The sequence below is a fragment of the Proteiniphilum sp. LBM24028 genome (assembly GCF_056629195.1).
Genome location: NZ_CM152817.1, coordinates 519,043 through 576,713 on the forward strand (window position 1 = coordinate 519,043; position 57,671 = coordinate 576,713).

General features: G+C 41.0%; 33 protein-coding genes and 1 pseudogene (2 of these 34 only partly in view). 23 read left to right on the forward strand and 11 right to left on the reverse strand.

Annotated features, from left to right (window positions below):
- The 5 genes from AC1HCU_RS01975 to AC1HCU_RS01995 all read left to right on the forward strand — a co-directional run.
- Positions 1 to 1,972, forward strand: partial view of a DUF2264 domain-containing protein gene (locus AC1HCU_RS01975; protein ID WP_480368393.1) — the 3' portion only. 83 nt of this gene lie to the left of the window's left edge; the window shows 1,972 of its 2,055 coding nt (coding positions 84–2,055); the start codon falls outside the window, past its left edge; its stop codon occupies positions 1,970 to 1,972.
- Between the two features lie 406 nt (positions 1,973 to 2,378).
- Complete coding sequence (locus tag AC1HCU_RS01980; protein WP_480368396.1) at positions 2,379 to 3,638, forward strand: DUF6807 domain-containing protein; 1,260 nt, start codon at positions 2,379 to 2,381, stop codon at positions 3,636 to 3,638.
- A 7-nt stretch (positions 3,639 to 3,645) separates the two neighbouring features.
- Positions 3,646 to 4,548 carry a DUF6807 domain-containing protein gene (locus tag AC1HCU_RS01985; RefSeq protein WP_480368398.1) on the forward strand — a complete coding sequence of 301 codons (903 nt, stop codon included), beginning with the start codon at positions 3,646 to 3,648 and terminating at the stop codon, positions 4,546 to 4,548.
- Between the two features lie 2 nt (positions 4,549 to 4,550).
- Positions 4,551 to 5,927 carry a Gfo/Idh/MocA family protein gene (locus AC1HCU_RS01990; protein ID WP_480368400.1) on the forward strand — a complete coding sequence of 459 codons (1,377 nt, stop codon included), beginning with the start codon at positions 4,551 to 4,553 and terminating at the stop codon, positions 5,925 to 5,927.
- 155 nt (positions 5,928 to 6,082) lie between these two features.
- Complete coding sequence (locus AC1HCU_RS01995; protein WP_480368402.1) at positions 6,083 to 7,498, forward strand: putative oxidoreductase C-terminal domain-containing protein; 1,416 nt, start codon at positions 6,083 to 6,085, stop codon at positions 7,496 to 7,498.
- 12 nt (positions 7,499 to 7,510) lie between these two features.
- On the opposite strand, the gene AC1HCU_RS02000 is transcribed toward AC1HCU_RS01995, so the two are convergent.
- Positions 7,511 to 8,464, reverse strand: coding sequence for an IS1595 family transposase (locus tag AC1HCU_RS02000; RefSeq protein ID WP_480368405.1), 954 nt, complete (start codon positions 8,462 to 8,464; stop codon positions 7,511 to 7,513).
- Between the two features lie 242 nt (positions 8,465 to 8,706).
- Between AC1HCU_RS02000 and AC1HCU_RS02005 the strand changes: the two genes are divergently transcribed.
- From AC1HCU_RS02005 to AC1HCU_RS02035, 7 genes are read left to right on the forward strand one after another with little or no spacing between them, the layout of a single operon-like run.
- Positions 8,707 to 11,787 (forward strand): SusC/RagA family TonB-linked outer membrane protein, encoded by a 3,081-nt coding sequence (locus AC1HCU_RS02005; protein WP_480368408.1) that lies wholly within the window; start codon positions 8,707 to 8,709, stop codon positions 11,785 to 11,787.
- 23 nt (positions 11,788 to 11,810) lie between these two features.
- On the forward strand, positions 11,811 to 13,418 hold the full coding sequence (locus AC1HCU_RS02010) for a RagB/SusD family nutrient uptake outer membrane protein (RefSeq protein WP_480371009.1): 1,608 nt from the start codon (positions 11,811 to 11,813) through the stop codon (positions 13,416 to 13,418).
- Positions 13,419 to 13,450: 32 nt separating this feature from the next.
- Positions 13,451 to 16,306 (forward strand): glycoside hydrolase family 2 protein, encoded by a 2,856-nt coding sequence (locus AC1HCU_RS02015; RefSeq protein WP_480368410.1) that lies wholly within the window; start codon positions 13,451 to 13,453, stop codon positions 16,304 to 16,306.
- Complete coding sequence (locus AC1HCU_RS02020) at positions 16,303 to 19,320, forward strand: discoidin domain-containing protein (protein ID WP_480368412.1); 3,018 nt, start codon at positions 16,303 to 16,305, stop codon at positions 19,318 to 19,320. Before AC1HCU_RS02015 ends, AC1HCU_RS02020 begins: the two co-directional genes overlap by 4 nt.
- A gap of 41 nt (positions 19,321 to 19,361) precedes the next feature.
- A complete protein-coding gene (locus AC1HCU_RS02025; protein ID WP_480368415.1) occupies positions 19,362 to 20,597 on the forward strand; it encodes a BACON domain-containing protein in 1,236 nt (411 codons plus the stop codon).
- Positions 20,598 to 20,627: 30 nt separating this feature from the next.
- The gene (locus tag AC1HCU_RS02030; protein ID WP_480368418.1) at positions 20,628 to 22,175 is read left to right on the forward strand and encodes a hypothetical protein; all 1,548 of its coding nucleotides are present in this window, start codon (positions 20,628 to 20,630) and stop codon (positions 22,173 to 22,175) included.
- Positions 22,147 to 23,556, forward strand: a complete 1,410-nt coding sequence (locus AC1HCU_RS02035) for a polysaccharide lyase domain-containing protein (protein WP_480368421.1) — start codon at positions 22,147 to 22,149, stop codon at positions 23,554 to 23,556. Before AC1HCU_RS02030 ends, AC1HCU_RS02035 begins: the two co-directional genes overlap by 29 nt.
- A gap of 568 nt (positions 23,557 to 24,124) precedes the next feature.
- On the opposite strand, the gene AC1HCU_RS02040 is transcribed toward AC1HCU_RS02035, so the two are convergent.
- The 3 genes from AC1HCU_RS02040 to uxuA form a co-directional block, all read right to left on the reverse strand.
- Positions 24,125 to 24,463: a cupin domain-containing protein gene (locus tag AC1HCU_RS02040; RefSeq protein WP_480368423.1), complete on the reverse strand. Its 339-nt coding sequence runs from the start codon at positions 24,461 to 24,463 to the stop codon at positions 24,125 to 24,127.
- A gap of 55 nt (positions 24,464 to 24,518) precedes the next feature.
- Entirely contained in the window at positions 24,519 to 25,682 is a 1,164-nt protein-coding gene (locus tag AC1HCU_RS02045; RefSeq protein ID WP_352405715.1) for an IS4 family transposase, read from the reverse strand.
- A 415-nt stretch (positions 25,683 to 26,097) separates the two neighbouring features.
- On the reverse strand, positions 26,098 to 27,291 hold the full coding sequence (uxuA, locus tag AC1HCU_RS02050) for a mannonate dehydratase (RefSeq protein WP_480368426.1): 1,194 nt from the start codon (positions 27,289 to 27,291) through the stop codon (positions 26,098 to 26,100).
- A gap of 312 nt (positions 27,292 to 27,603) precedes the next feature.
- Here uxuA and AC1HCU_RS02055 point away from each other — a divergent pair, with 312 nt between their 5' ends.
- Complete coding sequence (locus tag AC1HCU_RS02055) at positions 27,604 to 28,476, forward strand: DUF4861 family protein (protein ID WP_480368429.1); 873 nt, start codon at positions 27,604 to 27,606, stop codon at positions 28,474 to 28,476.
- Between the two features lie 48 nt (positions 28,477 to 28,524).
- Positions 28,525 to 29,253 (forward strand): lipoate--protein ligase family protein, encoded by a 729-nt coding sequence (locus AC1HCU_RS02060; protein ID WP_480368431.1) that lies wholly within the window; start codon positions 28,525 to 28,527, stop codon positions 29,251 to 29,253.
- Here the strand turns inward: AC1HCU_RS02060 and mnmL are convergent.
- From mnmL to AC1HCU_RS02095, 7 genes and pseudogenes are all read right to left on the reverse strand, one after another.
- Complete coding sequence (gene mnmL, locus AC1HCU_RS02065; protein WP_480368434.1) at positions 29,241 to 30,170, reverse strand: tRNA modification radical SAM protein MnmL/YtqA; 930 nt, start codon at positions 30,168 to 30,170, stop codon at positions 29,241 to 29,243. The genes AC1HCU_RS02060 and mnmL overlap by 13 nt on opposite strands.
- Before the next feature lie 129 nt (positions 30,171 to 30,299).
- The gene (locus AC1HCU_RS02070; RefSeq protein ID WP_480368436.1) at positions 30,300 to 30,740 is read right to left on the reverse strand and encodes a hypothetical protein; all 441 of its coding nucleotides are present in this window, start codon (positions 30,738 to 30,740) and stop codon (positions 30,300 to 30,302) included.
- A 17-nt stretch (positions 30,741 to 30,757) separates the two neighbouring features.
- Positions 30,758 to 31,282, reverse strand: coding sequence for a hypothetical protein (locus AC1HCU_RS02075; RefSeq protein ID WP_480368439.1), 525 nt, complete (start codon positions 31,280 to 31,282; stop codon positions 30,758 to 30,760).
- Positions 31,266 to 31,730 carry an RNA polymerase sigma factor gene (locus AC1HCU_RS02080; protein ID WP_480368441.1) on the reverse strand — a complete coding sequence of 155 codons (465 nt, stop codon included), beginning with the start codon at positions 31,728 to 31,730 and terminating at the stop codon, positions 31,266 to 31,268. Before AC1HCU_RS02080 ends, AC1HCU_RS02075 begins: the two co-directional genes overlap by 17 nt.
- Before the next feature lie 267 nt (positions 31,731 to 31,997).
- Positions 31,998 to 33,956 (reverse strand): 30S ribosomal protein S1, encoded by a 1,959-nt coding sequence (gene rpsA, locus AC1HCU_RS02085; RefSeq protein ID WP_480368444.1) that lies wholly within the window; start codon positions 33,954 to 33,956, stop codon positions 31,998 to 32,000.
- Positions 33,957 to 34,121: 165 nt separating this feature from the next.
- Positions 34,122 to 35,295: pseudogene (locus AC1HCU_RS02090) on the reverse strand (IS4 family transposase).
- A 322-nt stretch (positions 35,296 to 35,617) separates the two neighbouring features.
- Complete coding sequence (locus tag AC1HCU_RS02095; protein WP_480371011.1) at positions 35,618 to 35,977, reverse strand: hypothetical protein; 360 nt, start codon at positions 35,975 to 35,977, stop codon at positions 35,618 to 35,620.
- A gap of 415 nt (positions 35,978 to 36,392) precedes the next feature.
- On the opposite strand from AC1HCU_RS02095, the gene AC1HCU_RS02100 reads away from it, so the two are divergent.
- The 9 genes from AC1HCU_RS02100 to AC1HCU_RS02140 form a co-directional block, all read left to right on the forward strand.
- Entirely contained in the window at positions 36,393 to 37,922 is a 1,530-nt protein-coding gene (locus tag AC1HCU_RS02100; RefSeq protein ID WP_480368446.1) for a sulfatase family protein, read from the forward strand.
- An 83-nt stretch (positions 37,923 to 38,005) separates the two neighbouring features.
- Positions 38,006 to 40,453: a beta-galactosidase GalB gene (gene galB, locus AC1HCU_RS02105; RefSeq protein WP_480368448.1), complete on the forward strand. Its 2,448-nt coding sequence runs from the start codon at positions 38,006 to 38,008 to the stop codon at positions 40,451 to 40,453.
- A gap of 42 nt (positions 40,454 to 40,495) precedes the next feature.
- Positions 40,496 to 41,998: a sulfatase gene (locus tag AC1HCU_RS02110; RefSeq protein ID WP_480368452.1), complete on the forward strand. Its 1,503-nt coding sequence runs from the start codon at positions 40,496 to 40,498 to the stop codon at positions 41,996 to 41,998.
- A gap of 146 nt (positions 41,999 to 42,144) precedes the next feature.
- Positions 42,145 to 46,167 carry a hybrid sensor histidine kinase/response regulator transcription factor gene (locus AC1HCU_RS02115; RefSeq protein WP_480368455.1) on the forward strand — a complete coding sequence of 1,341 codons (4,023 nt, stop codon included), beginning with the start codon at positions 42,145 to 42,147 and terminating at the stop codon, positions 46,165 to 46,167.
- 62 nt (positions 46,168 to 46,229) lie between these two features.
- Positions 46,230 to 47,882 carry an FAD-dependent oxidoreductase gene (locus tag AC1HCU_RS02120; protein ID WP_480371013.1) on the forward strand — a complete coding sequence of 551 codons (1,653 nt, stop codon included), beginning with the start codon at positions 46,230 to 46,232 and terminating at the stop codon, positions 47,880 to 47,882.
- Between the two features lie 344 nt (positions 47,883 to 48,226).
- Positions 48,227 to 51,268: a SusC/RagA family TonB-linked outer membrane protein gene (locus AC1HCU_RS02125; protein WP_480368458.1), complete on the forward strand. Its 3,042-nt coding sequence runs from the start codon at positions 48,227 to 48,229 to the stop codon at positions 51,266 to 51,268.
- Between the two features lie 6 nt (positions 51,269 to 51,274).
- On the forward strand, positions 51,275 to 53,116 hold the full coding sequence (locus tag AC1HCU_RS02130) for a RagB/SusD family nutrient uptake outer membrane protein (RefSeq protein ID WP_480368461.1): 1,842 nt from the start codon (positions 51,275 to 51,277) through the stop codon (positions 53,114 to 53,116).
- Between the two features lie 40 nt (positions 53,117 to 53,156).
- Positions 53,157 to 55,967, forward strand: coding sequence for a SusC/RagA family TonB-linked outer membrane protein (locus tag AC1HCU_RS02135; protein WP_480368464.1), 2,811 nt, complete (start codon positions 53,157 to 53,159; stop codon positions 55,965 to 55,967).
- 20 nt (positions 55,968 to 55,987) lie between these two features.
- Positions 55,988 to 57,671 carry the 5' portion of a RagB/SusD family nutrient uptake outer membrane protein gene (locus AC1HCU_RS02140; RefSeq protein WP_480368467.1) on the forward strand. Its footprint extends 41 nt past the window's final position, so the window shows 1,684 of its 1,725 coding nt (coding positions 1–1,684); its start codon is at positions 55,988 to 55,990; the stop codon falls past the right edge of the window.

Genomic DNA, 57,671 nt, shown 5'->3' on the forward strand with positions numbered 1-57,671 from the left:
TGCAAAATATCTTCTGGAAGGAGCTTTTTCCCATGTTGACTCGCTAGACCAGCATATGAGTTTTCCAAAAGTTCCGGGTAAGACTTATCCTCAACCGAATGCGCCCGAATGGCGTTATCGCGCGGCTGATTTTGAAGCTTTGGAACGTACTTTTACACTTGCCGGTCCTTTGATTCACATTGATCCCGAGACTACTGTTAAAGGAATTAATTTAAGAGAATATTATAGTTTGCAGTTTTATAGATCTTTTACTCGCGGTAATCCCAATTCAATACCTCTGCCAGAGGAACTGCCCGACTCAAATTACCAGTTTACCTGTGAGTTTGGAGGGTTGTTTAAAACCTTGCTTCTAATGCCGGATACGATCTGGACAGGATATACGGAAGGACAGAAAAATGAAATGGTTGAATGCATTTCAAAATGGGCGCACCATCGGACCACACAAAATAACTGGCGTATATTTAATATCATCACCCTTTCATTTTTAAAGAAATATGGTTATGAAATTGATGATGAGCTATTAAAGAATCATTTGCTATGGGTGGCCTCTTACCATTCGGGCAACGGATGGTATCTGGAGCAGACTTATAATTACTATTCCATAAGTCTTTTCATTGTCTATACTACGATCTGGAACAGAACGTTCGGAGACGAATATTATCCGGAAATAGGCGAAATAATAGAAAGATCCGCCCAGAAGCTGATGGAATCTTTACCAAGCTTTTTTGGGCGTGATGGCTACATAAATATGTGGTCGCGCAGCATCTGTTACAGGACTTGGGTATCCGGTGCCTTTTCTGCGGCTTTCATGTTAAAAAATACAGATCTTCTGGATCCTGGTTGGGCCAGGAGGCTTTGCTCGGGTTCATTACTGCAGTTTGTAACCCGTGAAGATTTTTACTATAATGAAATACCCAGCCTTGGGTTTTATGGAAAAAAAGAATATATGGTACAGAATTACAGCTGTTCTGGAAGCCCATTTTTGATGTTTTTGCCGTTTATTTGTCTGGCTCTTCCTGAGGATTCTCCGTTTTGGACCGTCAAAGAAAATGACGGTTTTTGGGAGTTGCTTGCCGGTAAGTCCAAGAAAGTAGTACTGGACAATCCGGGTCTTGTGTTGATAAACCATGGAAAAACAGGTACTTCCGAGATTATTCCCGGTAAGGTGTACTACGATGATCCCAACTATTCCAAATTATCCTACAATACCCATTTTCCTTGGGAAGATCATAATCCCGATGGAGGAACCGCTATGGAGTATGGTTTCCGCAGCCTTGATCCCAGGGATTTAAGAGGCGACGATGTCAATTTCTATCTTACCGGGCAGATGTTGGATAACGATGCGCAGGAAAATCAGAAGTTTACCATTTCTCAAAGTATGCTATACAATGGAGTGGTTGATGATGTGCTCTATCGTCAGGCTATCATGCGAAAACCTCCCAACAACGGTGTCGGTTACATTATTGACCTGGCAGAGATCACTATTCCGGGGGGAGTTATCCGGGTAGATCGTACCCGTTTGGCCTTTGAGTATGAAATCACCCTTGGACATTACGGATTACCTCACATAAACGGAAGGGAGGCTATTGTTGATCGGTTTGAAGATGGATGCAGAAAGGTAATTACCGCGACAATTCCAGGACGGAGTCTGGCTTTAATTGCCTATAAAGGTTGGGATCAACTTGAAAGCGTTGTGCATTCAAACCGGAATGCCGAAGCTGATGAAAGCACGGTAATATTTGCCCGGAAAAAGCGTCTGGATAAAAATCCTCCTATGGAATTACTGATCACGGTCATGCTACATAAAATGGATGACAGTGCATGGACTCCTGAAGAATTGAACCCAATAAAGAAGATAGAGATCGCGGAAGTGACGGTTAACTATTCCACATTGGGGGCAAGTATAACCTTATCCGATAACCGTACATATAAAGTCGATTTTAAAGATATCGATGGACGAAGGAGATGTTGAGAAGGATGGTCTGTTTTTGTAACCATATCTGGTTGAGTGTCTTTATAGTGAGATAGTTTTACGCTGGTTTCACGTGTGCTGCGCATGGCACCGACTCGCATGTATAAATAATAATCGTGTCGCTCATAATTACTGAATTGCAATGTGTAGATGATACCGGTTTTTATAACCGATACAGTTACTCCAAGGAGAATCAATGTTTCTTTTTTTTATTGCTTTTTTAACACAAGTTAAATCAGTGCATGCAAATATAGTATCGGTGTTTACAAAATAATAGGTAGTGTTTAACTTTTGTACTCCCTACTTTTGTAAAGTAGGTGTTCGTTTTAAAAATCACTAATAGTCCTAATTTCAAAGTGATTATATACATCACAGCTACGAGAGGAATTGCCTAAATTGATTAAAAATGAAAAGCGTTATTTGTATTTTAATATCATTGATCGGGACTCAGTTGTTCGCTCAGAAACTGGCCAGTTTCACGATAAAAACTGACAAGGAATATGTGAATGCTCCCTTTTCATTTCCTCTTGATAATATTAATTATGATGCCGATAGTCTTCAACTGAATGTATATGAAATTACTAAATCGGGTAAAAGATTTATACCGAGTCAATTGGAGGGAGGACATACGGCCCGCCTCTGGTTTTTATTGGAAGGTATTTCCCAAAAAAACGGTACCAGAAAGTTTACTATTGAGTTGACCGATAAAAAAATGGCAGGTGATCGGAATCTTCAGGTACTGCTTCGTAAGGCGGACGGAAATCTTACCCTTTGTGCAGGAAAGAGTCCAATACTTAGTTACCGGTATGCAATGATGTATCCGCCGGAAGGAGTGGATGGCCTGTTTAAGCGTTCGGGGTTCATTCATCCGCTGTGGTCTCCCCGGGGGGAGGTGTTGTCTCGGGTTCAGCCGCCAGATCATTATCATCATTACGGTATCTGGGGGCCGTGGACTATGACTCATATTGGCGACAGGGAAGTAGATTTTTGGAATTTGAACAAAGGTCAGGGCACCGTAAAGTTTGCCGGTTTTATATCCGAAACAATCGGTGATGTTTTTTCCGGATTCAAGGCATTGCAACAACATATCGATTTCGGGGCGAAAGGGGAGGATCAGGTCGCGATGAATGAAGTGTTGGATGTGAGGGTATGGAATACCGGTAACGGTGTCTGGATGATTGATTATACCACATCCCTCAGCACACCCTTGGAGAATGGTATTACGCTTGATGCCTACAGGTATGGGGGAGGAATAGGTTACAGGGCTACAGAAAAATGGACAAAAGAGAACTGTACGGTATTAACCTCGGAAGGCAAAACAAGGATCGATGCGGATGGCAGTAACGCGCGCTGGTGTATTGTGGAGGGGGAATCGAAAACTCCGGAGGGCCGATCGGGTATACTGTTTTTAAGTCACCCTTCCAACCGCGCCCATCCTGAGCCCATGCGCGTATGGCCGCTGGATGGTAATGGAGGCAGGGGAGATATGTTTTTTGAATTCACTCCCATTCGGCATCAATCGTGGAAGTTGAAAAATGGAAATGAGTACGTATTGAAGTACCGGATGATCGTGTTCGACGGTTCGCTTGACAAAGTAACGGCCGAGAAGTATTGGAACAGTTTTTCCAGAGCACCTGAAATTGAAATTCAGAAAAATAGTAAATAGATAAATCATGAAAAAAATTGCACATTTTATTTTATGCACGGTCTTTTTTTGCCATGCTGCTTTTCCTCAGTCGAAAGTAACGGCGGAGAGATTGGGTGATAAGATTGACATCAAGATTGATGGGAACCTTTTTACCAGTTACATTCTCTCTGATTTTGAGAAATATCCGTTTTTTTACCCGGTAAATGGCCCATCGAAGGCATCCGTGACCTCTATGCGTAATGCAAATTATCCCCATCACAGTTCACTCTTTTTTGGCTGTGACAGAGTCAATGGAGGTAATTACTGGCAGGAGGGTATTGAAAGAGGCCAGATAATTTCTTTGCGGGCAGATATTATTGAGTCGGGATCGGAAAGGGTAGCTATTGAGAATGAATGCATCTGGAGGCGACCCGGCGCCGATGCCCCCATCAAGGACAAACGAACCATCATTGTATCGGCTCCGTCGAAAGATAAATTTCAGATTGACTTCGATATCACAATGGAGATGCTGATGGACGTGGTGATCGAAAAAACGAATCATTCTCTTTTTAGCGGACGGATTGATCCTGATCTGGCAGTGACCAACGGGGGTACAATGATCAATGCCGAAGGAGACACGGGTGAGAAGGACACCTTTGGAAAACGTTCGCCGTGGATTGATTGTCATGGAAAAAGGTTGGGTAAAACAGAAGGGATTGCCATTTTACAGCACCCCTCCAATGCGTGGTATCCTGCGCCGTGGTTTACGCGCGATTATGGTTTCTTTTCTCCCACACCCATGTACTGGCCTAAGGATGATAAAAGTACGCCGTTGAAAAAAGGAGAGTTGATCCGGCTCCGATATAGGGTAATTGTTCATGAAGGCAATCACATTGAGGCGGGTATCGCGCGTGAATTCCAAAAATATGCATCAGAAAAAAATAATTAAACATGAGACGAAGAGTATTTATAAAGCAAGCAACGGCCACGGCAGTAGGGGCAGTTGTATTCCCTACCATTGTTCCCTCGTCGGTATTCGGTAAGAATGCGCCGAGCAACAAGATCAATATCGGACAGATAGGATTTGGTAGGATCGCACGCGATCATGATGTGGCTGAAACCATCAAATATGATCAGGCTCAGTTTATCGCCGTGTGCGATGTAGATAAAAAGCGCCTTTTGGACGGTAAGAAGTTTATCGACGATTATTATGCGAAGAAAACGGGCAGCAGCAAATACTCGAATGTCCGCATGTATGATGATTACCAGGAGATGTTGTTGAACAAGGACATCGATGCTGTGATCATCAGTACGCCTGATCATCAGCATGCAGAACCTGCAGCCCGGGCCGCCTTGGCCAAAAAAGACATCTACCTGCAAAAACCCACCTCGCTGACGGTGCACGAGGGCCGGTTCTTGAGTGATATTGTCAGGAAGCAAGGTGTTATCCTTCAGGTAGGCACCCAGCAGCGCTCCTCGCCGCAATTCAGGATCGCAGCGGAATTGGTCAGGAACGGAAGAATAGGTAAGCTGCACACGGTGAAAATCGGTTTGCCGGGAGACCCGTCCGGACCCGAAGCGGCTCAGATGCCCATTCCCGAGAATCTGAACTACGACATGTGGCTTGGTTCGACGCCCGAAGTGTATTACACGGAGATACGCGTGCATCCCCAGGACAATTATGGCCGTCCGGGCTGGTTGCGGTGTGAGCAATTCGGCTCTGGCATGATCACTGGCTGGGGTCAGCACCATTTCGATTCTGCCGCATGGGGAATGAATACGGAATACACGGGTCCAGTTTCCGTTGAAGCGGTGGCCCAGTTCCCCAAGTCGGGATTGTGGAACGTGCACGGCGATTTTATGGTGAAGGCCGAATATGCAAATGGAGTTACCATGTACACCAGCGGCGGATATACGAACGGTATCCGGTATGAAGGTACGCAGGGTTGGATCTTTGTCTCACGAGGGAGTTACATGGCTTCAGCCAGCGATCCAGTAGATAAGGAGAAGAGTGCGAGAGCGTTGGACGCGAGCGACCCGAAGATTCTCACTTCCGAAATAAAGGAACATGAGATTCACCTGTATCGAAGCGATAACCAGCACGGCAACTGGTTGGATTGCATCAAAACAAGGAAAGAACCGATTTCTCCGGTGGAGATCGGCCATCGTGCCTGTACCGTATGTCTGATCAGCCACATCGCCATGAAGGTGCCGGGCAGGTTAGAGTGGGATCCCAACACCGAGAAATTCAGAAACAGTGAAGCGGCCAACTCGATGCTAAAGCGGTCGCAACGGTATCCCTATGGTACTGATTATATCAAGGTTTGAGGTGAAAACCTGATCGATGACTGATGGCTATTGCATCAGTCGGCATATAATTGGAAACGATCACATGCAAGATCTGATCACAAAGGTTGACCAATGAATTTATGACTCCCTTCGAATAAGTCTTTTTAATAAAAATACATTCAAAAACCCGATTGATGAAAAATCTATTACATACTTTCACGCCGATTCTTATCATGCTTTTCATTTTGTCATGCAATACCCAAAAAGAGAAAAAAGAATCGAAGCCATCGTTTACCGGCAGAGATGGGGAAATTGAACTGGTAGTATTGGATCCGGGCCATTTTCATGCAAGCCTGTTGCAAAAGTTTCCGCAGAAACAGGTGAACGATACTGTATGGGTATATGCGCCCGAGGGTGATGAGCTGAACCAGTATATGAAGAGCATCGAGGGGTATAACCGGCGTTCCGATGATCCTACCCGTTGGCATGAAATGGTTTGTGCGGGTGAGGATTATCTTGAGCGGATGATCGAGGAGAAAAAAGGAAATGTAGTGATCCTTGCCGGTAACAACGGAAAGAAAACCGGTTATATTGCCAAGTCGATCAATGCCGGCTACAATGTCCTTTCAGACAAGCCGATGGCCATCAACAAGGAAGGATTCAAACTGCTGGAGGCTGCATTCGATAGCGCCCGCGCGCAGGATGTATATCTCTATGATGTGATGACCGAACGCTACGAGATACTGAACACCCTCACGCGTGAGCTCATCAACAACAGAGAACTGTTTGGTGAACTCCGGGACGGCACTCCTGATGATCCTTCTGTTGTCATGGAAAACGTACATCATTTCTATAAACAGGTTTCGGGGAATGTACTGGTCCGTCCCGCGTGGTTCTATGATGTGGAACAGCAGGGCGAAGGGATGGTGGATGTGGCCACTCATCTGGTCGATTTGATTCACTGGCAGTGCTTCCCGGATTCCACCATCGATTACCGCAATGATGTGCAGATAACTTCAGCCAGCCATTGGCCCACAACATTGACGTTGGATGATTTCACACGCTCCACTCAATTAGAGGCCTTCCCCGATTTTCTCACCAAGTATGTCAAAGATGGCAGGCTGGATGTGTACAGCAACGGCAGGATCAACTATCGGGTGAAAGGAAAGAACATCCAAGTTACCGCACTTTGGAATTATGAAGCCCCGGAAGGAGGGGGTGATGCATACAGTGCCTTGATCAAAGGGACGCGCGCCAGCGTAGAAATTGTACAGAATAAAGAGGAGAACTATATCAAGCAATTGTATATCGATAAAGATCAAGCTGTTGATGGGAAAGTCTTCGAATTGGCATTGAGTGAGATGGTTTCCGAACTGCAAAAAACCTATCCTTATCTGTCTGTACAACGAATTACGGATGAGCGGTATCAAATTATTGTTCCCGTAGAAAACAGAAAGGGACACGAAGATTATTTTGGAATGGTAGCTGCAAAATATTTCGGCTATCTAGTGAATCGGGATTTACCCGAATGGGAGGTATCCAATATGTTGGCCAAGTATTATATCACCACCACTGCGTTGGAAATGGCAAAAAAGAATTCCACGCCTTAATCTTTTAAATGATTATCCGCAATAGTTCCTATTATAAATTCTTGATTTGAAATCGGGCGTGTAAGTGAGGGCAGCCAGCAGAAGCCGGTCAAACTGCTTCTCACCGAAATAACGCCTGTTGAACTTGTAACAGAACTGATTTAGATAATATTGTAAGTATTCGGGTTTCATTTTGTAATATACGCCCAATAATTGTCGCTTGGCATTACTTATTGCCGTATGGACCCAGGGCAGGACACTGGGGAGCTCCTTGGGTGGGATGACAGATGCCGTATGCGAATGGACATGTTCTTTTAATTGTGTATAGGAAGTCGAATCATCGGTGGTTAAATCCGCCGTGTTCTCGATGTGTTCTTTGACATTCTTTGTGATTGTATCGGACTTCAAATCGTTGATTACTTTCATTTTCAGGTATCTGACCTTCTTTGGTTTTTTGCCTGCTTTGGGGCTTTCAACTGTTTTGCTTTCAGCCATTACCAATACTTTGGTCTTTTTCTGACTGCCGCGGCCGCGTTTCAACGGTTTATCCCTGTCTTCAAGGGATATTTCCGTGGAAAAGAAGGCATCGTCCAGCTCGATGGCACCTTCAAGAGTGTACTCATCATCACGCTTGCCCATCACGTCACGCAGCTTATTGACCATTTCCCATATCGGCTGATAGCGCTTGTGTCCTAATTGGCGTTGCAGTTCAGCCGTAGATAAGGAACCTTTGGTGGCTGTGAGCAGGTGCATGGCGACGAACCAGTAACGGTAAGGCAGGTTGGAGTGTTGCATGACAGTGCCTGAACGCAAGGTTTGGCGGGCATGGCAACGCTTGCATTCGTAGGCTTGTTTGTTTTGAAGCCAGTAATGTTCTTTACAATTACAATGACGACAAGTTATACCCATTTGGTCTCTTAGTTCTTTGAATTTTTTCCGACAGGACTCCTCATCGGGGTAATTTATGGCAAAATCCAGGATATTCATAGCTCGAATTATTTTATTGTTGTTGATGTAAATATAATGAATATCAATGAATTGTGCAAACATTTTTGAAACTTATTTATAACTTTTTCCCGCTAAATTCTTTAGGAAGAACTGCGGATAATCATTATCTTTTATTAAAAATGAATTTTATTATCATTTCGTATTAAATTAAAACTATCATGAATGTGAAAAAAGAATGTTTTTTTTCAGTCACACAGACAGGAATGAAAAACAAAAACGGAATGCTCCATTTAGTAACTGCATTTGTTATTTTGTTTTTTTCTTTTCCGGCATTTTCCTTTTCTTCGAGCAATTTGAAAGAGGGTATGACGGATAGTCAGCAGACAGGGAGAACGGTAACCGGACGTATTACCGACCAGAACGGTGAATCCTTGATCGGAGTAAATGTTGTAGAATCCGGTACTGCAAATGGCACAGTTACAGATGTAGATGGGAATTATTCATTGAGATTAACCTCTTCAAACCCAATCTTGAACATATCTTATATCGGATATACCACGCTAACGATAAACGTTGGAGGCAGAGCCGTTATTAACGTCATTTTGGAAGAAGAAGTAAGTTCTCTTGATGAAGTGGTGGTCGTAGGTTATGGGGTAATGAGAAAGAGTGATATCACAGGTTCTGTGGCCTCGGTCAATACTGAAGAAATGAAACTGTATCCTGCTACCAATATCACGGAAATGTTGCGTGGACGGGCTTCGGGTATCAATGTGACCAATACATCCGGTAGGCCGGGGAGTACATCAAACATCACTATTCGCGGGGTCCGTTCATTGAATGCAAGTAATCTCCCACTTTATGTGGTAGATGGAACTCCGGTAACAGCTACTGAATTTGCCACTATCAACAGTGAAGATGTGTCGTCTATTGAGATACTGAAGGATGCCGCATCTCAAGCTATTTACGGTGCCAGGGCTGCTAATGGAGTACTTCTTGTAACTACGAAGCGAGGAGCCGCTGGAAAATCAGAAGTTACTTTTAGCAGCAGTTTGAGTTCGCAACATCTGTGGCGCAATTTTGATTTTTACTCGCCTGCAGAATTCTTTGAATTGAGGAAGCAAGCTATTGCGAACGATAATGGTGTGGAGGCTTCTACATTGACCCCTGAGGAGGTGCTTTATGATGATGAAGCACTTGCCGCCTATGAATCAGGAAGATCTACCGATTGGGAAAGCTTGATGTTTGATCCTGCTTTGTTACAGACTTATAATTTAGGGATTAGAGGGGGTAATAATAAAACAAAAGTTTCCGTAAATTTCGGTTATGTTGATCATAAGGGAATGGTGGTTACAGGATCTGGTTACAAGAGGGGAAATCTTCGGTTAAATATAGATCATGAGGTTTACAGTTGGTTGAGTATGGGATTTAATACTTCATTCGCGAAGACAAAAACCGAAACCGAAGCCGGCGTGTTCTCCGATCATATTACCCGCTCACCTTTCGGGATGCCGTATGATGAAGAAGGTAATATTAAACAGTATATCAATTCCACCGGTGATAAAAATCCATTTTATGATGCCCAATATATCAAAGATGAAACCACCACTGATATTACCCGATTAAATGGGTTCCTGGACATACGTCCCTTTAAAGGAATCACATATCGTCTGAATGCTTCATGGTATAACCGATTTGGAGAGAGTGGCGATTATAAGAAGGCAGAATATACCGGTGGTGGTTCTGCCGGTAGCATCTCTCACTCAAAATCGCAAAACTATCTGATAGAAAATATTCTCAATTACAATGTACCTTTCAGTAATAAAGATCATTCGCTTGGTTTTACCGGTGTCCAGAGTTGGGATTATACATATACAACCTCATTAGGATTTGGAGCCAATAAAGTGCCGGTTGATGAATTCTGGTGGAATATGATCGCAGACGGAGAAGTCACATCAAGGACACGTACTGTAAATGAGAATGTGCTCCTTTCATATGTAGGTCGTGCACAATACAGTTATTTAGAGCGATATATATTGAATATGTCGGTGCGACATGACGGTTCCAGTCGTCTTGCCAAAGGCAGGAGATGGGCAACCTTCCCTTCTGTCGCTGTGGCATGGCGTATCAGTGAAGAGCCTTTCTTAAAAGGTGTGGACCAGATTTCAAACTTAAAAGTGAGGGTTAGTCACGGTATGGTGGGAAATCAGGAAGGGATCGGAAATTATACGACTTTGGGTACAACGGTGGATTACAGGATGGAATTTGGCGATAATTATTTCATGGGATACCTGCCAGGAAATAGTTTGCCAAATCCAAAACTTAAATGGGAAACCACTGCTTCAACCAACTTTGGTCTTGATTTTGGGTTTTTTCATCATCGACTGAATGGAACGATTGAGTATTATAATACCCAAACCACCAATCTTTTAGTTAGCCGCTCCATTAATGGTGTTCTCGGGTATACCTCTATGTTGGATAATTTGGGCGAAACCCGGACAACAGGTCTTGATCTTTCGTTGAATGGTGATATTATCCGGAACAAAAATTTGACCTGGAGTCTCGGTACTAACTTTTCCACTTTCAACAATGAAATAATAAAAATTGACGATAAGGTAGATGAAGAGGGGAACCCCGTGGATGATGTCTCCAACAACTGGTTTATTGGCGAACCTATTAATGTATATTATACCTACAAGCCGGATGGGATCTACCAATATTCCGATTTTGATCTTGTTGAAGGGAAATATGTCTTAAAACCCACATTCGATTCAGATGGGGACGGAATTGCGGATAAAGCCATAGAAAGGAATGACAATATTGAACCTGGGAAAGTGAAGATTATAGATAAAAACAATGATGGCAAAATCGATGCGGATGATAGGTATGTGATTCACCGTGATCCTAAATTTGTGGCTTCAGTTTTTACGTCTTTAGAGTTCAGAGGTTTTGACTTTTTTATGGATTGGTATACTGTCTATGGACGCAAAATACAAAATGCTCATTTATATGATGCCAACAGGGGTGGATCATTGCAGGGTAAACTCAATGGTGTGAAAGTGAATTATTGGACCCCTGAGAATCCTTCCAACGAGTGGCCGCGACCAACACATAATTCAAATGTAACATATCAATCATCTCTTTCCATTCAGGATGCATCTTATATCAGGTTGAGGAGCATGACTCTGGGGTATACGGTTCCTGCTAAGGTAACACGACAGGCTAAGATAGAAAACCTTAGACTATATTTGACGGCAACAAACTTGCTTACATTCACAGATTTCTTGTCGTATAGCCCTGAGTTTACTCCTGCCGGATATCCTGAACCAAAGCAGTACACCTTAGGAATTAATTTTACGTTTTAGTAATAACTTAAAAAAGAAAAATGATGAAAAATATATATTTTTTACTCATATCTCTCCTATTTTTAATAAATATGGGTTGTAGTGATTTGTTGGATGTTGAATCCAAAACCTCTATCACATCATCCTACCTGTTTTCCACGCCGGATGGATTAAGCCGGGCGGTAACCGGTTTATATGTGAAAGATCGAAGTATCACTACAGAAGATGCAGTGGGGTTTATCGTAACAAATATGGACTACTCAACTGATTTGATGGTTTTCAGAGGCGGTACTGCTGCGGGATTGGCACGATTGGATACCAATACTCCTTCCACAGGTTTGTTTGCTGATTTCTGGGCAATGTATTACCAAATTATAGGTAAAGCGAATGAAGTCATTGTCGCGGCTGAATCGATGGATATGGAAAATGAAGAGGTCCGATTGGCTTGGGCTGAAGCAAAAATGTTCAGAGGAAGAAGTTATTTTGAACTTTTTAAACGATTTGAGAGACTTTATTTGAATACACTTCCCACAACAATTGAAAATATAGAAGGTAGAACATTTAGAGCGGCCAGTAAGGAAGACTTGTTTACGCTTATTAAAAGTGACTTGGATGACGCAATGAAAATTATTCCTTCTATTCCCGCCAACGGACAGACGGGTAATCCGGAATACGGACGATGGACGAAAGGTGCCGTTAAACATGTCAGAGCTCAGGTGGCTATGTGGGAAGAAGATTGGGATAGAGCTATCAGTGAATGTGAAGATATTTTTGAGGATCCGAATTACGGATTATTAGGGAGCACCATTGACGCTTTTAGGGGAGCTGACCTGAATAGCAAAGAGGTATTGTATGCTTACCAGTTTTCACCGAACCCCGGTGGAGGTAACTCCGTTTCGGGAGGAGTTGTTTCAGGTCATCGGCTTTCATTGAATGTAACGCCCAACTATAAAAAAGTATCCGGATTGACGAACAATCTGGAATATGGTGGTTATGGCTGGGGTAGGGTATACCCCAATACCTATTTGTTGGGGTTGTATGATCAGGAAAAGGATAAACGTTATCATGAATTGTTTCGCCACAAATATTATTATAACAATGCCGAATTGCTTCCGGCGGGTAAAAATCTGGGAGATGAAGTGATTCCCACACGAAGTAATTATATTGAATGTTTACATCCTTCGAGCTTAAAGTATTTTGATCGTTGGACGAATGCAGACAATCCAGATAGAACATCCAGTCTCAAGGATGTTGTGTTGTACCGATTGGGTGAAACGTATCTGATGGCAGCCGAGGCTTATTTTCATCGTGATGGCGGTGGCAGCTCCAAGGCTATTGAGTATTACAATAAGACATGGAGTCGTGCCGGGAATGATGTTTTCTCAGGACCGCTCACTCTGGACATTTTGCTTGAAGAATACGCTCGTGAATGCCATTTTGAGGGCGTGAGATGGCCTTTATTAAAACGATTGGGACTTTTAGAGGAACGTGTAAAGCTACATGCCGGAGATAGTAGGGCAGAGGATCCCCTGTTAAATGCAGATTACATTCATGCCCGGAATAACTTTCGTCCGGATCGCGATGTTCGTTGGCCTATACCGCAAACCGAACTGGATTTGATGCCCGGGTTCGGTCAGAATGAAGGTTGGTGAAGATGTGAATTTCTTCAAATAATGGATTTAATATGAAAAAGGTGTTGTTGGTTCTTGTAACTCTGTGGTGTATCACGTTGCGCGGTTATTCCCAGACTGAGATAACTAAGATGGTTCCGATTGTCTCGGACGACGAGATTAAGCTCGAAATGACACTTAAGAACGGGAAATCAGGAAAGATAAATGTTCATGGGAGAATCATTTCATGCCAGAATGGAGAGATTATCTGGAATGGAGCTATTACACAACAACGGATGCCCGGGACAGCAGACACGACAATTACCTGTTATCTGAGAAATATAGAAGCTCAGTTGTGGTCGCCCGCAAATCCAAATCTCTATCATCTGGAAGTTAATTGCAACGGAACGATGTTTACCTCCAGGATTGGTTTCCGAAAATTTGAGACGAAAAACGGGCAATTTTTTCTTAATGGGAACCCCATTTTCTTAAGAGGAAACGCAATTAATCCCCCCAATCGGGGTATTCCGGAGAAATTAGAGGGTAGTGCCGAATTTGCTCGTGATTACATCCGTTTTTTAAAAGGAATGCATGTGAACATTGTCCGGATCCCCGACAATCAAAACTGGATGGATGTCTGTGATGAAGAGGGAATGATGATATTTGGAGGACGGTATGGGCGTCCAAAAGGTGGAACTCCGGATCATCCCCCCTTGGATATGGAGGAATCTGTCAGGATATACAAGGAAGAGGATTTAGGTCCCTTTACCTCTCATCCCTCAGTGGTAATATATGTGCTATCGAACGAAATGCCTTACCAGGGTGAACTCGGCGAAAAATACCGGAGATTTCTTCAGGAAGCATATGATGAGCTTAGTCAATGGGATCACACAAAACAATATATCGGCAATGCGGGATATGGTTTGGGACGATCAGCAGATGTGTATGATGTGCATCGTTACTGGGGATGGTATTATAACACTTATTTTACATTTCTGAATCTAAGAGATATGGAGATGTGGCAGAATGAAGGAAAGAAACAGGCCATTACCTTTACAGAGTGTGTGGGTAATTACACGGGTATAGATGGTCGGTTTAACCTTTGTTCCCGCACCAAGCAACCCGGTTCCCAGAAGTGTTGGACGGGACACCTTCCGGAAGAAGAACAGGGAGAAGCTGCGTTGAAATATCAGGCAGACGTTTTAAAGAACGTAACGGAGATGTACCGTCGTTTCCGGCCACACAATCCCCGTCTGGCCGGTGTAATGCCTTTTACCATTCTTTTTCATCATTGGGATGGCATCCATAGCTTTGCTGAGATGATGCCAAAGCCGGCCGCCTACCAGTATGGTGTGAGTTACCAACCTGTGCTGCTGAGCTGGGAAACGTGGCAAATGAATGTATATGCCGGATCCGAAGTTCAGTGTGTGGTCCACGTTGTGAACGATGACGATCTGATGCGTGATTTGGATCATGCTAAAATTTTATGGTCACTCGAAGATAAGAATAGAATTCCCGTCATTTCAGGAGAAGTGGAGTTGCCTCGGATACCCTATTATGACACGTTTCGCAAAAAAATGAAAATAGGTGTTCCCCCATCAGTTCTTACCGGAAATTATACGCTTCGGGGAACAATCATGCAAAAGGGGGAAGTTATTTCTTCCAATACTGCTGAATTGTTTATCGCGGATAATGAATGGAAGAGTAGGGTCGATACGGGAAGGACGATCAAGCTGTTCGATCCGGAAAATAATGGAAAAAAAGCCTTACTCAATGGTGGAATTCCTTTTCAAAAAATAGAAGATCTCACAGGTTTGAATGCTGGAGATGTGTTGTTGATAGCCGAATTTGCCCTGAGCAAGATAGATGGTTCGCAGACAGACTTATTGAAACAATTTGTCGGTGATGGAGGACGCATTGTATGTCTCAGGCAATATTTTGGCGAATGTGACATGTCGTGGCTTCCCGTGACGGTTAAGTGGCTGAAAAATAGCAATAACGACCTTACTTACCCTCCTGCAGATTATTCGTTTGTAGATGGCATGAATATTAATCTGGAAAAAAGGGACCATGCTTTGTTTCAAGGATTATCGCAAAATCTCTTTGAATTATGGTCCGATTATACGGAGTATGATGAATCGCAACCGGGCTTTCCGGCTGTTTACCCAGTGACGAATGGTTACTTAATGACCGATGCGGATTTGTCACAGGTTTCCATCCTTGCCAATTATAGTCGCAACCTGTCGGCTACAGCTTTGAGTGAGATCAAATATGGAAACGGTTCCATCCTGTTATCGGGATTCGACCTGACTTCACGAACAGGGTTGGATCCGGTAGCTGATAAATTGTTTGTCAATATGATGAATTATGCTGCCAGCCATCAATTGCCGGACACCTTTCCTCTTGTGGACAGGAAGGTTTATTGGGGAAATTATCAGTCAGAAGCAGGAATTGTGTCGGGTGCAAATAATGGACTGATTGTTAATACTGTACCTGTGTCGCCCGTGAATAGACAGGAAGAGTATGCATTGAAGGTGGATGATCTGGGATATCATTACACTGTATCGTATGGGGGATGGAACGACCGGCCCGGCGTACAGTATATGATTCGGGGACGACGACCTTTTGCCCCTTACACCTACTCGGGTGGAGGGTCATATCTGGTGGAAAAAGGACAGGAAGGGGAAGGAAGTGGATATTTCCTCGCACGTGTGAAACCCGGCAAAGTAAATATGCTCACTTGTGTGGAAAACCCTACCGATCGGGCAATTGTTTTTTCAGTCCGAATCAATTCCGGGGGAATGGAAAAATATCTGCTTGAACCTCATTCTACGAAAACTATTCATACCTCATTGCCGAAAGAAAGGGAGCTGAAGGTCACCTTCACCGGCGATCGAAGTGCAGTGATCTTAACATCTGAATTTCAATGAGAAATTTTAAGTATATCTTTTCGTTTGTTTTCTCTCTGCTGTTCTTTTTTACAACGCTGCAGGCACAACAAAATGTATTCAAAAATACAGATGTTGTTGCTTCTTCCGAACAACATCAATTTCCCGCTAGGATGGCAACGGATGGTATCCTTTCAAGAAATTCAACCTGGATATCGGCAGCAGGATCTCGCCCCCCCCATACGTTTGAAGTGAATTTACGTAACTACTACGACATTGATTCAATTATTCTTTATACCGGTATTCCCATAGAAGAGAAAAGTGACTATGAGAAGAGGCAATCTCCCGGATTCTGGAATGTCAAGAACTTTATGATCCAGTATTGGGATGATGCCAACTGGACAGATTTGTCGGAAACAGTCACCACGGAGAATCGACTCGACAAGGTTACTTTTCGGTTTTCCTCACCAGTTTCTTCTTTCCGATTCCGGCTTCACTCTACCGATGGAGAACCGATAAGGGTTATTGAATTTGAAGGATATGGAAAGAAAAACAAAACAATGACTGTCCCCGCGGTCTTGTCTGAAAAAAGGAATGACGCTTTGCCTGACCGATCTACGGACGTAGGGGTGAAGATAAGACGGGAAACGGAAGGAAGGTCGATGAAGTATGTGGGGTATAACCAAGGATATTATATGCCTCACAGTAATGTGTCCGGATGGTTGGAGTATTCCGGAGTCAATTCGTTGCGAGTCTGGGCAAGCCTGGCTACATATGCGTCTGAAAAATGGTTGAATTCATCTCGAAGGGCTGGGAACTTGACCGACTTTGAGAAATTGAAAAATGAATTTCGTTCAGATCCGGAAAACTCTCGTTTTATTGCATGGGACTCCATTGTTGCGGTTGCCGCACAACCGGTCCATTCCACCAATTCCATGGTCATGGACTACGCTTTCAAAGAGCTGGACAGGCTGGGTATAGATGTGATTTTACAGATTTCCAATGCCAGCCAGGACACTTCGTGGGAAAACAAGTGGAAATTATGGCAACGTTATTATGCATTGGCTTTTTATGCTGCGAAAACCGGAGATGTAGAGATGTTCGCCATGCAAAATGAACCCAACCATCGCCATTCAGGGCCAATGCCTCTTGAAGTATGGATTGAGCTCATGAAAGTGGTGTCCGATGCAATACATTGTGCAGTATATGATGTCAATAAACTTTACAATAAACAATTGACACCTCAGTTTATAGGACCTGTCACGGCGGGTACCAATACAAATTGGTGGGCACAGATAGCTGCTTCCGAAAGAGTGGATTACAAGGGAGAGAAAATCGATCGCGATTTGATCGAACTCTTTTCAACCCACTCCTATAACCTGCCCGCAGCAGGATATGTTTCACGCGTACAAGGCATCGATCAGATTCTGCGTGAAAACCATCCGTTGGGCCATGGCAAACCCATCCTATTTACTGAGATTGGACGCTGGATGAATGCTTATCTGATAGATAAGGAGGAGACGATGGATTCCCCTTCGCTGTTCACAGAATGGGCAGGAATATACACCCACATCATGAAAGGGGGAGGTTATGGCATGTGGGCATTCAAATTAGCCAATACAGCGAGCAGTACCTATCCAAGGGGAATTAAATCGGGACACCACCATATTTGGAAAGGTAAACGATTTTTTGAAGATTCCTATGATAATTTGGCGTTGGGAAAACCGGTACGTACGATCGCATCCGATGTAGGATATAAGGCAGCTTTTGTAACGGATGGTGATAAGTCAAACGCATCGTCATGGGCTTATACGTCCGAAGAGCCCAAGTATCTTGAAATTGATTTGGAGAAAGAGGTGGAAATGGGAGGAATGGTCATATATACAGGGTCAGCGGGTGGTGTCTTTACCGCGCCTGACAGGATACGTTCTATCCGAGTGGAGAGCTGGGACGTTTCCACATGGAAACCAATTCCTGAGACTGTAGAAAAGGATAGCCGCTATGCCCAGTTATTTTATACGTTTGAAGAGCCTGTCAAGGGTTCTAAAATCAGGATCATAATAGATGATCCCGGAAAAGTGATGATCCGTGAAGTCAAGGTGTTTGGACCTAATACGCTCTCCTGTGCCCCCGAAAGCTACGACATTAGTGGAGCACAGCGCACAGCAGAGGTGGTACGGTTGTTTGCCAAAGGGTTTAAAGATGAGAGACCCCTACTGAAATGCGATGTTTCGGTGAAAGATGCAGATTTGGATATCTGTTCTTCAATAGACACAATCTCAGGGAATATATATGTGTGGCTGGTACAGCGAAATCCAATGGATTATCAACTTGATATTGACTTAACCGATCTGGGTATTTCTCCGGGTACCCCGATTGTTTATGAAGAGGTAGGGAAAAATAAATACGGAGAAGCCGTTGTTTTGGAAAGTTCAGAAAACGGAACGCTCAATCTCACTTTGCCTAAACAGAGTGTGGGACTGCTGACGATCTGCCCGAAGCCTACGGCTATGAAGAATTTTGCTGCAGATTACACTGCACTGGTAAAAGCCGGTACGGAAACTACAAAAGTTTTTGGTTCATCTTCACTCGCTATAGAACTTGATGCTCTCACAGGAGAAAACAACCAGGTTTCATATATACATTTTTCTCCACAGGTGTTAGATTTGCAGCAATCCCAGAGAATTATCCTGGGAATACACGGACATTGTAAACAGGATACCATACCATATCGTTTTCATGTATATTATCTGAACAGCAGTAACTGGACAGAGGGGAATTTAAGTTGGAAAAATGCACCGTGTCTAAATAGCTACTCTTCTCTGACTGAAAGAGTGGGAAATGAATGTTTTATGGCAGGTGAACTTACAATGGACAGGAATCCCGCTTATCATTATTTGGATGTGACCGATGTTGTAAAAAAACACCCATCTGATAATATGACCTTTATGTTGATAAGAGAAGGGCGTGAACCGGGTGACGATTATGATAAGGGTCGTGTTATTTCAATCTCAAATCATACTTCAACACATGCTCCGGTTCTCAAAATATGGTAATTATAAATTTGAAATTATATAAAAAGATAAAATATAAAGCTATGAAAAAAAATCTTTTTTATACTGTAGTGACAATTTTATCATTGATTTTCTTGAGTTGTAGTAAAGAAAATAGTGTAGAAAATGCAACATTAGAGTTTTCTGCTGATCAGGTAGAACTTGAAAACACAGCAAATAGTGTTGTGACGGTTGAAATGAATACAAATCAAACTGCATTTAGAGCTACAGTAGATGAAGTTGCAAAATCCTGGTGTAGTTATAGTATCATCGGAAAGGTTATCACCTTAAAAGCGATTGCTGATAATCCCAATCCCACAGCCCGTACAGCGACTATTGCAATTATAGCAGGAGAAGGGACCAATACTGCGACGAAATCTTTAAAGGTAACACAACTCGCAGGTGATATCTCTGCCACATTAAGTCTCACAGAAGAGAGTATAACGCTATCATCCGCAGCCAATAGTACGGCTCTTGTAGAAATTACTTCCAATCAATCGGATTTCCAGTCAACAATGAATGATCCTGAGATTGACTGGTGCAGCGTTTCTATTACAGAAAATGTAATACTAATTACCACTTTGTCTGAAAATAATACAGGAGATGCACGAACTGTAGTTATCACAGTTGTTGCAGGGAAAGGATCCAATATTGCAACGAAGGAATTAAAAGTAACTCAACTCTCTTCTGTACCCAGTATTATCGGCCAGGTGGCTCAGGGTGGCGTTGTCTTCTGGCAGGACCCCGAAGATCCAAAAAAATGTAAGATTGTATCAGCAACGCGTTTAGAAGGTGAGTCATGGTGTCCTCAAGCTATAGAAACCATTGCAACAGGGGCAACCTCGGAAGATGACGGCTTTGCAAATACCAACACGATAAAAGCACTCCCAAACTTCGACCAATATACGGCTGCCAAATTCTGTACCGACATGGGAGAGGGATGGTATCTTCCTTCCAAAAATGAAGTGCTTGCTTTATTCGAAGCATATAATGGTACAAAATTGGGTGATGCAACACCTTCAAACCCTGATGAGATAACTCCTGCAGAAAAAACTGCACGGGCTACTTTTGATGCGACTTTAACATCAATTCCAAACGGTGTACCACTCAATACCGCAGCAGGAAATGCAGCGGGAAATAGTATCTGGACAAGCACTGAATCTACAACCAATCCAACCAATGTATGGTGGGTAAGGTTTGGCAAGTTTGCTGTAGATACGGGCGTAAAAAGAAGTACTGCACGTACTGTGCGGGCTGTGAAACTTATTACAATTGATTAGGTGAATCCAGTGTCCATCAAAAATATATCTATGAGTAAAAAAAATATTCTTATAGCATGGATCATGATAGCCTGTGTTTTAGGGCTTACTGTATGTAAGGAAGATAATCCTGAAATAGAACCTGGCCCCAATGATGATGAGGAGGTCATAGATCCTGTGGAAGAGGATGATGAGGAAATTCTTCCACTTCCAACATCCTTGCCTCCTGAGATCTATTCTCCATCACGCAATATCACCATATATCGTCCGATTATGGTTGACTATAGCAGTTCTGTTCCTGTGACAAGCTGGAGGAGTGAGAAAACGCGGATATTACCCTATATCGTGGGGTTCAAAGCCGATACAACTGCAGTAAAATACAAATCAGTGATCAATAAATATGGCAGTCGGATTGATAAACCCCGGCAGGAAGTGACAGGGCGCTTTTACACGAAAAAAATCAATGGTCGTTGGTGGATCATAGATCCGGAAGGATATATTCATTATGAACGAAGTACTACCTCTTTAAGAAAAGGAAGTTCGGAAAGAAACAGTGTGGCTTGGAATACGCGCTTCAGGACGGATGAAAGGTGGATGCAGATCACCCAAGAGGAATTAGCGGCTATTGGTTTCCATGGGACAGGTGCTTTTTGTACAAATACTTATCAAACTATTCAGGAACATAACAAGAAACACCTCGATAAACCAATGACGTTGACCCCATCATTTGGCTTTCTGACAAACTTCAGAAGAGAATACAATTATGCATATCCGGGTGATATTTCCGATAACGCAGTGGGACTGGTGTATTATACCGGATGGGAACAATTTTGTGTCAATTATTTTAAAACGGCATTGGCTCCTTATATCAATGATCCGAATGTTTTGGGATTTTTTTCTGATAATGAAATTAACTTCAGTTCAACGAATAGCCGCATCTTAGATAGGTTTTTGAAAATTACAGATCCCGATGATCCAGCACGTAGAGCGGCTGATAATTTCATGCAAGCTAAGGGTGCAACCACTGTCACCAATGCTTTGAATAGTGAGTTTGCCGGTATTGTGGCTGAAAGGTATTATAAGGGAGTGAAAGAGGCCGTGAAAGTCGTAGATCCTGGGATGATGTATTTGGGATCCCGTTTACATGGAACCCCTAAATATCTTCAAGGCGTTGTAGAAGCTGCCGGTCGCCACTGCGATATTATTTCCATTAATTATTATAGCCGCTGGAGTGTAGAGTTGGAGACAAGCGTGGCAGAATGGGAAACTTGGTCGGACACGCCTTTTCTGATAACGGAATTTTATACCAAAGCATTGGATACGGACCTTCCCAATACATCCGGAGCCGGATTCGCAGTTCGCACCGAGAAGGACAAAGCTTACGCCTATCAACATTTTACTCTTGGATTACTTGAGTCTAAAAACTGCGTGGGATGGCATTGGTTTAAATATCAGGACGATGACGGATCAGATAATAGTGGACATCCTGCGAACAAAGGGATTTACGACAATTACTACGAAATGTATCCATATTTAAGTAAATTCATGAGAGATCTCAACTATAATGTATATGAGCTTATTGAATTTTTTGACAAATAAATGGTTCAGTTTTGGTTGGATTCTTAGAAACGTATGGGCTGTTTATTTTTTGTGTGCGTATCCTGGAGAAGGAGGAGCTACCAGTTACTTCATCAACAGTTTGGTCGGTAATGATGAAAATATCGGTACTTCAATGGAGTTACCCTGGAAAAGTCTTGTAAATCTGGGCAGAGATATTTTTCAGCCGGGGGATAGTATTTTATTTGCGAAAGGAAGCTCGTATAAAGGAGGGGTCATTTTTTCCTGTTCAGGTACAAATGATAATCCTATCACAATTTCACATTACAGTACTCCGCCTGATATAATCATGAAAAATCCCAGAAAAGATTTGTCTCCGCTTTTGAAAAAATATGGAGCGGGCAGATTGCCGGCTTTTAGCAATCCCAAGTGGGAATTTCTTAATGGAAATATCTTTCGGATCGAAGGAAACTGTATTGTCATTGACGGACTTTATTTTCATGATAATGCCAATCCTCCCGGGTCAAATAAGAAAAGTAAAAATGTACAAAAAATGGGAGCGATATATCTGGCTTTAGGTACCCATCACAATATTGTAAAAAACTGTGAGTTTGAAAATACACCGGTCGCTGTAAAAGTAAAAGGTACCCATAATCTTATCACAAGAAACTATTTTCATGATACCTATGAACCCATGGCAGAGTCTTGGGGACCCATAGCTATCATGATTGTATCGGCTCACAACGAAATTTCATACAATCACATTGCAAATTATGGATCCTATGGAGGCCCTTATGGTTCAGATGGCGGCGTGATAGAGCTTGATGGAGTCGATGATGACTTTGATGCACACCACATCCATATCCATCATAATATATCGGTTAATAATCATGGATTTATTGAAATAGCCGCTCGGGATGTTGATCACGTCAGAGTAGCCTATAACTTGAGTGATGACAGGAATCAATTTATTGGAGGAGGATCTATGAAAGTAGAAGTGTTCAATAATACGATTATCAGAACACGTGAACCAAATATAGATCGTTTTGTATTTTGGACGTTTGATCCGGAAAAAACTTTTTTGAATATCCGTAATAATATTTTTTATGTAGCGAGTGATGTTCAGGTGTTAGGGCCTGTAAAAGAGCAAATTGGTCATATGAGGGTAGCCATAGGTAATCAAAAACGAAGTCGAAATATTTATTACTCTCCAGGAAATACTGATCCAGTAGGAATACCTCATCAAAAAGATGACTGGGTGATTGATCCTCTTTTTGTAGATATAAACAATCGGAACTTCAGATTAAAAAAAAGTAGTCCTGCACGAAAAAGAGGATTTTCTTTTGGATATACACATGATTTAGATATGTATCCTGTGGCAATAAAAGGGAAAATTGATTTAGGAGCTTATATGTTTGAATAGAATGTGCTGCTGCTCAATCTACCATTTTTGCGGGTTGTATGTGGCTACTTTGGAAATACATGTCATATGATTAATAATGAGCCGCTTGATGTCGTTATGGTTTATTCCCATATTATGGATGGCTTAGATATTACTTTAACAATGATTCAAAGAATCATTTTATTGAGATTATAGAGACTTTATTTGACTTGACAAAGTGTTCCACAATTAGTCTATGCTCATCAGTAATTCTGCACGAATGTGTGGAACAAGTACCCTAACAACTTCCGAATACTGTCTTTGTTTTTGTTTTTTGATGTGGGGATATTGGTACTATGACGCTACACAATACAATACCCTATATTGGCCGAATAGCTCTATCAGGGGTAAAATTATATAATTCAGCGGGCGTGGAAAAGAATATGGACCAATAGAGTTGGAAACCAAATAATTTTAATAATGAATAAATATTCTCATAATCGTCTTTATATCAGGTGTTTTTCTCTTTGTAGCCCAGAATTGTTTTCCCGTAGGGACATAATTATGAGGAGTTCCATCAAATGAAAGTCGTCGTTAATCTTGGGAAATATCAAAGGAAATCTTTTCTCATTGGGCTAAATACATCTATCAGTAGACCTGCTTCGAGGCATTGTGTACCATGAGGAAGATTGGGAGCGATATAAAGTCCATCCCCTTCTTTAACGACATTTATTTCGCCATCTATGTTAAATTCAAAAATACCACTTGCTACATAAGTAGTCTGCGAATGGGGATGGGAGTGCATCTCTCCCACTGCACCTTTCTGAAATTTGACCTTCACGAGCATCATCTGCTCATCGTAACCCATTATCTGGCGTTGTATTCCTGGACCGGTCACTTGCCATTCTGCCTTATCTTGCATTAAAAAGGAACCACTTCGTACCGACATAAGCCACAATTTAACTGTAAAATATCACTAGTGTCCCATTAAAATTGGGACGTTATTAATAATCAAATAAACCTGGTCCATTAGGTCCAAATCGTTCTTTGTCATTTTGAAATTTAGTTTTGTCAAAAAGGTCTCGAAGATGAGTTTTGTCAGTTAAAGATATACTCAAAACCTGCAAAACTTCATATGTGCTTCTGTCAAGTTTCATGTCTTTTTGGACGATTGCAACCAGGCAATAAGTGCATATAGCAACGTAGATTTGAATCCGAACCGCATTCTCGGTTGTACCCCAGAATTTCTTTATTTTCAGATGTTGTTTCAGCCACTTGAAAAACAATTCAACTTGCCAGCGATTTTTATAAAGTTCGGCAACCTGAAGAGCTGAAATTTGCATTGCATTGGTTAAGAAGGTGAACTCACGTTCCTGTTCTTCATCCCAATATCTGACCAATCGAAGAGTTTCAGGATAGTATTGACTTGGATAAAATCCAGCCAATTCAATCGTTACATCCGAAAGCACGTTCTTAGGTAATCGGCGTTTCCATTTGATGGATTTGAATTGCAGATTATTTTTGGCTCTGATAACGAAAAAAGCATCTATCTGATGAATCTTATACAGCATTTTGAAACTGTTGTAGGCCCTGTCAAATATATAATATGAACCTGATTCGTAAGGAATTTCTTTCATCGCCCTTGAGTCGTGAACTAGAGCTTCAGTGATGTGAAAAAATGTGGGTATCTGTGTTTCAATATCAAATAATGTATGCACTTTGATACCGCCTTTTTTCTCACGAAACTTCGCCCACCAGAACACGGAAAGGCACAAGTCAATCGTTGTTGAGTCGAAGGCGTAAATGTTACCATCAAGCTTGAAGATGTCAGAAACTCTTTTCTGTCTGGCTTCATTCACCAGGTAGTAAGCATACTCTTCGAAGATGCGATAGTCTCTATCTTGATTGGCTCTTGCAAGTGATGATTTTGAAACATTTTTACCCAGACCCAAATGATAAGATTTGGAGTGATGAGCATCAAGTGCAACAATCAAATCTCTCAGACTTTCACGGTTTGACAATTGTCCAAACATCAGAGCAAGCAGTTGATTCCAACAAGTAAGATGTTTCACATATCGATTCCCTTGGTACTTGTCGACAATACGACGAAACTTATCTTCATTTAGAAATGAGATTAATTGAGCGAACACATATTTCTCTTTATTCATTGCAACCCTCAATATTAGGAAGCAAAGTTAGAAATTGAAATCGTCGCGCTCTAAAAATCGATGTATCTAACTAAATTTCAAATATTTCAAAGAACATTTTTAGATTTTAATGGGACAGTAATGGTAAAATATTAATTGTAATTAATTGTACAAATGATTTGAATGTGTTATAATTATTCAAACACAGCAATACTTATACGAACGTACGAATATAATTCAATATTTTGACAATATCAATAGCTTCCAATGAAAAACCAAGATTTGAGAAAAACCTAAACGATATTCTTTTGGATCCGTCTTTGAAGAAAATGAAGGTAACTTGAATTGCATGAGTCAAATTGATTTTTTTCAACAAAGTTAAGACTTTTCGTTTTTGAATAGGGATTCTGCAATGATTTGATTATTAATTATGTAATCAATAATTTTGAGGTTCATTTTCAAATTCTATTTCATTCCGTACTACGGCCATCATCCCTTCCACCTGTGCCAGAGCAAACATTCTCCCTAAGAAGGAGTAGCCCGGATTGTAGTCCTTTTCCGCATCGTTGAGTATCAGCTTGCCATGATCTACCCGCATGGGTATCTGCGGCCGCTCCCGTTCCAGGATGCGGATCACCTCTATCAGCTTGCCGTTTCCATCCAAGTGCGATGCTTCCATAAAGTTGCCCCCGGGAAGTAGTTGTGTGCTTCTGAGATGGGCAAAGCCTATCCGGTCTGCAAATTTGCTGGCCAAGGCAGGTACATCATTGTGGGCACCGGCACTCAGTGAACCGGCGCAAAGGGCGAGACCGTTGCTTCGGGAGGGTAGGGCGCGGAGAATCCAGTTGATATCCTCCTCATTAGTGACAATGCGGGGTAGGCCAAATACAGGGAAAGGTGGGTCATCGGGGTGGATACATAACATGATGTTTTGCTCTTCTGCCACGGGTATTACCTGCTGGAGGAAATATTGCAGGTTCTCCCGGAGCTTCTTTCTGTCAATGCCCGCGTACTTCTGTAGCTGTTTTCTAAATTCCACGACCGGATTATTGTTCCCGCCGGATATATTCCGGTGGATAAAACCCTGTGTTTTGACAATGATCGTATCGATGAGGATTTCTTTATCTTCTGTAGTCATCTCCTTGTACAGCAGATTCATCTTTTCGATCTCTTCTTCAGTGTAATCTTTCTCTGCTCCCGCTCTGCGCAAAATCTTACAGTCGAAGCAGGCAAAACGAATCTTGTCGAAATAGAGGGTGGTGGTACCATCGGGAAGCGGGTGGTTCAGGTTGGTACGTATCCAGTCGATGGCGGGCATAAAGTTGTAGCATATGGTTTTCACACCGGCTTTACCCAGGTTGGCTAAACTCACTTTATAGTTTTCAATCAACTGATCGCGCACGGGGGTAGCATATTTTATCTCCTCGGCCACAGGAAGACTTTCGGCTACCGACCAAACAAGACCTGCATCTTCAATGACTTGTTTCAGCTTATCTATTGCTTCCCTGCCCCACACCTCTCCGGGAGGAAGGTCGTGTAAGGCGGTAACAATTCCCTCCACGCCAATCTGACGAAGCATATCGAGAGTAATTTTATCTTGTGGCCCGAACCAGCGCCAGGTTTTGATCATTTGATTTTTCAGTTTTTAAGTTAGTTATTCGTTTTCGGTTTACAGCGATCAGCTTTTGCCGTACAATTGTTGGACATACAACGGTTTGCAAGTAATCATTACATAGGACAAAGTTAGTGATAAAAAATTAGTTCGACCGCTTTTACTGTTTTATCGTGAAATCCATATTTTTATATCGTTACAGGCTAAGTCCCTCCGTATAACAGAAAGGAGATAAAAAGGAAAAATAAATTGATATGGCGATATTTATTCACTATGTTTGTAATACTGATCCAAAAGTATAGGCCAAAATTTCACATTCTAATTGATTACATGAAAAGTATATTATTCTTGTTCCCATTTTTGCTGCAAGCCTCTTTTCTTGTAGCCCAAAACATGACGGATGCGAGTCTCTTCCTGCGCAGTGACAGTACCCGTTATCTTGATTATGTCTCATCAAAATCAGGAGATCTCTATAGTGCTCTGGGGCATCACGGCCCGGCAATTGAGAATGAATGGCTAGGTCTTCGGCTCTACTTCGACAAAAAGGCAGCCATCGATGTTTACTCAAAAGCCAATAGGGGACTAGAGTTGTCACAATACAGGTGGTACCCCACACCGGAGCAGCAGATGCAAGGGAAAGGTGCCGACTACTATAAGGTAGGGTCTACAGTCGGTCTGGGAGGTATTCGTTTATGGGATGGAGAGAAGGTGGTACCGCTACACCCGGTGTCAAACCGATTGGCTAGGGTAGCGAAAGAGGGATCCGTCTCATTTATGGAGATGCTGTCGGAAGATGTCCCCTATCGCAATGGCAAAGTGGATATCCTTGTCAGGGTCACCGTCTATTCCGGTGTCAGAAAGGCTAAGGTGGAAGCTTTTGCTCTATCGGATGCGCAGGTGGAATTTGTGACCGGTATCAACTACCATCCTGGACAGCAGGTAGTGGTGGAAGAGGATCGCATTTTTACCTGGGGATTGCACCCTGAAGATGTGGCAGACGAAAAAGTGGAACTGGGTGCTGCGATCTTCCTGAATCCGGATGATTGTGCGCTGAAGATGGATGATGGCAACCAGCATATCTTTATCCTAAAGCCGGCAAAATACCTCAGCTACTGGATCTCTTCAGCGAATGGCAAGGAGCCCGTTATCAATACGCTGGATAGGTTTATCGATTTTGCAACTTTGGAAATGAACACAAATTAACTGAGTACAAATGTTTCACGAACCACAAATGAAAGAGGGAATCATCAGATGAATATCATTGTCTCTCCCTCTACTACGCCAGCTTTTAACCTGGCCGCAGAAGAACATCTATTCTCTAGAAAGGGTGAAAATTTTTTGTGGCTCTATGTGAATGAACCGAGTGTGATCATCGGGTCAAACCAGGCAGTAATGAACGAAGTGGATCCGGATTTCTGTATCGAGCATGATATCCGGATTATTCGTCGCATGTCTGGTGGAGGAGCGGTGTATCACGATGAAGGAAACCTGAATTACTCGTTCATTCATGATAGCACTGGTGCACCCTTAAGTACTCGTTTTCTTGAACCCGTTGTGGTTGTACTTCACAAATTGGGTATTCCCGTTGTGATAGGGAAAAGAAAAGACCTCTGGCTTGAGGGACGTAAGATATCGGGTACTGCATCACATATCTCCAGAGGAAGGGAACTGCATCATGGTACCCTGTTGTATGATGCAGATCTGGAGGTTTTAAAGAGAGCCCTGACGTCGGAAAACGGGCACCTGATAAAAAAAGCGACAGCCTCGGTATCCAGTCCTGTGCGGAATATACGTTCCTACCTGTTGGAACAGCAAGGAAGGGCTGACGACGTGACTGCTTTTTTGGAGGCGCTTACCCGAAAACTGCTGGAATACTATGGACTCAAAGAACTCACTATGTTCAAAAGAGAGGATATGGCAGAGATTGAGGAACTGCAAAAGAAAAAGTATACACAGCGTGACTGGAACTACCGGATGTAAAGTTTCCCTTGCCAGGTTCCCTTCTCGCCAAACCGTTTCAGTATTTTTTCCCTCACCTCGTAATTCTTTAGTCCCCAATCGGGTGCAATCAGCAGTCTTGCGGGCGATTGTGACGTGAACCTTTCAATATTGATATCGGGACTAAGGCGTTCGGCAAAAAGAACGCACAGATCGACATATTCTTCGAGCGTGAACAGCTTGAACGATTCCGGCAGCAATTTATACTCCCGTGCCATGGCGGTGTAACGGATAATTTGCAACTGGTGAAGCTTGAGGGTTGTGAGTGGTAATTCGGAGAGTCTGTCAGCATGGTGCAGGATATCTTCTTCTGTTTCTCCGGGCAGGCCCAGGATCATGTGCGCGCCTGTCGGGATCATTCTTTCCGCCGTTTTACGGATCATTAGGGCAGATTCTTCATAGGTATGTTGACGGTTTACCCGTTCCAGTGTTTTATTTAAAGTTGACTCCACGCCATATTCTACCAACACAAATGTCTTTTTGCCGAGGGCTTCAAAGTAATCAAGCAACTCCCCGGGCATACAGTCGGGGCGGGTACCCACAATCAGTCCCACCACGCCGGGATAGGAGAGTGCCTCCTCATATTTGTCGATAAGCGAGTCAATGCTGTCGTAGGTATTGGTATAGGATTGAAAATAGGCCAGGTATTTCATCTCCGGATATTTGCGCGAGAAGAAATGAATGCCGTCGGCCAGTTGTTCCGTGATGGTCCTGGTAGGTTTTCCGTAACCGGGACTAAAGCTTTGGTTGTTGCAGTATGTACATCCGCCGCGTCCTTTACTGCCATCGCGGTTGGGGCAGGTGAAACCTGCGTTAATGGATATCTTTTGTACCTTATAAGGAAATCGTGCCGAAAGATATTCCGAGAAATCACGATATGGTTTGTCGTTTAAAAACACCTGCTCTGATTTTTAGGATACAAATATAACGAAAAATGAGAAACGGGAACATGACATCCCGTCATATTCCCGTTCATGTGTATATATTGAAAAGTAGAGTTTCTTTACGGGAGCACCTTCTCACATGAATTATTTCTGGGGAGCATATGAATTCAATGTGACCATGATATTCTCGGGATTTTTTATGAAACTGACTTTAGACGTCCCTTTGTCGCTGTTTTTTTCATAGGTCTCCACCCGGTTTTTTCCGTTTCTTACGATTGAAACTTGTTCATACTTGTCGGCTTTGAGTGCATTTTCTACTTCCCGGGTAAAACTTTCATCAAGCGATTTGTCGGTCGAATTCAACGTAAGCATTTGACGACCAGTGCTTATTGGCGATTTGCCAAGCTCCCATGCCTCGATGTTTGTCAAATCGTTTAACCTGTCCATCATATTGGTTTTTTTCTGGTATACATAATTAAATCGCTCATCCTCCATATACTTGTCGAACAATTTTTCGAGTTGTTGAGCCGATATGGTCGTGGCAAAAGCGAGCATTACGAACATAATTGAGAGATTTTTTTTCATTTTTACAGGGTTTTAAGTTATTGATTCGCAGACTTTATATAATTAATTTTTTGTGATAAATCGTCAAAAATTTTATCGGCATCCATCTCCTTTTGTATTGTATTTGCTTTCACTAAAGGTTCATAGCTGGTACGGATGATTTCATTGGCTTGCATAAACATTTTATCGGCATATACTTGTGCTTTATGCGGGTCTGATATTGCCTTTCCATGGATGAAAACCACGTAATCGTTGGAAGATATTTCGGTTTTGTTTTTGAGCGGGAATAAAATAACAACCAGAAGAATAGCTGCCGCGATACTTGCTGCTGGAATCCACAATTTTCGAAATAGAAATGGTTTTTTATTGTTCTTCTTCACCGGAATAACAAAAATGGGAGCAGCAATTTGCTTTTCTTCCTCGAAAGCAGCAAACATGGGTTTATATACTTCATGTTGAGGTAAAACAGTATTGCTTCGGAAATATTCCTTCAGTCTTTTTTCCTCTTCAGGCAATGCCGTTCCTTCGAAATAAGCGTTCAGTATATCATTTACGTTGTTCATAAATCATAGTCTCCTTTTGTTGAAAGGTAAGAATCATTTCACGTATTTTTTTTCGGGCCCGTGACAGATTAACAGTAACGGCGTTTTCTGTGATCGACATCATTTCTGCAATTTCCGTCACCTCCATCTCTTCCACATCTTTCATACGGATAATAGTTCGTTGCATTTCGGGAAGCGAATCAATCATTCTGTTGATGGTATTTACCGTGTCAGCCTCTTCGGTAAGCTGGTGCGGACCGGGCGCAGGATAAGTTGCGTTGGGGGAAAGCTCCCCGTTTGGTTGCTGCTTGCGGAGCATATCCAGACAGAGATTTCGCATCGATGTAAGCAAAAATGCCTGTGGGTTTTCGATCATCCTCAGCTGTTCACGTTTTTCCCATAAACGCATCATCAACTCCTGATACGCATCCTGTGACAGATTTTCGTCTTTCAATACCGAAAGTGCCATACGATACAGCTTATCGGAATAACATAGGATTTGATGTTCAAATTGATGAGCGTTCATACATAATAGACGTGAAACGGGGGAAATTCTTACATCAATCGGCGTTTTTTTTCAAAGATAACATAAAAGTTAACCTGTCGGATCACTTTACGGTCAGAAGGTCGGGAGATATGTTTCCTATGTAAACTATTCATTGCCAGGATTTTTTACATAAAAAACCGGGGCATCACATGGTGTGATACCCCGGGTAGAATAAATTTTATAAAAAGATTATGCTTCTTTTTCAGCGTCAGCTTTAGTATCTTCTTTTACTTCAGCTTCTAGTACTTCGGCTGTTTTGGTTTCTTTTGTTTCCCCAGCCTTGGGAGCCTCTTCTTCTTTTACCTCAGCTTTGGCTTCTGTTTTGGCTTCAGCTTTGGCCGCCTCTTTCTTGAAAGCTTCCACCTTCTGGTTGTCAAGCTTCTCTTTTAGTGCAGCCAGTTCTTCGATGTCGCCCAGTGTGGTTTTCTCCATCACCGGAATTGCTGCTGCCACTTCGTTTCCTCCTTCTTTCTTGCCAGTGCGTTTTCCTTTCCTTCTGGAGTCGTCGCCTGAGATATCTTCGTGGATGCGGCTATGAGAAACGATGATGCGTTTGGCATCTTTATTGAACTCGATCACTTTAAATTCGAGCTTTTCTTCCACCTGAGCCTGTGAGTTGTCTTCCTTTACCAGGTGTTTGGGAGTTGCAAATCCTTCCACGCCATAGGGCAGAGAGATCACTGCTCCCTTGTCGAGCATTTCCACGATTGTTCCTTCGTGAATAGAGCCCACAGTAAAGATTGTTTCAAACACGTCCCATGGGTTTTCTTCCAGTTGCTTGTGACCCAGGCTTAAACGGCGGTTTTCCTTGTCGATGTCGAGTACTTGAACTTCAATTGAAGCTCCTATTTCGGTGACTTCACTCGGATGTTTGATCTTCTTAGTCCACGACAAGTCGGAGATATGAATCAGGCCCTCTACGCCTTCTTCAATCTCCACGAAAGCGCCAAAGTTGGTAAAGTTACGTACGGTAGCTGTGTGGGTACTGCCCACCGGATATTTGATTTCAATACTATCCCATGGATCAGGCTTGAGTTGCTTCACACCGAGCGACATCTTGCGCTCGTCGCGGTCGAGTGTGAGGATCACTGCCTCCACCTCTTCACCTACGGTCATGAAGTCCTGTGCGCTGTGAAGATGTTGCGTCCAGCTCATTTCCGATACGTGAATCAGCCCTTCCACACCGGGGGCGATTTCTACGAATGCACCGTAATCGGCAATGACCACTACTTTTCCCTTCACGATGTCACCCACCTTCAGAGTTTCACTGAGTGCATCCCATGGATGCGGAGTCAATTGCTTCAGACCGAGTGCAATGCGCTTTTTCTCGTTGTCGAAATCAAGGATTACCACGTTGATCTTGTCGTCGAGCTGTACCACCTCTTCGGGATGCTGAATGCGTCCCCATGAAAGATCGGTAATGTGTACCAGGCCGTCTACGCCGCCCAGGTCCACAAATACACCGTAGGAAGTAATATTTTTGACCACTCCTTCGAGCACCTGCCCTTTTTCGAGTTTCGAGATAATCTCTTTTTTCTGTTGTTCCAGTTCTTCCTCAATGAGAGCCTTGTGTGAAACAACCACGTTCTTGTATTCAGGGTTTATTTTTACTACCTTGAATTCCATTGTCTTATCTACAAATATATCGTAATCGCGGATCGGTTTCACATCAATTTGTGATCCGGGGAGGAATGCTTCGATGCCGAACACATCCACGATCATACCACCCTTGGTACGACATTTGATATATCCTTTAATGATTTCGTTGTTTTCAAGCGCGGCGTTGACACGGTCCCAGGAACGTGATGCACGGGCTTTCTTGTGGGAAAGGATCAACTGTCCTTTTTTGTCTTCCTGGCTTTCGATGTAAACTTCTACTTCGTCGCCAATTTTTAGTTCGGGGTTGTAGCGGAACTCGTTCATTGACACCACGCCATCGGACTTATAGCCAATGTTTACAACCACTTCGCGTTTGTTCATGGAGGTTACAATACCTGTTACAACTTCTTTGTCACTGATTTTACTCAGCGTATTGTCGTAGCTTTCGGTAAGTTTTTCTCTGTTTTCTTTGCTGTAAGGATCTCCTTCAGCATACGCAGCCCAATCGAAATCTTCTACCGGAGCTACACTTTTCAGGTTTTCAGTCATTTGTAATAAAAAAATTTACTTTAAATAGTGAGACATTATGTTGCTTATAAAAAAAGTGGTGCAAAGATAATCTGTTTTTCGTTAATAGCCAACATTTTCGTTAAGCGATTTACGCACGTACATTCAGCGTAACTTTAATTAGTAAATGCAACACTACTGTCCGGTTTAATTTTCCCAAAGAGGCAGGACGGGATAATCGGACTGATTGTTTAAATTATTATTGCCACTAAAGAATTCTTTGATATTCGTTTTTTCAAACAAAGCCAACCCTGGAGTCTGAGTGAAAGTATACAAACTTACAGGGATACCCAGTTTCTTTTTAGCAATAGCTGCGAGAAGACAAGTGCAGATTGCTATCCAGATCTGACAATTGACAGCATTTTCACTTGTAACGTAAAATGCCTTTATACGAAGATGCTGTTTAATCCATTTGAAGAACAATTCAATATTCCATCGTTTCCGATACAGCTCGGCAATGGTCAGGGAATCAAGAGAAAAGTTGTTGGTCAGAAAATGATAAACTTTTGCATCTGTAAAGTCCTCGTATGTCACAAGACGTAACTCAGCCGGGTATTTCCTTGCCGAATAATATCCGGTCAGTCTGATGGTAACATCATCCAGTACGCCAGTACTTGAATCAACGTTTTGTTTTTCAATCGTTACAAAATTAATGTTGTCTTTAGACCTAGTAACAAAGAATGTCTGTTCCCTGTGAATCTTATTGTAAAGCCTATTGAAGTCTGTATAACCCTTATCCATGATGTAATATGAGCCGGCTTCAATAGGCATAGTATCAAGTATGTTTACGTCATGCACATTTGCATTGGTGATATCCACATAGACTGGTATTGAACCTCTTAAATCAAGAACAGTATGCATCTTTACGGCACCTTTGGTCTTTCGAAATTTTGCCCGGGGGAACAGACTTAAACACAAGTCAATTGTAATACTGTCCAGAGCGTAGACCATATTGTCAATATCCAATTTAAAATTGGGATCATCTGCATATAATTGGTCTGGCTTGTTTGATTAAAACCTGTGCATAATCGGCATAGATTTTCCAATTGTGTTTCTCGTTAGCCTCTGACAACGTGGATTTTGCAGTTGCGGATCTCAAACCGGAGTGATAAAGCTTCGATGAAAAAGCAGTTAAGCTGTTTTCAATGTCACGAAGACTTTCTCTAGCGGTTAATTGGGCAAAACTCATCACCAGAAAATGCTCGTTACAAGTGAATCTTCTTACACGGAAGTCACCCTTGTAGCGATCAACGCATCTCTGGAATTGAAAATCTGATCTAAACATCATTAGTTGTGATAGAACCGTTTTGCCTGAATTCATAATATTGAATATTAATACATAAACAAAAGTATGAATTCAAATCGACCAAGTAAAAAAACGAGTATAACTGATTTAATATAAACAACATATAAGCAATTAACTTGTCCTTAACCGGACACTACTGTAAATGCAACACGAAATCAAAACATCTTGGAGGGGCATGCCCCTCCAAGATTGGGCCAAAAATTTTACTTTAGTGTTGACATATGAAAAAGAAAAAACATCCAACCAAGAGCAAAGATACACAATTTTTGTGTTGCTTAAGTAAGGCTGTACACAAAGTTTTATTGCTCGTACTATCGGTAAAGACCGCTCACTGGTTTCAAACGAAATCAAACGCAACAGTTCTGAAAAACGAGACGTATATCATTATCAGAACGCACAAAGGAAAGCCGATTTCCGAAAACAACGCTTTCATCGCTGACGCACGTTTACAAGGCAGAAGCAAGAATTTGTGGAAGAGCACCTGAAAGAGAAATAGTCGGCGCAGCAAATTGTCGGTTATCGTGGCAAGAACGGCATTGATATGATCTCTTACGAAACTATCTATCAGTTCATAAGAGAAGATAGAGCTTTTTGTATAAAGCGATATGATGATGTTCTCCGCCGGTGTGTCAGTACTCTGATGCTTGGGAACGATGATCGGTTCGAAACTACCCTGGCGGCCTCTGGGTATCTCGATGGCCGATTCCCTTGATTCGGTCTTGAGTCTCTTGAAGGTCGGCCATTCCGGGCATTGGTATTCTCACTCTTCTCATTTTTGGCATAACCTGGATGAGATTCCAAAAACACTTTCTTCAATAATTTTCTTGAATTCTTTTTTGGATATTACCAAATTAGGATTGATCCGGAACTCATACCGGTTCAAACAAACTCTATAGGTTACGAACCTTGTTGATTTTTTTTAATAAATACTCCTATTAAGTAAAATAATGCGTAAAGTGTTTTTTCATTAATACGCCTCACATTTGATATTAAATTCAAAAAGCGCTTTTTTGAATGGAATTTTACCCTTACATTATCTAATTTATTCCGATTTTTGCAATCATCTCGGCTTTGAATTCCATTTCTATTAACATAATGTAAAAAAACATATAATGAAAACGCCATTATTTTTATTATCAACGTCAACTTTAGTGTTTACCTCGTGTGTTGTATCCAAACCAGAGAGGCCCAATATCATTATTATTCTGGCCGATGATTTGGGTTATGGTGATGTGAGTGCACAAGGATCTATAACGATTCATACCCCTAATTTTGATAGGTTAGCGAATGAAGGGATACGTTTCACGAATGGATATTCCACTTCGGCCACGTCAACACCAAGTCGCTACGGGTTAATGACCGGAATGTACCCATGGAAAAATGAGAGGGCAAAGATTTTGCGTGGTAACGCTCCCTTGATAATTAGCGAAAATCAATACACATTGCCCAAGATGATGCAGGAAGCCGGATATGTAACCGCCGCCATCGGAAAATGGCATTTGGGAATGGGAGACGGTAATGTTGACTGGAATAAAACCATTAAGCCAGGTGCAAAAGAAATTGGTTTTGACTACTCCAACCTGATAGCTGCCACGAATGACCGGACCCCGACAGTCTACGTGGAAAACGGCAATGTGGTTGGATTAGATCCGGCAGATCCCCTCTATGTTAGTTACGAGGAAAATTTTGAAGGCGAGCCTACAGCACTTACACATCCCGAAATGCTTAAGATGCATTGGTCCCACGGACACAACCAATCTATCCACAATGGCATACCACGTATCGGATACCAGAAAGGGGGAAAAAGTGCTATGTGGGTAGATGAGGATATGGCAGATTACTTCACAAGCATAGCCAAAGACTTCCTAACAGAAAACCAAGATACACCATTTTTTCTTTATTTTGGATTACATCAGCCGCATGTGCCGCGCGCGGCACATCACCGTTTCATCGGAAGCAGCAATATGGGGCCTCGTGGAGATGCCATTCTCGAGGCTGATTGGAGTGTAGGTGAGATTATAACACACCTAGAAAAATTAGGTTTGTTAGAAAACACGCTCATATTTTTTTCGAGCGATAATGGACCTGTATTGAATGATGGATATAAAGACAAAGCCGCAGAGTTGTTAGGCGACCACAAACCGACCGGAATCTTAAGGGGCGGGAAATATAGCTTGTATGAGGCAGGAACTCGAGTGCCATTTTTCGTGTATTGGAAAGGAAAGATTGAACCTGCTGTTTCTGAGGCGCTGATTTGTCAACTAGATATCATGGCCTCATTGGCAGAATTAGTAAAAATGTCCTTGCCGGAAGGCTTTGATAGCCAAAACCTTCTCCCAGCATTCCTAGGAGAAACTGAAAAAGGACGAGACGATTTGGTTATTGAAGCACAAGGAAAGCTAGCCTATCGTGCCGGTGATTGGTCGTTCATTCCCCCGTATAAAGGAAGCGTACGCAATGAAACAGGCAATGAGTTGGGGAATCTACCGGAAGGTGGATTGTTTAACCTGAAAGAAGATCCTGGACAGGAGAACAATGTTGCCAAACAAAATATAGACAAGTATCAAGCGATGAGGAATTCATTTTTAGAAATCACGAAAGGATACTTTAAATCCAATGTGGAAGATATTATTTTAGAGTAGGAAGTATCATTCACCTGTGATGCGTGTTGTGGTAAAACAATTTAAAATATCACACATATTAACAACAATAAGATAAACACCCTATGGGACAATTAAAGAAATTACTGCTTGGAATCTTCTCGTTCTGTTTTCTCGCGTTAACAGGTCAGGTAAGGGATGAGACATTATTGGATTCAGCATGGAGATTTTGTAATGTTGATATTGAAAATGCGGAAAAAAGTGGTTTTGATGATTCTCAATGGGAAAGGGTAACAATCCCACATGACTGGGCAATACGTGGCACTTTTGATATGAATCTGGATACACAAGTAATTCAAGTAGTTGAAGATGGTGATCAACGACCTTTGTTAAGAACAGGGCGAACTGGCTCACTCCCAATGTTTGGTGTGGGCTGGTATCGTAAATCATTGCCCATTTCCGAAAAGGATGCGGATAAACGCATTTTTATAGAATTCGATGGTGCCATGAGTTTAGCAAAAATATTTTTAAACGGGAATTTTGTGGGCGAATGGCCGTATGGCTACTCCTCTTTTTCTTTCGAATTGACCGATTATATAAAATTCAATGAAGATAATCTTTTAGCGGTACGCCTCGAAAATAAACCAGGATCATCCCGTTGGTACTCAGGTGCAGGCATATACAGGAATGTACGCCTAGTGAAAGTTCCTCAAACGCATGTCGCGCATTGGGGCACATTTATCTCAACTCCAGTCGTTAATGAAAAGAGAGCAGACGTTTCTATCAACACTGAAGTCGTTAGTATGGAGGCCAGCCAAGAACCGGTACAACTCAAAACAGTCATTTACACCCGATCAGGTGAAAAAATAGATTCTGTGATAACCGAGCGCCCTATGCAGGCAAGAATGCATTTTAAACAGAAAATCTCTTTACATGATCCTAAACTATGGAGTATTGATAATCCCAATATGTATATCGCTGTTTCAAAAGTATATGTTGGTGATGTGATTACAGATGAATATACAACAAAGTTCGGTTGCAGGAGTATACGATTTGATGCTAATGACGGTTTTTTCTTAAATGAGAAGCCAGTTAAACTACAAGGAGTTTGCATGCACCATGATCTGGGTCCTTTGGGTGCAGCCGTAAACTATAGAGCAATAGAACGCCAGATGGTGATGATGAAAGAGATGGGAGCAAACGCCATTCGAACATCCCATAACCCACCATCTCCTGAATTACTTCAAATATGTGACAGTCTCGGCTTGCTGGTTCAGGTTGAAATTTTTGATGAATGGAAAAACGGAAAGAACCCAAATGGATACAGCCTTTACTTTGAGAAGTGGGCAGAAAAAGATTTGCGCAATACAATCCGTCGCGACAGAAATCATCCTTCGGTAATTATGTGGAGTATCGGAAATGAAATTCGTGAACAGAACAGTGCAGAAGGTAAGGAAATTGCACGCTTCCTTGCTGATATTTGTCGATATGAGGACCCAACCCGTCCTGTAACAGCCGGTTTTAATAATCACTCGAGTGCCATAAAAAACGGCTTAACCGATGTTGTAGATTTGGTTGGATTTAATTATAAACCACATGATTACAGGAATAAAAAAAATGATTATCCTCATTACAAAATTTATGGGAGTGAGACAGCTTCAACAGTTAGTTCGAGAGGAGAATACAAGTTTCCGGTAAAAGAGGTTAAAGGCCCTTGGTATAACGATTATCATGTTTCAAGTTATGATATGGAATATCCCCCTTGGGCATCCACCCCTGATACGGAATTCGAAATGCAGGACGATAATGAATTTGTACTAGGTGAATTTGTATGGACTGGATTCGATTATCTTGGGGAGCCGACTCCTTATAATCCGGGCACACCTGCTCGTAGCTCTTATTTCGGGATTGTTGATCTTGCCGGATTAAAAAAAGACCGTTTCTACTTGTATCAAAGTAATTGGAGTGACGAACCGGTTTTACATCTCTTGCCTCATTGGAACTGGCATGATAGAATAGGACAAAATGTCCCGGTATTTTGTTACACCAATTATCCGAAAGCAGAGCTATTCGTTAATGGAAAAAGCATGGGCGTTAAACATAAAGATAAATCCAACAAATATTCCCGGTATCGTCTGATGTGGAGCGATGTGATTTATCATCCAGGAGAGATCAGAGTGGTCGCTTATAATGAAGAAGATCAGCCGATGGCAGAAAAAACTATAAAAACGGCGGGTGAGCCTTCCAAGTTAAGATTGACGGCAGATAGAGAGACTATCAGTGCAGGTGGCAAAGACCTGTCTTACGTGACAGTTGAAATATTAGATGAGGATGGAAATTTATCCCCAAGAGCAAATAATTTATTGTTTTTTGAAGTAAAGGGGCAGGGAAAGTTGAAAGCATTGTGCAATGGAGATCCAACGGACCACACCTCATTTGCTTCAAACTACATGAGGACCTTTAACGGGAAAATAGTTGCCACGATCGAATCCGGTTTAAATGAGGGAGAGGTGGAATTGGCGGTCTTCGGCGGGTTGCTACGTGAGGGTAAAATTAATATTCGAGTTCAGTAGCTATTTAGAAAATATATTTTTACAGGTATAAAGACAGATAAAATGCAATTTAATATCAATTTACTCATTGCTTCTTCACTAACAGTTACCTCTTCTGTCCTTTTGATGTCTTGTCAAAAAGAACAACGGCCTAATGTCCTTTTTTTTGTAGCAGATGACTTGGGGTGGACTGATTTAAGTTGTTATGGGAGCACCTTTTACGAGACTCCCCATATTGACCAATTGGCTAAAGATGGCGTGTTGTTTACTAATGCGTATGCTTCATGCCCGGTAAGTTCTCCTACGAGGGTAAGCCTTCAAACCGGAAGATATCCTGCGAGAGTTGGAGTGACTGACTGGATCAGGGGCAGGTATCATAATCCGGAGAGGCGGAAAGAAATTGAAGAACTTTGCCCGGTTTTGCCACCTGAGAATGTATTTGATATGCCCTCGAAAGAAGAAACGATTGCTGAAGTATTAAAAGATCACGGGTATCAGACTGCTTTTATTGGTAAATGGCATGTTGCAGAAGATTCGTTATCATACCCGCAACATCAAGGTTATGATATCAATATTGGCGGATGGGGGAAAGGCTCCCCGGGCCGGGGAGGATATTTCGTTCCATACAATAATCCTTATCTAACTGACGGACCGGAGGGTGAATATCTTACCGATCGTTTAGGAAATGAATGTGTTAAGATATTAAAAAGGTACAAGGGCGCGCCATTTTTTATCAATTTTTCATTCTATCAAGTGCACACCCCCTTAATCGGAAAACCGAATAAAGTGCGCTATTACGAAGAAAAAGCCCGAAAAATGGGATTGGACACAATACTCGTTCACGACAACGACCCGTCGTGGAAAGCGAAACAACCGTTCGTGTCAAACGGTTACAAAGAGAGGATGGTGCAGAGCCACGCTGTTTACGCAGCGATGATCTCGAGCATGGACGACAATGTTGGGAAGATTGTGGCTGAGTTAAAAAAGCTCGGTTTATATGAGAACACGATTATCATCTTCACATCAGATAACGGAGGATTGTCAACGTCTGAAGGTTCTCCCACATGTAATTATCCTTTAAAAGGTGGAAAGGGGCATTTATACGAGGGTGGAATTAGAGTACCGCTATTAATGTCGTGGAAGGGACAGGTTGTTGGAAATAAAATGAGTGACAATCAAGTGACTTCGGTAGATTACTTTCCGACCATTCTTGATCTATTGAATATTTCAACACCTGAAGAACTGGAAATTGATGGCATCAGCATAAAACCTGCTTTAACTGGTGAAAATCGAAAAAGAGATGCAATTTATTGGCATTATCCTCATTATTCAAACCAAGGCGGTCGCCCCAGTGGAGCAATTCGTGAAGGCGATTATAAATTAATCGAATTCTTCGACACGGGTGAGAGGGAGTTGTACTGTCTGAGTGAGGATGTCAGTGAGTCCAACAATCTGATTAATACAGAACTGAAAGTGGCTGATGAACTGTATGATAAATTGTACAAATGGAGAAAATCAGTGAAAGCAAAAATGCCTACAAGAAATCCAAACTACAAGGACAAATGATAACAAACGAATTACTCATCACGTAATGATAGAAAAATATGAAAGAAATTATTCCTATATTTGGAGATGCTGAGCTCGTAAGCGCAACATGATAACACGCACTGGGAAATAAAGTGTAGCTTATGAAGTTTATATATATATATATCATGCTACTTGTAACTCAAGTATTATTCGCTCAAACTGAGAAATTCAATTTCTATTTTGAACGATTGGATAATACGGTGGGCTTGCCTTCAAATGAAATACGAAGGATACATCAGGATAGCGAGGGCTTTATGTGGTTTGGCGCGAGAAACGGACTAATTCGATATGATGGTTACAAGTACGTTGTATATAGAAATTCCATATCGTATCCTAATCTGCTAACTCACAATGCAATCATGAGTTTTGCTGAAGATGAGAATTTTATTTGGATCGGTTCGGAGAGAGGATTAAACAGATGGGATAAACAAACGAGGAATATTGAAAAGATTGACCAAAATGAGATAAATAATGCTCGAATCAATAAAATAATTCTAACTCAGCATGGTTACATATGGCTGGCGACCTCCAAAGGTATTTTCAAGTACTTCTGGGGCACGAATGCGCTTGAACGCCTATATTTTGATCCTTTACAAATGGGCATCGAAGATGCCTACATGGACTCCAAAGGCCGTGTATGGTTTGGATCATGGGGCAATGGTTTGATGCGCTATAACGAAGAAAGTAATTCATTTATTAAGTACCCAAAAATTAATCAGAAAAATACGGTTCATATCATATTCGAAGATAGCAATAATGTCTTATGGATTGGCACTTGGGGATATGGTTTATATAAAGTAATTGATGAAGAGAATCCTTTTACAACAACTTATCAGTCTTTTGGAGAAGACACCAAATTGGGCTCTATAAATTCAAGCGTTATTTACTCAATAGCCCAAGATCCTAAGTACGGGTATCTATGGGTGGGACATCGTAATGGATTATCGATACTTACAGACCCGACCGATCCTCACTCATTTGTAAATTTTGCTGTGGACCCTTCCAGTGATTTCAAGAACAATTACGATGTAAATTCGATTTATGTAGATAAATCTGGTCTAATATGGTTGGGTATGTTTGGGTATGGTATTGATAAAGTTAATCTAAATGCTACAAAGCTAAAATACAATTCTCTCGCATCTATTGGGCATAAGGTCAAAAATACCACTTTAACTTCCTTGTGGTTCAATGGAAAAGATTTACTTTGGATGGGAATTAAGAACAACGGGTTATTTATATATAACACCATCAAAGATGACTATTATAACTTCAGCCATTTAGTAAAAAATCAGCTTGATATCGATCATGAAGTTTATATCAACGACATACATTATATTGAGCGTTTAAACGAAATTTGGGTAAGTGTGCGCTCAGGTAGTATCTTTAGATTAACACTAAATGCGCAGGGTTTTCCTGTGAAATCTGAAGAGTTGTCAAAGGAACTTATGTTAGGCAATTTTTCGCCAAAAGTATTTGAGGACAGTAAACAAAATATCTGGATTTTGTCAGAACTTGGGTTCAATGTCTGGACCAAAGATGACAAGATTCTCAGGAGCGCGAAGTTTTTGACTAGTCCAAATAGTATTTTAAATTGTGAATGTTATGCAGAGAATAAAAAAGGTGACGTTTGGATTGGCACCATTAATCAAGGAGTTTTTCGTGTTTCTATCACCGATGAAAAGCTAAATATTAAAAATTATTCCCAGAAAGATGGGCAAATCAATAACCAACATGTCCTTTCACTGTTATACGAAGGAAAAGGACGACTATGGGCTTCAACTTTGGGAGGTGGATTAAGCCTTTACGACTCACGAAAAGATATATTTGAAAGCATCAACACCAAATACAATATCCCTTACGATGTTATGTTTAACTTGATTGAAGATGCCGAAAATAATATTTGGATGTTTAATGAGAATGCAATCTTGAAATTGGATATCTCATCCGAACCTTGTTTACAAATATATGATGTATCGGGTAAGCAGTGGAACAATTCTTTTGCCACTTATTGCCGGCCAGCCAAGCTCAGTGAGAGTGAATACTTTATCGGGGGAACGAAAGGGTACAACGTGGTTAATTTTGATCAAATGATTACCAATGCTTATATTCCCCCTATTGTTATTGCTGATTTTAAGGTAGATAATCGATCCGTATTTTCTGACAACTCTAACTACAAAATTGAAAATAGTACTGTCATCTTAAAAAATAATGACAATAAATTTAACATCGAATTTGCTGCATTAAGCTATTCTAATCCATTAAGAAATTATTACGCGTATCGTCTGATAGGGTTTGAAGATGAGTGGCATTATGTAGATGCTAATGAACGAATAGCAAATTACACCAATATTCCAAGAGGCACCTATAGGTTTGAAGTAAAAGCTTCAAATGAAAATGGGATATGGAATGAAGCCCCTGCCTTCCTTGATATCATAATTAAGCCATCCATATTTGATACTTGGTATGCATGGGGTATATACATCATTATAACGATCGGATTACTGTATTTAATATTCAGCTATTTAAACCAGCGTATTAGATTCAGGCAACAAGTTCAGTTTGCTGAGATGCAGAAAAAAAATACTGAGGAGCTTACACAAACTAAATTACGTTTTTTTACCAATATCTCACATGAGCTACTAACACCTCTGACAACAATGAGATGTATTGTAGATGAAATTAAGGACGGCTCTGTTGTAAAAAAAGATCAAACACTTATCCTGTCAGATAATATTTCACGGCTAATCTATTTAATCCGCCAGATACTTGATTTCCGGAAAGCAGAAAGTGATAGCTCAAAGCTAAAAATTTCCTATGATAATATAACAAACGCTATATACTCTATTTGCGAGATTAATTTCAAACCTTTGTCAAAGAAAAAAAATATCCATTTTTCAATATTGTCTAATCCTGAGAATATCATGGGATGGTATGATATTGACAAATTGGATAAAATTGTATGTAACTTACTTTCAAATGCATACAAATACAACAGACCAAACGGATTCGTGCAGGTTAATCTCGAAGAAATTTGGAGTGATAATAAGCGAAGCATTAAGATTTCGGTCAAAGATAATGGCATCGGTATTGAAACAGAGAAACTATCTCAAATATTCAATGTTTTCTACGTCGGGGATTCGCGTAAACAAAATGAGATTGGTACGGGAATTGGCCTTTCTCTGACCAAAACGCTTGTAGAGCTGCATAACGGGAAAATCACCGTTAACAGCCAATTGGGGATAGGTAGTGAATTTGTTGTAATTCTCCCGATCGATCGAGAAAATTACAATCCTTCAACTGTTGATATTGATGCACAATCGGGCAAAGTTGCTCAACAGGAGGTTGATGTACTTGAAGAGATCAAATTTGCCAAATCCAAAAGAACCGTGCTCCTTGTAGAGGATAATCAGGATCTTTTGAATGTATTGATACCTCTTTTAGCTGTCGATTATAACGTATTAGGGGCTGGGAACGGACAGGAGGCAATAAAATTATTATCTTCATACGATATTGACTTGGTTGTTAGTGATGTGATGATGCCTGAAATGGATGGTTTTGAACTCTGTTCATACATCAAATCTAATATTGAAACATCTAGTATTCTGGTACTGTTGTTAACCGTTAAATCACAAGATGAAGATCGAAACTTCGGGTATAAAAGTGGCGTTGATGGTTACATGACCAAGCCATTCAAACCCTATTTACTGAAATCTCGGATTGCCGGCCTATTCAACAACAGAGATAAATTGATACAACAGTTTAAGAACCGAGATGTTATAACAATCAAAGAGCTCAATTATACTACATTAGATGAAAAATTTCTTTCGAAGGCCATCCAAATAGTTGAAGAGCATATAGATAATCCAGAATTTAATTTTGATCTTTTTGTAGATGAGATTGGAGTAACCAAATCCACTTTGTATCGAAAAATAAAAACTATGACTGGCTTAACTACCTCGGACTTTATTAAGAATATTCGCTTAAAAAAATCTTGTGATATCTTACGAAAGGGGATTTCTAACATTGCTGAAGTGGCCTATGCAGTTGGATTTAACGACCCCAAATACTTTACAAAGTGCTTTAAGAGAGAATTTGGGATAACGCCTAGCGAGTACTTACGGAAACGGAATCTCAAGCCAGTTGAATAGAACAATAACGGCATGATGGACACAAAACAAGATTATTAAATAATTTAAAACAAAATATCGTGATGAAAATTAAATATTTGTTATGCCTGGCGCTGGCCTTAATGGAATTTCAATCGTGTAAACAATCAGCAAGCATTTTCAAAGCCGACGTAATCATTTACGGGGGAACGTCAGCGGCAATTATCGCCGCGGTAGAAGTAGCTCAATCAGGAAAAAGCGTGATAGTTGTTTCTCCCGATAATCATATTGGAGGAATGACCTCCGGGGGACTGGGTTTTACCGATTCAGGTAATACCGGTGCTATCGGCGGGCTTGCGCGAGAGTTCTATCATCGCGTCTGGCTCCATTACAACGAGCTATCGGCATGGGAATGGGAAGAGCAAGATCAGTTCGGGAACAAAGGCCAGGGATCTCAAGCGATGGACGGGATAAACAGAACTATGTGGACGTTCGAACCGCGTGTGGCAGAAAAGATATTCGAGGGCTTCGTCAGGGAAAATAACATAACTGTTTACAGGGACGAGTGGCTAAACAGGAACTCTGGTGTAAACACAGAGAATAGGGAAATAACATCTATAACCACTTTGTCTGGCAAAACATTCCATGGAAAAATATTCATAGACGCGACCTACGAAGGAGACCTTATGGCAACTGCAGAAGTAAGCTATGTTATAGGAAGAGAAGACTGTTCAGAATATGACGAACAATGGAATGGGGTTCAAGTCGGGGTTTACCATCATGGCCATTACTTTAAAAGCAATATTAGCCCATACATCACACCTGACGATCCCGAGAGTGGCTTACTCCCCTATATCACGAGCGAGCCCATCTCGCCAAACTGTTTTAGTGACAACAAGATACAGGCCTATTGTTTCAGGTTGTGCATGAGTAATCATCCCGAGAACAGGATGCCTTTTACAAAACCTGAAGAGTATGACTCTTCTGATTTCGAACTTCTTGCCCGTGTTTTCGAGTCAGGTTGGAATGAGTGGTTCAGAAAGTACGATATGATTCCCAATAGGAAGACAGACACCAATAATCACGGGCCTTTCAGTTCCGATTTCATTGGGATGAATTACGATTACCCTGAAGCATCTTACGAGCGACGAAGAGAGATAATCAAGGAGCATGAAAACTATCAAAGAGGATTACTTTACTTCGTTTCAACCGATGAACGTGTACCGGAAGAGGTAAGAAACAGGATGGCTGAATGGGGACTTGCCAAAGATGAATTCGTGGACAATGACAACTGGCCTTATCAGCTATATATACGTGAAGCAAGAAGAATGGTTGGAAAACATGTAACAACCGAAAATGAAGTATTGGGGAAAACACAAGTCCCCGAACCTGTTGGAATGGGGTCTTATCCCATGGATTCGCACAACGTGCAGCGATTCGTAACGACAGAAGGATACGTTCAAAATGAGGGGGATGTGGGAATCAAGCCTAAAAAACCATATCAAATAGCTTACGGTTCTATCACACCCATGCAAGAAGAATGCACTAACCTGCTAGTACCAGTTTGCCTCTCTTCAAGCCATATAGCGTTCGGTTCTATCCGAATGGAACCAGTATTTATGCTATTAGGGCAATCCGCCGCTGCGGCAGCGGTTATTGCCATCAATGACAGAATCAATATACAGGATGTGAATTATAGAAAACTAGAGGGAGTACTCCTTTCAAGAGGTCAGATCCTGGAAAATATTCAAGAATAATAACGCTTAATATAATTCTATCACGATTTACTGGACTTATTACAACCAAAGGATTATCCGCCGTATAGTGGTTATGTTAAAACTAAAACAAAACAGGTCGGATATTCAGCAATTAACATTTTTGAATGCAAATTACCCTTAAATTGAGTTGAAGTAGCCCTCCTGTTTTTTTGTATAATTTATAAATTTGCAAATGTTTTAACTTTATTGATGTCCGATAGAGTAAGTTTTTCGGCTATGATGTAGAACCCTGGATATACATGAGAGATTTATTATTTTTAAACCTATCGTAGGCGGGTCGTTTAGTGCCTACTAAAAGTTGAATAAATTAAATTTAAACGCGAATGAAAAATGTTTATGAAAAACTCATCTTTACTTTAATTATTATGTTGGTCAGTTTTTCTGTTGCAGCACAACAAGAAGTAAAAGGTGTGGTTACTGATGTAGCAGGCGAACCTTTGCCAGGAGTAACAATTAAGATTGTTGACAGTAATTCAGGAGTAGTTACCAATATAAACGGAGAATATTTTATCCACGTAGAAAAGGACCAGACACTGCAATTCTCATTTGTTGGAATGATAACAAAACAGGTTAAAATCGGTAGCAGTACAACAATTAATGTAGTGCTCGAAGCAGATGCTATCGGTTTAGAAGAGGTTCAGGTAATTGGTTATGGACAGCAGAGAAAAGTATCTGTAACCGGGGCCATCACAAACATAGGGAATGAAGAGTTGCTTAAATCGCCCAGTGCTAGTGTAACCAACTCGTTGGCAGGAAGGGTTACGGGTGTTTCTGCAGTTCAGAATACAGGAAAGCCCGGTGCAGATGAGGCTGCATTATTTATCCGGGGTATTGCAACGTTGAACGATGCCCGGCCATTAATTATTGTTGATGGAGTTGAACGTTCCTTTTCACAGATAGACCCAGAGGAAATCGATAATATTGCCATATTAAAAGATGCATCAGCAACAGCGGTGTATGGTGTGCAGGGTGCAAACGGAGTAATCATTGTAACTACAAAACGTGGAGAAATCGGTAGACCTAAAATCTCTGTAAGCTCATCAGTTGCATTGCAACAACCAATTAATATGATTGATAAGGCAGACAGTTATATGTATGCATTGGGACATAACGAGCGTAATGTTAATGATGGAAATCCTCCCTCCACAAACGTATTTAGTGATGAAATAATTGATATTTTTAAACAGGGAGGGAATATTATTTATCCGGATATGGACTGGTATGATTACCTTTTCAAAGATTTTTCTCCACAGTACAAAACAAATTTAACAATCAGCGGTGGTTCTGAGAGAATACGTTACTTTGTTGCGTTAGGTTATCTCTCACAAGATGGGCAGTTGAAAAATTTGGATTCAAGGTATAATAATAATTATAAGTACAGCAGATACAACTATCGTTCAAACTTGGACATTGATGTGACTAACTCCACACTTATGAAGTTAACTATCGGGGGTGTAACAGGGATCCGCAATACTCCAAAGGAAAGAGATACAGGTATGTGGAGGGAGGCAAACTGGGGGCAACCTATGGCAGGTGCAGGCATTGTAGATGGAAAATGGGTATCCACTTCACAAGATAATATAACTTTGGAACTACGAGATCCCTTGTCTGGTTTTTATGGTCTTGGTTATGATAATCAAACCGAAAATTCTCTTGATATTGATTTGGATATCATTCAAAAACTGGATTTTATTACAGAGGGATTAAGATTCAGGATGAAAGGTTCATATAATACTGATTATACCCATAATAAAAGTCGGAGTACTTCGCCAGACCATTATTCGGCAATTTATGCTCCAGGTGATTCTACCCAAATTGTGTTTAGAAAGTCATCAGATGCCGGAATTTTAAATTATAACGAAAGCACAGGTAAAGGAAGAGACTGGTATATGGAGACCGCTATGGATTATAACAAAAGTTTTAATGAACATGATGTAAGCGCTCTTGTATTATATAATCAACGTGTAGTATATTATCCGGGTGGAGTATATAACGACATACCTCGTAGAACATTAGGGCTTGTTGGTAGAGTAACTTATAACTATCTGACTCGATACCTTTTTGATATTAACCTTGGATATAATGGATCAGAAAATTTTCCGGAAGATAATCGATTTGGATTATTTCCAGCAGTGTCATTAGGCTGGATTGTGACCGAAGAATCTTTTATGAAAAATATTTATTTTCTTGATTATCTGAAAATTAGGGGGTCTTATGGTGTTGTGGGGAATGATCGACTGGGGAGTAACAGATTTTTATATCTTCCAGATTCATGGAATTATAGTACAGGTGGATATAATTTTGGAATCGATAACCCAGTTGATCGACAAGGCGCTATCGAACTGCAGTTGGGTAATCCCAATGTCACGTGGGAAACCGCCACAAAAAAGAACATTGGATTTGACGCAAGTTTCTTTAATGCGCATTTGAGCACAAGTATCGATTATTTTCATGAATACAGAAAAGATATCTTGATTACCCGAAATACCATTCCATCATTTGTGGCTGCCAATCTTCCAGCCGTAAATATGGGAGAGGTAAAAAATCAGGGGTATGAGGTGGAGGTCAAATGGAATCAAAGAATTAATAGAGATTTTGCTTACAGGATAAATGTAAATATGTCATATGCCCGTAACGAAGTTATATATCAAGACGAAATACCACAACCTTACGATTATCTTTATCGTACAGGTAAACCGGTAGGACAACCATTTGGATATATTACCGATGGATTTTTTACCGAAATTGTTAATACAACCACAGATCCAAATTATCCGGATCATTTGGGGACTCGGTACCCGGGAGACGTCAAGTATAAAGATTTGAATGATGACGGAAAAATTGATGATCTGGACAAAATGGCTGTCGGTTATTCACAACAGGTACCTGAGTACAATTTCGGCCTTAACATGATCTTAATGTGGAAAGGATTTGATCTAACCATGACTTTCTCCGGTGTAAAAAATACTTCACGGAATTTACCCGGATACTTTAGAGAGGCATTTGGAGGACAAAACAGGGGTTTGTTTGCTTATCATTATGAAGATAGATGGACACCAGATAATGCTGATAATGCACGCTTTCCAAGATTATCAATGGTTAGTTCAGATAATAATTATCGAGATTCTGATATGTGGATTAGAGATGCTTCTTATCTTCGTTTAAAAAATGCGGAGATAGGATATACAATTCAATCGGGAACTTTAAAGCGAGCAGGACTTAACAATGTCAGAGTATTTATTAACGGATATAACTTGTTAACATTTAGCGATTTTGGTTTTTTTGACCCCGAAACGAGACCCGGAGAAGGGGGGCTCTATCCAATGATCAAAATGTATAATATGGGTTTAAAATTTAACTTCTAAGAAACTATGATGAAATTGATTAAATATTTTACAATAGTAATTGTGACAATAACTGTTGCATTTAGTTACACGAGTTGTGAAGAGATTGGTACGGATGCTTTAGAAAAACCGGAAAGTACTGATGTAACAATCGATACAATTTTTTCTTCAGCTGAATATGCAGAACGTGTTATTTGGCGTTCCTATAGATCCTTGCGTTCAGGAATAACAAGGACCGGAAGGAGCAATACTATAGGACAACAATTACAATCCGATATTACCGATCTATCCCACAACTACATGACCTGGGGTGGGATTGTAACCTCTTATTATCCGGGAACAATAACTCCGTCTAATACTTCAAATGTAAATTTACCTTTTGAAGATGTTCCTAATAATGGTGTTACTACATTTAGTGCTATTAGAAATTGTTATATTTTTTTAGATAATGTGCATCGGGTGCCGGATATGTCCCAAGAAGAAAAGATACGGCTTAGTGCTGAGGCGAAGATGATCATTGCTTACAACATGACGGAATTATTTAGGAATTACGGTGGAATACCATGGATAAATAAGGTATACGCGCCCGACGACGATTTCAGAAATCCGCGTATTACAGTCGGAGCTACCGTTGACTCAATAATCTCTTTAATGGATGAAGCTATCCCCGAATTACCTTGGGTTATTTCAGAGGCAGAGATGAGTAACTGGGCAGGGCGATTTACACAGGCCGGAGCTATGGCTTTAAAAACAAGGTTGTTGCTTTTTGCAGCCAGTCCTCTGTTTAACAGCAACCAACCATATTTAGATGGTGAAGCTGCAAATTTAAAAATGACATGGTATGGTGACTATCAGGCAAGCAGGTATCAAAGAGCTGCAGATGCAGCCAAGGAGTTAATTGACAAAATAGAACAACAGGGAGGATATGGATTGGAAATGCCTGCCAGTAACGATGTTGCCGGATATCGAAATGCATTCAAAACAGCCTATTTTACTCGTCAAAGCAAAGAGGTACTTATCAGTATACGAGATGAATATAGAGGCCCTGCACGTTGGGGAAACAACTTTTATGATATGAATTTGAATTATGGTGGGGCTACCTGTACAAATGAATATATGCGTATGTTCCCAATGGCAGATGGTACACCTGTCACAGATCCCGCCTCCGGCTGGAACGAATCAATCGATCCATTAGGAAGTGAAGGTAAAGGAGCCGCACGGAAATATAACCGCGATCCGCGTTTATATGAAACCATGTTATGCGTGGATGACGACTGGGGAGGACAGAAGGTCGAAAATTGGAAAAATCAGGTCAATGGTAACTGGGCGATTCATACAGCGGGGCCTCGTAGAACTAATGGATCTGGAAGTACAATAATTCGCAAATTTATGCCGGGATGGACTTCCGGAATTCCGGTAATTGGTCACCATTTCCCCTATATCCGTTTGCCGGAAATATATTTGTCTTATGCAGAAGCACTGAATGAGCTGGGACGCACAACGGAGGCGTATCAATATATCAATAAAGTCAGGAACCGCGTCGGATTAAAGAACATCGAACTTGTGGGGCCTTGGAATAAAGAGAGCCTGCGTGAGCAGATATTAATAGAACGTGCTTGTGAATTTGGTTTTGAACAGGTACGCTGGTTCGATATTGTTCGTCATAAGGTTTCTTCAGCTTTTTCTGAGTCGCTGCATAATGTCTATATTACAAGAAATAGTAACGGGACTTATTCATATTCATATCCTGAAATCACATTTAATAGAAGAGTCTGGTGGACAGATTTTAATCCCAAATGGTATCTTTTACCATTTCCGCTTGGTGAAATCCAGAAAGGTTATGGGCTTGTTCAAAATCCGGGATGGTAGTTAAGCCGAAAGTATGTTAAACAATAAAAATTGTAAAATAATGAATCTTAAAATTTTTATAATAGTTCTGTTCATATCTCTTGCAAGCTTATTGCCTTATGGGCAATCTGTGGCGCAAAAATCGGATTCAACTTTAGTCCAACTTGGGTATGATGTTAAATTAACTTCTGATGAAACCAGTTTTGCTGTCGGAGTTGCTACGGCAGAAGATTTATCAAGATATTTTGCCATTAATTCATCAAACGCGCTATATGGGCAGATACCAGGGTTGACAGTTCTTCAAAATGGAGGTAACTGGTGGGGTCAGCAAGCTACTATGATGGTGAGGGGGCAAGGTAATCTTGGTAATGCATCATCCCCTCTGGTACTTATTGATGGTTTTGAGCGTTGGATTTCGGCCATTACTGTTGAGGAAATTGAAAATGTGACAATTCTTAAAGATGCTGCCGCAACGGCGCTATATGGACAACGCGGAGCCAACGGGGTGATTTTGATCACAACCAAAAGAGGATTAAATGAAGGGATGAGAGTAAATGTCTCGTATGAGTACAGTATTAATCAGCCTTTTCGCATACCTGAAATGCTTGATGCCTATGGTTATGCTAATGCAATAAATGAATCTTTGACTCTTGATGGAAAGAATCACCGTTACTCCAGAGAACAATTGGATGCTTATCGGGATGGAACATATCCTGAATATTATCCCAACGTCAACTGGTTCGATGAGGTTTTGCGTAATACAGGTTTTGTAAATGATGTAAACGTTACTTTCCGCGGTGGAAGAGGAAAAACTCGCTATTACGTGGCTTTGAATTATTTGGGTGGAGAAGGATTACTAAAACAGAACAGAAATCTAAATAATTATTCCACCCAGTTGAGGTACAACCAGGCAAACTTAAGGGTTAACCTGGATATTGATGTTACCAAGACCACGATGATGAAATTCAATCTTGCGGGGCGTATTTCTGGTTTTAACCGACCTGGGAAATCAGCACCCAACACTATTTTTTCACTCCTGTACGAGACACCTGCAAACGCTTATCCTATTCAACATGAAGGTGGAGTTTGGGGAGGATCTCCTATCTTTGGACGAAACTTAATTGCAGATGTGAATGAGACTGGATTTGCTAATTCACATGACAGAACTTTCTTCGCTGATCTTACATTAACACAAGACTTGAACAAAATTATACAAGGGCTTTCGTTGTCGGCTGCAGTTTCATTCGACAACAGTTTAGGTTATTGGGACCAGAAAGTAAAAGATTATGTTTATGTATACCGTACAGCTGATATAGACGAAGTGAATAAAAGCTTGTATAACTTGACGTCGTCTTCATTTGGAGAAAAAACCGATTTGGCATTTTCTACAAGTTTTGGAGGACAATTGAGGCATGCAAATGGAATCATACGTGCAAATTATGACAGGAATTGGGACAGACATAAATTTAATGCAATGATTTTATTTCATGCTGATAGCGAAGTTGGTATGGGGCAAAACAATACTTACCACAGAATAAATAATGCCGGACATTTTCATTATTCTTTTGATAAAAAGTACTTTGCCGATCTTACCATGTCTTATAGTGGAAATAATATTCTCCCTGCAAATAATCGTTTTCGTTTTTATCCTGCACTATCTTTGGGTTGGATAGTTTCAGAAGAAAATTTTTTAAGTGAAATAGGTGCTATAGATAATCTTAAACTAAGAACTTCTGCGGGTTGGGTTGGTTTAGAACCAAATGTTCGCTATTTGGATCTTGAAAAATTTGGAGGAGGTGGAAACTATTTTTATGGTGATAATAATTCATCTCAAGGGAGCCTTCAGGAGGATAGGCGAGCAAATCCGGCTGTCGATCCTGAAAAAAGTTTTGTTTCAAATATTGGATTTGATGCACAATTATTAAATGGACTTAGTTTAAATGTGGATCTATTTTATGAAAATAGAAGTCAAATACTTGTTTCAGATGCTAGCTCTACTTCCAATGTAATGGGAATTGCCGGAACTATGGTTAATGATGGTGTTGTTGAGAACAAAGGAATTGAGATTGGAGCTTTGTGGAATCAAAATATTGGAGATTTCAGTTATTCATTAGGGACACAGTATTCTTTTGCCCGAAATAAGATTATAGAGCAAAATGAGATATTTCATGAATGGAATTACCTGAAGCGAACCGGACAACGTGTTGGACAGCCATTTGGATTACAGGATAATGGATTCTGGGGAGTGAATGACGGATTAAATGGAGAAAATAATATCACGCCCGATGGTGTTGTATATACCTATACATCGGTTTTAAAACCTGGGGATGTCAGGTATGTTGATCAGAACGGTGATAACAAGATCGATGAGTTTGACATGATTCCACTTGGATATAGCTGGTTACCGGAAATATATTTTTCTTTCTCATTGAGTGCTAATTATAAAAATGTAGGAATGTATGCAATTTTTCAGGGAGTTTCAAACGTTTCTGAAATGTTAAATACGAAAGATGTTTTTTGGCCATTGTACAATAACGGTAATATCTCCACTTTTTCCAACGACAGATGGACACCGGAAACTGCAGCTACTGCTACATTGCCACGGCTTACTCCTGAGAGGAACAATAATAATTATATCGCAAGTACGGTTTGGCAAAGAAATGCCTCTTATTTAAAGTTAAGAACACTGGGATTTTACTACAACTTGCCTTCAAATATTATAAATAAAGTAAAACTTAATAAAGCCAAGCTGTTCGTAAGAGGTTTAAACCTTTTTTCTATCGATAATATCAATATTATGGATCCTGAAGAAACAGGGAAAGTTTATCCAACGTTGAGATCTTGTAATGTTGGTGTGAGTATTGAATTTTAAATGATTTAAAAATGACTAATATGAAGTATAAAATAATTTTATCTTTATTTATAACTGTTTTGTTAACAGGCTGTGAATTCCTTGATTATACTGAACATACATTCTATGATGATTCTGAAAATATTTTCACTAATTTTGGTAGAACCCGCAATTTTCTGACTGGTATTTACACTAACCTTCCTGATGATTTTAACAGTGTAGGAGGCGCAATGCGATCTGCCGCTAGCGATGAAGCGGAATTTGTGATTCAAAGCTCAGCAATACAAGAATTCAATAATGGACAATGGTCCTCAAGTAATGCGCTGGATAATAATTGGTTTAAATACTATTCAGGAATTCGGGCTGCCAACTTCTTCCTAAATAATATTGAAGGAAGAACTTTTGAAGATTTTAAATACAACGTAGAGTATGACGATGAGATGGAACGCTTCGATATGTTTCAATATGAGGCTCGTTTCCTGAGAGCATTTTTTTATTTTGAATTGGCCAAGCGTTATGGAGATATTCCCATGCCACAGGGAGTAATAAATGATGTAGAGGAGATCAATCGCATTGAGAAATCTGATTTTGAAGACGTAATTGTGTATATTGTTGAAGAATGCGATGCCATAAGAGACTATCTTCCGGTTGACTGGAACAACTTTGTATTTCGAGAAACCGGGCGTGTAACTAGAGGTGCAGTTCAAGCATTAAAAGTAAGAGCCTTGTTGTACGCTGCCAGCCCACTTCATAATCCTGAAAATGATAAATCTAAATGGGTGTCAGCAGCAGAAGCAGCGAACGAGTTCTTGACAAATCCAGCTTTTAATTATTCATTTGACCCGGAATATTACAACAGCAATAACATGAGCAGGGGAGTATTTAATAATCGGAAGAGTAAAGAACTTATATTTGAAAGGAGACAGGGAAATTCATTCAGCTTTGAGAAGGCAAATTTCCCAAAAGGATTTGACGAAGCAAACGGGAATGCAACTTGCCCTAGCCAGAATCTGGTGGATGCCTACCAGACCACCGATGGGTATGATGTGGTGCTTGACAGTAACGGCCAATGGAGCGCTCCCGGAAGTACTGTTTTTAATCCGATGAATCCATATGACAAGAGGGATCCACGACTATTGCAGACAATTCTTGTTAACGGGAAAAAATGGAAAGGGACTACCGTAGAGACATTTAACGGAGGTGCTCACGGATTTCCCCTGGCTGATGCTACACCCACAGGTTACTATCTGCAAAAACATGTTCGTCAGGATATTGATATTGCAGGGAGTAATGCCGCCCCCAAGGAGCATGTATGGGTGCTTTTTCGCTTAGCAGAAATTTACCTGAATCTTGCAGAAGCAATGAATGAAGCTTTTGGCCCTAATGAATTACCAGACGGCTATATCATGGATGCTGTGACTGCAATCAATGTAGTGAGAACCAGGGCTGCTGTGGATATGCCGCCTATATCAGATGTTACTACTGATGAACTGCGCTCATTAATAATTAATGAACGGAAAGTAGAACTTGCTTTTGAAGATCACAGGTTTTGGGATGTACGCAGATGGAGACTTTATGATAGTGATAACCCCAACAAAATAACTGAAGATATTTATGGAGTTGTTATTACCAATAATTACGGAATACTAAATTATTCTGAAAAATTGGTTGATAACAGGATATGGGATGATAAGATGTACCTTTTCCCTATACCATATAACGAAA

What these genes read in the sequence shown, in the direction of transcription:
- AC1HCU_RS01980 (WP_480368396.1), top strand. Translation starts at nt 2,379, where the DNA reads ATGAAAAGCGTTATTTGTATTTTAATATCATTGATCGGGACTCAGTTG.
- AC1HCU_RS01985 (WP_480368398.1), top strand. Translation starts at nt 3,646, where the DNA reads ATGAAAAAAATTGCACATTTTATTTTATGCACGGTCTTTTTTTGCCAT.
- AC1HCU_RS01990 (WP_480368400.1), top strand. Translation starts at nt 4,551, where the DNA reads ATGAGACGAAGAGTATTTATAAAGCAAGCAACGGCCACGGCAGTAGGG.
- AC1HCU_RS01995 (WP_480368402.1), top strand. Translation starts at nt 6,083, where the DNA reads ATGAAAAATCTATTACATACTTTCACGCCGATTCTTATCATGCTTTTC.
- AC1HCU_RS02000 (WP_480368405.1), bottom strand. Translation starts at nt 8,464, where the DNA reads ATGAATATCCTGGATTTTGCCATAAATTACCCCGATGAGGAGTCCTGT.
- AC1HCU_RS02005 (WP_480368408.1), top strand. Translation starts at nt 8,707, where the DNA reads ATGCTCCATTTAGTAACTGCATTTGTTATTTTGTTTTTTTCTTTTCCG.
- AC1HCU_RS02010 (WP_480371009.1), top strand. Translation starts at nt 11,811, where the DNA reads ATGAAAAATATATATTTTTTACTCATATCTCTCCTATTTTTAATAAAT.
- AC1HCU_RS02015 (WP_480368410.1), top strand. Translation starts at nt 13,451, where the DNA reads ATGAAAAAGGTGTTGTTGGTTCTTGTAACTCTGTGGTGTATCACGTTG.
- AC1HCU_RS02020 (WP_480368412.1), top strand. Translation starts at nt 16,303, where the DNA reads ATGAGAAATTTTAAGTATATCTTTTCGTTTGTTTTCTCTCTGCTGTTC.
- AC1HCU_RS02025 (WP_480368415.1), top strand. Translation starts at nt 19,362, where the DNA reads ATGAAAAAAAATCTTTTTTATACTGTAGTGACAATTTTATCATTGATT.
- AC1HCU_RS02030 (WP_480368418.1), top strand. Translation starts at nt 20,628, where the DNA reads ATGAGTAAAAAAAATATTCTTATAGCATGGATCATGATAGCCTGTGTT.
- AC1HCU_RS02035 (WP_480368421.1), top strand. Translation starts at nt 22,147, where the DNA reads ATGAGCTTATTGAATTTTTTGACAAATAAATGGTTCAGTTTTGGTTGG.
- AC1HCU_RS02040 (WP_480368423.1), bottom strand. Translation starts at nt 24,463, where the DNA reads ATGTCGGTACGAAGTGGTTCCTTTTTAATGCAAGATAAGGCAGAATGG.
- AC1HCU_RS02045 (WP_352405715.1), bottom strand. Translation starts at nt 25,682, where the DNA reads ATGAATAAAGAGAAATATGTGTTCGCTCAATTAATCTCATTTCTAAAT.
- uxuA (WP_480368426.1), bottom strand. Translation starts at nt 27,291, where the DNA reads ATGATCAAAACCTGGCGCTGGTTCGGGCCACAAGATAAAATTACTCTC.
- AC1HCU_RS02055 (WP_480368429.1), top strand. Translation starts at nt 27,604, where the DNA reads ATGAAAAGTATATTATTCTTGTTCCCATTTTTGCTGCAAGCCTCTTTT.
- AC1HCU_RS02060 (WP_480368431.1), top strand. Translation starts at nt 28,525, where the DNA reads ATGAATATCATTGTCTCTCCCTCTACTACGCCAGCTTTTAACCTGGCC.
- AC1HCU_RS02070 (WP_480368436.1), bottom strand. Translation starts at nt 30,740, where the DNA reads ATGAAAAAAAATCTCTCAATTATGTTCGTAATGCTCGCTTTTGCCACG.
- AC1HCU_RS02075 (WP_480368439.1), bottom strand. Translation starts at nt 31,282, where the DNA reads ATGAACAACGTAAATGATATACTGAACGCTTATTTCGAAGGAACGGCA.
- AC1HCU_RS02080 (WP_480368441.1), bottom strand. Translation starts at nt 31,730, where the DNA reads ATGGCACTTTCGGTATTGAAAGACGAAAATCTGTCACAGGATGCGTAT.
- rpsA (WP_480368444.1), bottom strand. Translation starts at nt 33,956, where the DNA reads ATGACTGAAAACCTGAAAAGTGTAGCTCCGGTAGAAGATTTCGATTGG.
- AC1HCU_RS02100 (WP_480368446.1), top strand. Translation starts at nt 36,393, where the DNA reads ATGAAAACGCCATTATTTTTATTATCAACGTCAACTTTAGTGTTTACC.
- galB (WP_480368448.1), top strand. Translation starts at nt 38,006, where the DNA reads ATGGGACAATTAAAGAAATTACTGCTTGGAATCTTCTCGTTCTGTTTT.
- AC1HCU_RS02110 (WP_480368452.1), top strand. Translation starts at nt 40,496, where the DNA reads ATGCAATTTAATATCAATTTACTCATTGCTTCTTCACTAACAGTTACC.
- AC1HCU_RS02115 (WP_480368455.1), top strand. Translation starts at nt 42,145, where the DNA reads ATGCTACTTGTAACTCAAGTATTATTCGCTCAAACTGAGAAATTCAAT.
- AC1HCU_RS02120 (WP_480371013.1), top strand. Translation starts at nt 46,230, where the DNA reads ATGAAAATTAAATATTTGTTATGCCTGGCGCTGGCCTTAATGGAATTT.
- AC1HCU_RS02125 (WP_480368458.1), top strand. Translation starts at nt 48,227, where the DNA reads ATGAAAAATGTTTATGAAAAACTCATCTTTACTTTAATTATTATGTTG.
- AC1HCU_RS02130 (WP_480368461.1), top strand. Translation starts at nt 51,275, where the DNA reads ATGATGAAATTGATTAAATATTTTACAATAGTAATTGTGACAATAACT.
- AC1HCU_RS02135 (WP_480368464.1), top strand. Translation starts at nt 53,157, where the DNA reads ATGAATCTTAAAATTTTTATAATAGTTCTGTTCATATCTCTTGCAAGC.